Genomic DNA, 54609 nt, shown 5'->3' on the forward strand with positions numbered 1-54609 from the left:
TCGACGTGCCCGTGCGGGGAGAGCACCAGCAGCTCGGTGCCCTCGCCGGCGGTCAGCGTCGCCAGGTGCTGCGTGGTCAGGGTGTGCAGCCAGCCGATCCGTTCCTCGCCGGGCACCGCCACGACCCCCCGGTGCGAGCGGTCGACCAGGCCGACCGAGGTGTCCAGGGTGCGCTGCTCACGCATCGGGTCGCCGTAGTGGGCGGCGACCCCCCGCACCCCGGCCGCGCGGTGCGCCGGCTCCGGCTGGTCCCGCGTCTGCTCGTCGATGGCCTCGGCCGCGACCGCACCGGCAATGTCGATCATTTTTGTTCCCCGTCCTCGCAACGGCCGCAGACGCCGAAGAGCGCCACGTGCCCGATGTCCACCCGGAAGCCTCGCTCGCCGGCCAGCCGGTCGGCCAACGGCCGGAACAGCTCCGGGTCGATCTCGTCGATCGCCCCGCAGTCCCGGCAGACCAGGTGGACGTGCTGGTGTTCCCCAGCCGCGTGGTACGTGGGTGAGCCGTGCGACAGGTGGGTGTGGGTCACCAGGCCGAGGCGTTCCAACAGTTCCAGCGTCCGGTAGATGGTGGTGATGTTGACGCCGGCCGCCACCTCACGGACCGCGTTGTGCACCTGTTCCGGGGTGGCGTGGCCGAGGTCCAGCACCGCCTGGAGGATCAGCTGCCGTTGCGCCGTGAGCCGCAACCCACGGGCGCGGAGCACTTCCGCGAGGGAGGATTCGGACACCGTCCGATCATAGGCGGGTCAACCGGCCACCCGGATGAGGCGGGCGGAGAGGTGCGGGCTCAGCGGATGGCCCAGCGCCGCCATGTCCTGCGCGTAGAGCAGGGCGCCCTCGACGATGCCGAAGAGCCGACTCCCGGCCGTGACCTCCTTGGCCGTGGCCGTACGCACCACCGCGTCGGTGACGAACTGCAGCTGGGTGCCCTTGCGCTTGCCGACGTGCAGCTCCATCACGCCCGTCGGCACCGACATCAGCGCCTCCAGCTCGTCGGTGGCCCGGCCGTCGTCGTCCAGCACCGGACGCCACCAGCCCGTCTCCCGGCCGCCGGGGCGCACCGGGCGGCTCTGCTCGTCGAGGATCCACGCCCGTGACTCGTAGCACAGGAACGGCCGGCCGTCGTGGCTGATCCGGATCTCCTGCGCGAAGTCGAAGTCCTCGATGGTCGGGAAGCCGCCCCGGCCCCGCCCCCGCCACACCCCGACGTACGGCAGCAGGCCGTCCAGGGTCGGGTGCAGCTTCGGACCCACGCGCAGGTCGTGGCTGTCCTCGTACGGGTACGGGTCGACCGGGGGCGCGTTCAACCACGGCGGCTGAAGCGGATTCTCGGCGCTCACCGGTCTGCCTTCGTTCGCGACTGCGGGGCTCGCAAACCCGGCTCACTCCTCGCGCTCACCAGGCCACCTTCGTTCGCGACTGCGGGGCTCGCAGACCCGGCTCACTCCTCGCGCTCACCAGCGTCCTCTCGACATGCGTACAGCTAGGTAGACCAGGCCACCGGCGAGCGCGCCCAGGCCGGCGACGAGCAGGCTGACGAACCCGATCTCGGTAACCATCCGGGCCATCTTATGCTGGCGTCATGGCCCGCACTCTGGTCGTCAAGGTCACCGCCGGCGCGGACGCGCCCGAGCGGTGCGCGCAGGCCTTCACCGTCGCCGCCACCGCGGTCGCCGCCGGCGTCGACGTCTCCCTCTGGCTGACCGGCGAGTCCGCCTGGTTCGCGCTGCCCGGCCGGGCGCAGGAGTTCGAGCTGCCGCACTCCGCCCCGCTGGCCGAACTGCTGCACGTGATCCTGACCACCGGCCGGGTCACCCTCTGCACCCAGTGCGCCGCCCGCCGGGGCATCGGCCCCGGCGACACCCTCCCGGGGGTACGGGTCGCAGGCGCGGCGGTCTTCGTCGAAGAGGCGATGGCCGAGGGCGCGCAGGCGCTCGTCTACTGATCCACCGCCCGACCGGCACCTGCGCGAGGCCGCTTGGCGGCGTTACCTTCCTCACCTCCACCCGTTTGCCGACAACGTGTCGGTAATCTTGCCGACAGCATGTCGGTAAACGGGGCTTCCCGAGGAGGACAACATGTTCCTGGCGCTGCGCGAACTTCGCTTCGCGCGCTGGCGATTCACGCTGATGGGCAGCGTGGTCGCCCTCATCGCGGTACTCATGGTGCTGCTCTCCGGGCTGTCGTCCGGCCTGGTCAACGACGGCGTGTCCGGGCTGCAACGGCTGCCCGTGACCGCCTTCGCCTTCGACGGCGGCACCAAGGTCGACTCGGCCTTCTCCCGCAGCGTGGTGGACAGCCAGCAGGTCGCCCGGTGGCGTGAGCAGCCCGGCGTACGGGAGGCCGCGCCCTTCGGCAACATGCTCGTCAACGCCCGCAGCGACCGGGGCCTGCCGGTCGATCTCGCCCTCTTCGGCGTCGAGCCCGGCTCCTTCCTGGCCCCGCAGCCCGACGAGGGCAGTGGCCTGGGCGCACCCGACGGCATCGTCGTCTCCCGGACCGCCGTCGACGCCGGCCTGCGGGTCGGCGACACGGTCACCATCGATCGGATCGGCACCACGCTCAAGGTCGTGGGCGCCACCGCCGACCAGCACACCTTCGGCCACGTCGACGTGGCATACCTGCCGTTGGCGGCCTGGCAGCGCCTGCATGCCGGGGTCGGTCCCGGCCAGGAGCTCCCCCCGAAGGCGGCCGAGCAGGCCACCGCGGTCGCCATCCGGGCGAACGACGCCGTGGACCTCACCGCCGGGGACGCCGCCGCCGGCACGACCACCATCACCAAGCGCGAGTCGTACGGCGCGTCGCCGGGCTACACCGCCGAGACCTCGACCCTGCTGCTCATCCAGGTCTTCCTGTACGCCATCTCGGCGCTGGTCGTCGGCGCGTTCTTCACGGTCTGGACGATCAGTCGCAAGCACGAGCTGGCGGTGCTGCGCGCCATGGGCGCCGCCAAGGCGTACCTGCTGCGCGACGGCCTGGCACAGGCGCTCGTCGTCCTCGTGGCCTCGATCGCCGCGGGGGTGGCCGTCGGGGTCGCCCTCGGCGGCCTGATGGGGGGCAGCGGCGTGCCGTTCGCCCTCGAAACGCCCGCCGTCGCCCTCGCCGGCGCGCTGCTGGTCCTGCTCGGCCTCCTCGGCGCCTGCGCGGCCATCGTCCGCGTCGCCGCCATCGACCCGCTCGCCGCCCTGGGAGGACAGCGATGAGCACCACCGAACGCACCGGGGTCGTCCTGTCCGGGGTGACCATGCGCCTCGGGGACGGCGACACCACGGTCACCGCCCTGGACGGCGTCGACCTGACGGTCCGGCCGGGTGAGCTGGTCGCCGTCGTCGGCCCCTCCGGCGCGGGCAAGTCCAGCCTCCTGGCGGTCGCCGGGGCGCTGACCACCCCCGACGAGGGCACGGTCACGATCGACGGGAACGACGTCACCGCGATGAACGAGCGGGCCCGGGCGGCGTACCGCCGGGACCACATCGGCTTCGTGTTCCAGAGCGGCAACCTGCTGCCGGCACTCACCGCCCTGGACCAGCTCCGGCTGGTCACCGACCTCAGCCGACGGCGCAGCGACTCCCGCGACCCGGCCCAGCTCCTCGCCGACGTGGGGATGGCGCACCGGGCCGACCGGCGTCCCCACCAGCTCTCCGGCGGCGAGCGCCAGCGCGTCGGCATCGCCCGCGCCCTCGTGGGACACCCGTCGCTGCTGCTGGTGGACGAGCCGACGGCCGCGTTGGACCGGGCGCGCAGCCACGAGGTGGTGCAACTGCTGGCCCAGGAGACGAAGCAGTCGCAGGTCGCCACCATCATGGTGACCCACGACCAGGACGTGCTGGAACACTGCGACCGGGTGGTTGAGATGATTGACGGGCGGCTGTCCCACGCCTGACCGCCGCGAGGGGGAGGGCCCATGCCACGCATCAACGCGCCGACCGTTGCCCAGCACCGGGCCGAGCGGCGCCGGGCCCTCCTCGACGCCGCCCGCGCACTGCTGGCCGAGGACCCCCGCCACCCGCCGACCCTGGCGGCGGTGGCGGCCCGCGCGCAGCTCGCCCGCTCCTCGGTGTACGAGTACTTCCGCTCCAGCGACGCCCTGCTGCTGGAGCTGGTGCGGGAGGTGCTGCCGAACTGGTCCCGACGGGTGACCGAGGCGATGGCCGCGGCCGGCGGTCCGGGCGAGCGGGTGCTGGCGTACGCCGCGGCGAACCTCAGCCTCGTCGCCGAGGGCGAGCACGCGCTCGCCACCGCCCTGATCGAATCGGTGCCGGGCGAGGAGGTCAACGCCAGCGCCCGGCAGATGCACGACCAGATGAGCAGCCCACTGGTCGCCGCCCTGGCCGAGCTGGGCCTGCCGGACCCGACCAGCACGGCGGGGCTGATCGGCTCGGTGGTCTACACCGCCAGCCGCATGATCGAGGCGGGGGCCGACCTGACGGCCACGCAGGAACGGGTCAACGAGCTGCTCGGCCCGTTCCTGCTGGGCCGGGGGGACACGCCGTAGGCGAACACGCCCACCGGGTTCAGGCGAGGCAGCCCGTGGCGGCGATCAGGTCGGAGCCGGACAGGGCCACGGTGACCGCCCCCTGACGGTAGGCGTACACCTCGGGGGTTTCCAGGCGGACGGTGCCGGCCGGGGCCAGCGCGCGGGGTGGCTGCGCCGGGGCGGTGTCGAGGGTGAGGCGGGCGGTGCGCGCCTGGCGGTCGGTGCCGGGGCACGGCGCGGCGACCCGCTGCACCGGCTGGGTGGTCGGCTGGCCGAGCGTGCGCAGGGCGGCGGCCAGGGCGTCCGCCTCCGGGCCGGGCTGCGCGGCGGGTGGGCGGTAGCCGTCGCCGATCGGGCGGCACCCGGTGCGGGCGGTCAACCGGATCCGGCCGTCGCCGGCCGGTCGCCCCTGCACCAGCACGAACTCCCCGGCGTCGGCGCGCAACCGGGGCCCGTCGTCGTCGGACCAGGTCTCGGCCAGCCAGCCCGCCGGGAGCCGGTCGGCGATCTCGGTGAGCAGCGCGCCCGGCTCGGCGGCCGGGTCCAGGACCTCCACGCCGCGCTCCAGGGTCGCGCCGTCGAGCAGCGGGGTCACCCGGCAGCCGCGCGTGATCCGGTCCGGTTGCAGCGCGACGACCCGGTCGCCGGCCGCCGCGACCAGCTCGCCGACCGCCCGGTCGACCACCGGACCGGCCTGGGCCAGGGTGCGCTGCTCGCGGACCGTCGGCTCGTCATCGCGGACCGACACCCAGGTCAGTACGCCGAGCAGGAGCGCCCAGGCCACGGTCGCCGCGAGCAGCCAGCGGGGCCGGCGGCGGGCGGGCGTCGGCTCTGGGGGGTCGGTCGGCGGGGCGTATCCCGCCGGGGCAGCACCACTCACCGGGCCATCGTGCCACGCGGTGTCGCCATGCCCCCCGGCGCGCCCGAGGGCATGGCGACGCCGAGGGTCAGCTCACCGTCGGGCGGGCGTCCTTCCCGACGTGTACGCCCTCGGCGAACCGCACGATCTCGCTCGCACCCCAGTTGAGGGTCTTCCACACCTGGATCACGAGGTACGCGCCGGAGGGCTGCGCGATGAAGAGGGTGCCGGGTCGGTCGTTGCCGGCCATCGTGGCCAGCAGCGCCGGCTCGCCGTTGACGGTCACCTTCTTCGTCGGCACGTCCGGCATCCTCCTCTGCAGGACGATGCCGATCTTGCCGACGAACGAGTCGGGGTCCTGGTCGGCGATGCCCTTCGGGGCGAGCATGAAGGCGGACTCGTCCGAGCCCTGGACCTCCCAGCCCTCCGGCACCTCGTCGACGACGAATCCGACCGGCTGCTCGCCGGTGTAGGCCACCAGCCTGACCGGGGACATTTGGCTCGCCCCGCCGGCCTGCGTCCCGGTGGCGGCCGGCGGTCCGGCGATGTCCGGCGAGACGCCGTCGGTGCGTACGCCGGGCACGATGAGCACGGCGGCCAGGGCGGCGGCCAGCAGCCCGGCCCCGCCGACCTGGGCGAAGCGGTGCCGGCGCAGGGCCCGACGCCCGCGCTCCAGGTCCGCGCTGAGCGTCGCGGCGGACGGCGCGGCGGACGGGCCGGCGAGGTCGGTGAAACGGTCGTGCAGGTCGGTGTTCATGGCCTTCTCCTCGGGTGTGGGTGTGCCGACGCTGGACGGGGCGGTAAGTCAGGGATGGACGTTGCCGGGCAGGTAGCCCATCGGGCCGGAGGTCGCCTCCATGCCTTCGCGCAGCCGTTGCAGCCCCCGCGCCGTCTGCGTCTTCACCGAGCTCTCGCTGCAACCCAGCGCGCCGGCGGTCTCGGCCACGTCCAGGCCGTGGAAGTACCGGAACACCAGGGTGGCCCGCATCCTCGGCGGCAACCCCCTGAGCGCGGTCATCAGCTCGTCGACGCCCTCCCGGTCCAACCCAGGCTCGGCCTGCGGGATGTCGGGCAGCGAGGCGGTGGAGCGTTCCCGCCGCCACCACGGGCGGCGCCGCTCGTCGGTCAGCGCGTTGACCATGATTCGGTACGCGTAGCCGCCCGGATTGCCGGCCCGGCGAAACGCCGGCCACTTGACGTAGAGCTTCGTCAGCGTCGTCTGGACCAGATCCTCGGCCAGATGGTGGTCGCCGCCGGTGATCAGCCTGGCCGTCCTGACCAACTCCGCACGCCGGTCCAGCACGTACTGCCCGAACTGCTCGTCTCGTTCGCTTGTCACGTTGCCTCCTTGTCCCCTACAACCCACTGACGGGTCCCGGGGAGAAGGGGTTGACGGCGGCCGGCGAGCATTTTCACGTCGGCTCCGCGCCGGACCGGCGGGGTGACGGCTCACCCGATCTCGTACTACACCTAGGGCTTGCGCATCCAGGTGTCCGGGTCGGTGACGAAGACGCCCTTGCCCTGGTGGCGGTGGATCACTTCGAGAGCCTCAAGCCGGATGTAGACCTGACGAATGGTCGACGCCCCAACCTCGTGCTGCTCGCACAGTTGGGCAATCGACGGGAGCTTCTCGCCCGCTTTGAGTCGTCCGCTCCGGACGTCGGACATTATCGCGTTCGAGATTCGCAGGTAATCGGGCATAGCTGGCATGGCGCTCCTCGCGTGGCAACTCCGATTTGATCACGCAGCCCTTGCCCTCGACAAGCAAGGCGTCCGACACGCCCGGCACGTCAATTGACACCTGCGCCATCCGCGCATAAGTTGGCGAACGAGGCTCCTCGCGTGGCAACGAGTAGCGCTCACTCCCCCCGTCGGGGCGGGCCGCACCCGGCAGGACGGCCCGCCCCGACCCCAGCGACCACCCCGGAAAGGGGCACCTCGGGAAGGCGGACCGACCGTGCGCAATCCGTTCCGATGTCTACGCCGCAACGTCCTGCACGGGGTCGCCGCACGGACCCACCCGTTCGCCGCAGGGGCGTGGCGATGAGGGAGTCGGAGCGGTTCGTCGTACACCTGACGGTCCTGGCGGCGGACCTGACCGCCGCGCACGTCCTGGCCCGCGCGCTGACCCGCTCGCTGGGGTTCCTGCCGCAACTACAGGTCGGCGAGACGACGGTCTCCGCCGAGGGTGACCTGGTCGAACAGCATCAGGTGTTCTGCGACCGGCCGCTGCCCCACCGCCGACGCTGCCTGCTGCGCCCCAGCCATTCGGGCACCTGCACCCACAACCTGAGGCGCTGACCCTGCCGGCGGGGCTCGCCCGCGCCGAGATCTTGGAAGCAAATGGCCCCTCCAGGGGCCGGAATCTTCCAAGATCTCCGGGCGCCCGCACCCGCCGCACACACCGCGGGGCCCTGCCGAGGATCGGCAGGGCCCCGGCGTGTGGTGGGTCAGGCGACCGTTACGGCGGTCTCGTTGATGCCCCGGGTGGCGGTGACGGCGGTGTCGCCGTTGCCGTGCCGCGACAGTGCGCGCAGCGTCCAGGTGCCCGGGGCGGCGAAGAAGCGGAACTGCCCCTCCGGGGAGGTGACCACCTCGGCGGTGAACTCGCCGGTCGAGTCGAGCAGCCGCACGTACGCGCCCGCGACGACCTCACCGGCGGCGGAGCGGACCACGCCGGTGATCACGGTTTCCTTCTCCAGGTCCAGGCTCGCCGGCAGCGGGGCGGCCTGGTCGGGGGCGGCGCAGCCGGCAGCGGTGGAAGCCGTCATGACTCAGGCCTCCCCGGGCTCGTCGCCGAGCGCGACCGGCACGCCGACCAGCGAGCCGTACTCGGTCCAGGAACCGTCGTAGTTCTTCACGTTGGTGTGGCCGAGCAGCTCCTGCAGGACGAACCAGCTGTGCGAGGAGCGCTCGCCGATCCGGCAGTACGCGATCGTCTCCTTGCCGTCGTCCAGCCCGGCCGCCGCGTAGATCCTGCGCAGCTCGTCGTCGGACTTGAAGGTGCCGTCCTCGTTGGCCGCCTTCGACCACGGCACGCTGATCGCGGTCGGGATGTGCCCGGCCCGCTGCGCCTGCTCCTGCGGCAGGTGGGCGGGGGCGAGCAGCCGGCCCGCGAACTCGTCGGGGCTGCGCACGTCGACCAGGTTCTTGGTGCCGATCGCGGCCACGACCTCGTCGCGGAAGGCGCGGATCGAGGTGTCCGGCTCCTGCGCGACGTACTGGGTGCGGGGGCGGGTGACCGCGTCGGTGACCAGCGGACGGGCGTCCAGCTCCCACTTCTTGCGGCCGCCGTCGAGCAGCTTGACCTCGCGGTGGCCGTAGAGCTTGAAGTACCAGTACGCGTACGCGGCGAACCAGTTGTTGTTGCCGCCGTAGAGGACGACGACGTCGTCGTTGGAGACGCCCCGCTCGGAGAGCAGCGCCTCGAACTGGGACTTGTTGACGAAGTCCCGCCGGACCTGGTCCTGCAGGTCGGTGCGCCAGTCCAGCTTGATCGCGCCGGCGATGTGGCCGGTGTCGTAGGCCGAGGTGTCCTCGTCGACCTCGACGAAGACGACGCCCGGGGCGTCGATGTTCTTCTCGGCCCAGTCGGCCGAGACGAGTGCGGTGTCGCGACTCATCAGATCACTCCCTGGTGAGGGTGGACGGTGAGCCTGCGCGGGGATCGGGACGTCCAGTTGTCGCACCACGCGCGGGCCCCGGAGGGAAGGACGGGATCACGGGTTCGTGCGACGGCGCCGCTGCCGGGCGATCGGGGAAAAACACCGGAGGGTCAGCACACCCTGTGGCCGGTGGCCGCCGTCAGGCGGCCGAGGACAGCCCCGCCGTCAGATGACGGGACGACACAGGCAGGTGGCCACGCGGCACAGGTCGACCGCGCGCCGTTTGGTGAGGTGCATCCCCATGAACAGGGAGCCTACCAGCCGTCGCGCAGACTGCCAGGGCTCCGACCAGCATCCGGGATGCCCTTACCCGGGCCGGGTTCCCGGGGCCCGGGGCTCCGGGAACCCCAGCCGGCCGGGAGGGGATTCAGCCGGCCGAGCTGATCGGGACGTCCTTCGCGGCGGCGGTGACGGTGAGCCCCTGCGGCAGCGGCCGGACCTCGCGCACGGCGAGCTGGAACGGCAGCTCCGGCAGCGGCACGTCGACGGAGATGCCCTTGGCGTAGTTGTTCAGCGCCAGGCGGGCCAGCGGAAGGTTCGGCAGCCCCTCGGCGTCGAGGTCGTTGAAGCGCAACGACACCTTGCCGTCCTTGCTGACGCTGACCTTGGCGGTGCCCTTGACGGTCAGCTTCTGGCCGAGAATGTCGACCGGGGCGGTGACGGTGAGCGCGCCGTTCCGCTCGCCGAGGGTCAGGCCGGGCCGGTCGAGCAGCTTGGCCAGGCTGTCGTACGTGATGGTGCCGGTGCCGTCGACGGTCTCGGCGGTCACGTCGCCCTGCTGGGTGCGCAGGGTGTCCAGGGAGGCGCGCACGTTGCGGGCGTCGATGTCGAGCGCCGGCAGGGTGACCGCGTCGCCGTTCACCGAGCCCTGCACGTCGGTGAGCTTGATGGAGATGCGCTCGTACTTGCCGTCGAGCACCTGGGTCAGGAAGGGGACGCCGCTGACCTGCACCTTCGGGTCCGACGACCGGGCGTCCTGCTTGGTGAGCTCCTTGCGGACCTGGTCGGCGATGGCCCGCTCGGCGACGCCGGCGGCGATCCGGTCGGCGGCCACCAGCAGCCCGCCCAGGATCACCAGCAGGACCAGCAGCGTGACGAGCACCTTGCGCCCGCGCCGCCGGGGGCGCTCCTCGTGCGTCGGGTAGGCCTCCGCCACGCCCGCCTCCTTCTGTCCTGGCCGGTGCTCCGGGCTTGCCGGGCCTCGGCGGTGCCGTTGCCGCCCTGCGACGCACCGCACAGTACCCGGCTGACGGAAGACTCAACCGCCGGCCGCCGGGCCGCCGGGTGAGCGGACCGGCCGCCGGTCAGAGAAAGACGACGGTCATCGCGTACGCCGCCGGGGCGGCCACGGCGAACCCGCCGAGCGGGCCCTGCATGTGCCGGGCGACCCACATCGTCGGCAGCTCGCCGGCCATCAGCCGGCCCGCCTCGGCGTAGCCGACGGCGAGGTCGGCCAGCACGGCGGTGGCCGCCGTGACCAGGCCGATCATCGCGCCGCTGGTCGGGGTGAAGCCCACCAGGAAGCTGCCCAGCACGGCGCTGGCCAGGGTGCCGACCATCGCGCCGATCACCACACCCGCCGCGCCCCGGGGCACCTGCGGCGCGAGCCGGGGCCAGGGCAGCACCGCGTCGGTGAGTCGGGCGACGGTCAGCGCGACGCCGGCGGCGGTCAGGCAGACGGTGATCGCCTGGGTGCCGGCCGGGATCCGGCTGAGTGTGACGAGCGTGGTGAACGCGACCACGCCGACCATGATCAGCAGGGTGGTGCCGAGCGAGTCGGTGACCCGGACCCGGTCGACGCGGCGGACGAGTTGCCCGAGCACCCCGACGACGAAGCCCGCGCCGGCCAGGTATCCCAGCGGGGCGAGACCGGCGGCGTCGGACTGCACGGCGGCGGTGTCGGCCGCGCCGGCCACCGCCGCGCCGACCAGGGCGACCAGCAGCAGCGCGGGCGGGCGGGTGGCCATCGTCCAGGCCAGCACGAAGAGCAGTTGCACGCCGAAGACGACGATCGCGAACGGCAGCCGGTGCCCCGGCCCGGCGGTCTGCGCGCCGAGCACCAGGCCGACGCCGAGCAGCGCGGCGAAGCCGGCGGCGGTGAGGGAGATCGGGCGGCGCACCTCGACCGGCTCGAACTCCTCCTCGTCGACCTCGTCGTCGACCTCGTCGTCGGGCCGCCGGGCCGGGGCGCCGCTGCGGCGCAGCCGGCGGGGGCGGCCCCGCCGGGCCGGCGGGTCGTCGTCGACGTCCGGGCCGGTGCGCGGGGCCGGTGGTTGCGCACGACCGGCCGGACCTGGCGGGACGTCGTCGTCGACCCACGGGTCCCGGCCGGCTTGGGAGGAGGTCGGGGGATACACGTCCCGATCGTGCCAGACGAAAGCGTCGGCGCGTCGGCCACCGTTTCGGCAAGGTTAAAACCTGGGGTGCGATCAGGGGCAAGGCAGACAAATTCGGAGACGACCTTGAGGTACGGCCTGGGCGAACCGTTAGGCTCAGGCCGTTACCCGCCCGCCACCGACGCCGGGACCCAGGCAAGTTCTCAGCGTCCTCCCGCACCGGGGGTGATGCTGGTCTCATGCGGCCGAGGCCGCCGGGACGGAGGTGATCGTGTGGAGATCCTGCTGCTGGTGACCGCACGGGCAGGCGAACCATCGGAGGTGCTGCCGGCGCTCGACCTGCTGCCGCACCCGGTGCGTACCGCGCCACGTGACGTGCGCACCCTGGTCGCCGGGCCCAGCCCGGACGCGGTGCTGGTGGACGCCCGGTCGGAGCTGAGCGAGGCGCGGGCCACCTGCCGGATGCTGCACGCCACCGGGCTCGGGGTGCCGCTGATCGCCGTGGTCACCGAGGCCGGGTTGATCGCGTTGAACGCCGACTGGGGCATCGACGACGTCATCCTGGCCAGCGCCGGTCCGGCCGAGGTCGAGGCCCGGCTGCGGCTGGCGGTCGGCCGGCTGAGCGCCTCCACGGCCGGGGCCGGCGGCTCGATCCGGGCCGGCGAGCTGAACATCGACCCGGACACGTACGCCGCGAAGCTCAAGGGCCGGCCGCTCGACCTGACGTACAAGGAGTTCGAGCTGTTGAAGTTCCTGGCCCAGCACCCGGGCCGGGTCTTCACCCGCGACCAGTTGCTGCGCGAGGTCTGGGGTTACGACTACTTCGGCGGGACCCGGACGGTGGACGTGCACGTGCGGCGGCTGCGGGCCAAGCTCGGCTCGGAGTACGAGTCGATGATCGGCACGGTGCGCCAGGTCGGCTACAAGTTCGTCGTGCCGTCGTCGCGGTCGCTGCCCGGCGCCGAGCACGCCTCCGTCACCGTCTGAGCCGACCGGCCCGGTCCGAGCCCACCGGCCCGGCCCGTCGTCGCCCGCGCGGGCGACCGATCCCCCTCCTGCGGACTATCTCCCATTTGCCCTTTTTGCCCCACTCGCCGGTCTTATTCTGACTGCCGGGTCGACGGTGAAGGGGGCGGCGGTGCGGGCGATGACCACGGGGGCGAAGAGGGGCCGGTCCCACGGCCCGAGCGGCGGCGTCGGCTGATGCGCGCCACCGCGAACGGGCGCTTCGTCGCGCTCGCGACGGTCGGGGTGGCCGTGGTGCTCGGCACCGCGTACACCCTCGGCCAGAGCATGGTCACCGAGCCGGCCCCCCGGGCCACCGGGGCCTCCACCAGCGCCGCCGAGCCGCACTACGCCGACCAGCCGCCGGAGTCCGCCGGGCCGTCCCCCAGCGGCCACACCGCCGCGTCACCCACCGCCGGCCCGGACGGCGGCGTCGAACAGCCCGGCGAGACCGAGCCCTCGGAGCCCGACCTCTTCGGCGCCCGGTCGACCACCGGGTCGGCCGAGGTGGCGCTCACCTTCGACGACGGGCCGGACCCGCAGTACACCCCGCAGGTCCTGGCGCTGCTGCGGCAGTACGGGGTGAAGGCCACCTTCTGCGTGGTCGGCGAGAACGCCCGCGACCACCCGGACCTGGTCCAGGCGATCGTCGCCGACGGGCACACCCTGTGCAACCACTCCTGGCAACACGACGTGCTGCTCGGCAAGCGCTCGCCGGACCTGATCCGGGCCGACCTGCTGCGCACCAACGCCGCGATCCGCGACGCCGTGCCCACCGCCTCGATCAGCTACTTCCGCCAGCCCGGCGGCGCGTGGACGTACCCGGTGGTGTCGGCGGCCGAGGACCTCGGCATGACCCCGCTGCACTGGACCGTCGACCCGGCGGACTGGACGCTCCCGGGAGCCGCGCAGATCGCCGACATCGTCTCCGCCGGGGTGCGGTCGGGCTCCGTCGTGCTGCTGCACGACGCGGGCGGCGACCGGCAGGGCACCGTGGACTCGCTGCACCGGATCCTGCCGGACCTGACCGCCCGGTTCCGGCTGGAGGCCCTGCCCACCACCGGCACCACCTGACCGGCGCGGACCGCTACGGTTGGTCAGGTGAACAACGCCGAGCCGACGAGCGACCGGGTCACCCGCAGCGACCGGCTGACGCCGGCCCAGGTGACCGACGTGCTGGCCCTGGCCGGCGCGGCCGGCAACGCCGACGGGGCCGACCCGTTCGACGAGCACACGCTGCTGCGGCTGCGCGACCCGCAGGCCCCGGCGATCCACCTGAGCGCCCGCGCGCCGGACGGGACGCTGACCGGGTACGCCCACCTCGACACCACCGACCCGGCCACCGGGATCGGCGTGGAGCTGGCCGTCCACCCCGCCCACCGGCGGCGGGGCGTCGGCCGGGCGCTGGCTCGGGGCGTACTCGAGGCCGCCGCCGGACCGGTGCGGGCCTGGGCGCACGGCGACCACCCCTCGGCCGCCGCGCTCGCCGTGGACCTCGGGCTCGGCCGCGACCGGGTGCTCTGGCAGCTACGCCGACCGCTGACCGCGCCGCCGGCCGCGCCGCGCCTGCCCGACGGCGTCGAGCTGCGCCCGTTCGTCCCTGGCACCGACGACGAGGCCTGGCTGGCGCTCAACGCCCGCGCCTTCGCCAGCCACCCCGAACAGGGCCGCTGGACCGCGGCCGACCTGCGGGTACGCCTCGCCGAGCCGTGGTTCGACCCGGCCGGTTTCCTGCTGGCCGTCGAGTCCGCCACCGGGCGGCTGCTCGGCTTCCACTGGACCAAGGTGCACGAGCGGCCCGGCTCGGCCCGCACCGGCGAGGTCTACGTGCTCGGGGTCGACCCCGGCGCCCACGGCGGCGGGCTGGGCCGGGCGCTCACCGCGGCCGGCCTGGCGTACCTGCGCGACCGGCGCGGGCTGGACCGGGTGATGCTCTACGTCGACGAGTCGAACACCGCTGCGGTGGCCCTCTACCAGCGCTCCGGCTTCGCCCTCTGGTCCGCCCACGTCAACTACCGCTCGAGCTGACCCTCTCAGCCGCTGGTCATCTTCGCGGGGGCGGCTGTTCATTTCGCGTTCACGTCCGACCGGCCGGCCGGCCACCTGGCGCTCCTAGCTTTCAGGTCAGCCGGTCCGGCCGGCTCCACGGGCCCCAGTCGGGCGGCCCGTGCGAACGCGAAGGGAAACCTCTCAGGTGAAGCTCCAGCGGCACGGCGTCGTCGCCTGCCTCGCGCTGACTGCGGCGCTCGGTCTCACTGCCTGCGGCTCGGACAACGACGAGCTCACCGCCGGGTCGGCCGCCTCGGCCGCCTCGGCCGACTGCGCCACCGGTACGCTGAACGCGCAGGGCTCCTCGGCCCAGAAGAACGCGATGGCCGAGTGGATCAAGGCGTACCAGCAGAAGTGCGCCGGCAGCAGGATCAACTATGAGCCGTCCGGCTCGGGCGCCGGCATCCAGGCGCTCATCGCCGGCACCGCCGACTTCGCCGGCTCCGACTCGGCCCTCAAGCCCGAGGAGCAGCCCCAGGCCGACGCCAGGTGCATCGGCGGCGGCAAGGCGATCCACCTGCCGATGGTGATCGGCCCGGTGGCCGTCGCCTACAACGTCAGCGGCGTGGAGAACCTCCAGCTCAAGCCGGCCACCCTCGCGAAGATCTTCGCGGGTGCGGTCAACAGGTGGAACGACCCGGCGATCAAGGCCGACAACCCGGACGCCAAGCTGCCGTCGACCACCATCCAGACGGTGCACCGCGCGGACGAGTCCGGCACCACCGACAACTTCACCAGGTTCCTGGCCAAGACCGCGGGCGCGGACTGGACCTTCGCCAATGCCAAGGCGTGGCAGGCCCCGGGCGGCACCGGCGCGAAGGGCTCGGACGGCGTGGCCAGCTCGATCAAGGGCGCCGACGGCTCGATCGGATACCTGGAGTGGTCGTTCGCCGAGAACGCCGCCCTGCCGATGGCCAAGATCGGCAACGGCGCGGGCGAGTTCGCCGAGCTGACGGCCGCCAACGCGGGCAGGACCATCGCCGGGGCCGCCATCGAGGGCCAGGGCGACGACCTGAAGATGTCGATCGACTACGACACCAAGGAGGCCGGGGCGTACCCGATCGTCCTGGTCACCTACGAGATCGTCTGCGGCAAGGGCCTCGCCGCCGACAAGCTGCCGCTGGTCAAGGGCCTGCTGGGCCACGCGGCCAGCAGCCAGGGCCAGGCCGAGCTGACCGAGCTGGGCTACGCCCCGCTGCCGGACTCGGTGCGGGCCAAGGTCGAGGCCGCGGTCGGGAACATCTCCTGACCGATCCGGCACCACCACCTCCCTCAACCCGAAGCGAGCGTGCAGATGGCTGACACCCTTCACCGCTCGGCCGGCGCCGGCACCGGCGGAGCCCTCCTGGTACCCGGCCAGGAGCGGCCCGCCGGTGTCTCGGCGCGAGTGGCCGAGGCACCGGTCGACATCCGCCCCCTGGTCGGCACCCGTCCCCCGGTCGGCACCCGCCCCCGGATCGACGCCCGGCCCCCCGTCGGGGACGGGCTCGGCGGCGGCGGTGGCCTGCCCCGGGCGCGGGCCGTCGACGCCGAACGCGCCTTCCGTGGCCTGACCCTGGCCGCCGGCACCATCGTCCTGGTGATCATCGCCGCCATCGCGGTCTTCCTGGTCGCCAAGGCGGTGCCCGCCCTGCGCGCCAACACGGCGAACTTCTGGACCTACGAGGGCTGGTCGCCCAATGACGCCGCGCCAAAGTTCGGCATCGGCGCGCTCGCCTTCGGCACGGTGCTCAGCTCCGCGCTCGCCCTGCTCGTCGCCGTGCCGGTGGCGTTGGGGATCGCGCTCTACCTGTCCCACTACGCGCCCCGCCGACTCGGCACCGCACTGGGCTTTCTGATCGACCTCCTGGCCGCCGTGCCGAGCGTGGTCTTCGGGCTCTGGGGCCGCGACGTCCTCGTCGCCCCGGTCCGGGACTTCTCCGTCTGGCTGAACCAGCACTTCGGCTGGCTGCCGGTCTTCGGCGGCGACGGCCCCTTCGGCAAGTCCGTCATGCTCGGCTCGCTGGTCCTGGCGATCATGGTGCTGCCGATCATCACCTCGCTCTCCCGCGAGGTCTTCGGCCAGACGCCGACGGCCAACGAAGAGGCGGCCCTCGCCCTCGGCGCGACCCGCTGGGAGATGATCCGCACCGCGGTGCTTCCGTACGGTCGCCCCGGAGTCGTCGCCGCGGTGATGCTCGGCCTCGGCCGGGCCCTCGGCGAGACCATCGCGCTGGCCATGACGCTCGGCATCACCTTCGGCGTCTCGATCAACCTGATCACCAACGGCGGCAACACCATCGCCGCCAACATCGCCAACACGTTCGGCGAGGCGAACGCGACCGGTCGGGGAGCGTTGATCGCCTCCGGCCTGGTGCTCTTCGCCATCACGCTGATCGTCAACATCACCGCGCGGGCGATCATCCACCGCCGCCGGAAGTTCACGGAGTCGGCCGCATGAGCACCATCGTCGTCAACCACCGCATCCCACCCCCGGCCCAGCCGGTCACCCTGCGGGCGAGGCGCCTGACCCGGTACGCCCCGCCCGCGATCGCCCTGGCGGCCGTGCTGGTCGCCACCGCCGGCGTGTACGGCACGGGCGTCGGCGGCCCGGTGCTCGTCGTGGTGGTCGCCGCGCTGCTCCACCTGGTCGGCCTCGTCGCGGCCAGCGCCCTCGTCGAGGGGCGACGCCCCGCACGCGACCGCGCCTGGAGCGCGCTCATCCACTCGGCCTTCGTGCTGGCCGTGCTCCCCCTGACCTCCGTGGTCTGGACGCTGGTCAGCAAGGGCGTCGAGCGCCTCGACGGCAACTTCTTCGGCACCTCGATGAACAACATCGGGGCCCGGGACGCCGCCGGCGGGGCGTACCACGCGATCGTCGGGACGTTGCAGCAGGTCGGGATCGCCGCCCTGATCACCGTCCCCCTTGGCGTCCTCTGCGCGATCTACGTCGTCGAGTACGGCCGGGGTCGGTTCGCCGCCGCGATCCGGTTCTTCGTCGACGTGATGACCGGCATCCCCTCCATCGTCGCCGGCCTCTTCGTGCTGGCGTTCTGGGTGCTGGTCGTCTCGCCGGTCTTCAACGACGGGCGGCCGGGCTTCTCCGGCTTCGCCGCCGCGCTGGCGCTGAGCGTGCTGATGCTGCCCACCGTGGTCCGCTCCACCGAGGAGATGCTGCGACTCGTCCCCGCGCCGCTGCGCGAGGGGGCGTACGCCCTCGGGGTGCCGAAGTGGAAGACCATCCTGCGGGTGGTGCTGCCGACCGCGCTGCCCGGCATCGTCACCGGCGTCATGCTCGCCGTCGCGCGGGCGGCCGGCGAGACCGCGCCGGTGCTGCTCGTCGCCGGCGGCGGCGCGGCGATCAACATGAACCCGTTCGCCGACAACCAGTCCTCGCTGGCCCTCTTCGTCTACCAGCAGGCCGGCGACGCGTCGCGATACGCCCCGGCGCGGGCCTGGACCGCGGCGCTGACCCTGGTCGCGCTGGTGCTGATCCTGACGGTCGCGGCGAAGCTGCTGGCCCGCCGCAACCGGCTCGGCCGATGAACCCCGGAGGTACGACAACCATGGCCACCCGCATCGACGCCACCGACGTGACCGCCTGGTACGGCACCGTCAAGGCGATCGAGGAGATCACCCTGACCGTCGAGCCGAGAACGGTGACCGCCCTGATCGGCCCGTCCGGCTGCGGCAAGTCGACGTTCCTGCGGTCGATCAACCGGATGCACGAGGTGCTGCCGGGGGCCCGGGTCGAGGGCGAGCTGACCGTCGACGGGCAGGACATCTACGCCCGCGACGTGGACGTCACCGCCGTCCGCCGAATGATCGGCATGGTCTTCCAACGCCCGAACCCGTTCCCCACCATGAGCATCTTCGACAACGTGGTGGCCGGCCTGCGGCTCAACGGGGTGCGGCGCAAGGCCGTGCTGGAGGAGGCTGCCGAGCGGGCGCTGCGCTCGGCGAACCTCTGGGACGAGGTGCGCGACCGCCTCGGCCGGCCGGGCGCCGCCCTCTCCGGCGGCCAGCAGCAGCGGCTCTGCATCGCCCGGACGATCGCGGTGCAGCCGCAGGTGGTGCTGATGGACGAGCCCTGCTCGGCGCTGGACCCGATCTCCACGGCGGCGATCGAGGAGCTGATCGCCCAGCTCAAGGACGAGTTCACCATCATCATCGTCACGCACAACATGCAGCAGGCCGCCCGCGTCTCCGACCGCACGGCCTTCTTCTCCATCGAGCGGACCGGCGACCCGGGCCGCCTCATCGAGCACGACGACACCCAGAAGATCTTCAGCAGCCCGGCGCAGCAGAAGACCGAGGACTACATCTCCGGCCGCTTCGGCTGAGGTGTCAGGAGGGCAGGTTGCCGTTACCGCCGAAGTTGGCGACCACCCGGCGTAGGACGTCGATCGCCACGGCGTACTCGTCGGGGGCGATGCCGGCGTGCACCCGCTCGTTGACCCGGGACGTGCGGTCCCGGGCCCGCAGCCGGCCGGCCTCGCCCGCCTCGGTGAGCGTGAACGCCCCGGCCTCCTCGGTCATCCAGCCGCGCCCGATCAGGTCGTCGAAGACCCCGCCGAAGTCGGTGTCGCGGTCGTCGTACGGCGTCAGCCGCTCGGCGAGCGTCGCCCGGCTCCATCTGCCGGGGTCGCCGGCCACGTGGTTGAGCGTCCACCAGTGCGGCTGGGTGAGCTGCTCGACGGCCAGTTCCGCCCGGATCGCACCCACCACCCGGCGGTAGGTCTCCCCGCTCCACCAGCCGATGGGCTGGGCGGCGAGATCCTCCCGGGCGTACTCCTTGATGTCCATTGGGCTCCCCTGCTCGTTGCCGGACCGGCACGCCCACGGTAGGAGTTGAAGCCGCCTTCAGGTCAAGGGCGCTCGGGGCATCGGGCGGTCAGTCGAGCACGAAGCGGGGCTCGCCGTCGGGCGGCAGTTCCAGGCGCGGGGCGACCGGGGTGGCGGCGTCGCGGGTGGCGGCGGCGCGGGCCACCCCCGCCAGGTCGCCGGCGGCGGCCACCTGGGCCAGCGTGACCTGGGTCGGCGGCAGCATGGTCAGCTCGCCGGCCGCCGCGCGGGCCAGGGCGTCCGCCGGGCGGACCCACATCGTGTGGTCGGCCTCCCCCGAGACGTCCCGGGTCCGCTGCCCCGGCGGCAGCAGGGCCACGAAGAAGTACGTGTCGAAGCGGCGCGGCTCGAACTCCGGGGTGATCCACCGGCTCCACGGCAGCAGCAGGTCCGACCGGAGGGTGAGCGAGCGCTCGGCCAGCAGGGCGGCAAAGCCCCGGCGGCGGGCCTCCAGGTCCTGCCGAGCGGCCTCCCAGTCGTCGCCGCTGACGTCGCCCACCACGGTCGCCGGGTCCGGGCCGGCCAGCAGCACCCCGGACTCCTCGAAGACCTCCCGGGCCGCAGCGCAGACCACCGCCTGCGCGGCGTCCGGGCCGACGCCGAGCCGCCCGGCCCACTGCGCCGGCTGCGGGCCGGCCCAGTCCAGGTGGGCCGCCGAGTCCGACGGGTCCACCCCGCCGCCGGGGAAGGCGTACACCCCGCCGAAGGTCATCGCGGCGACCCGGCGGATCACGTACACCTCGAAGTCGACGCCGGCCGGGCGGAGCAGCAGCACGGTGGCCGCGACCCGGGGCCGGGCCGGCGTGCCGCCCTCGGCGCGGAACCGGCGGGCGTGCTCGACCAGGGCCGGTGGGGCGGCGAAACCGGAACCATCGATCGTCATGCGTCGAGCCTAGCGGCGGTGGGACGCCGGCTCCCGGGGGCGTCGGGAGCGCAGCGGCGGCGGCTAGCGTGGGCGCATGACGCGTTGGGGAATTCTCGCCACCGGGCACATCGCCGGTCGCTTCGCCGAGGACCTGCGGCTGGTGCCGGGGGCCGAACTGGTCGCGGTCGGCTCGCGGACGCCGCAGGCCGCGCAGCTCTTCGCCGAGCGGCACGGCGCACAGCGGGCGTACGGCTCCTGGGCGGAGCTGGCCGCCGACGACGAGCTGGACGCGATCTACGTGGCCACGCCGCACGTCGCGCACCACGAGGCGACCATGACCTGCCTGGCCGCCGGCCGGGCGGTGCTGGTGGAGAAGCCGTTCACCCTCGACCTGGCCGACAGCACCGAGCTGGTCGAGACGGCCCGCGCCCGGGGGGTCCTCCTGATGGAGGCCATGTGGATGCGGACGAACCCGCTGATCCGGCGGCTCGTCGAGCTGGTCGCCGACGGGGCGATCGGGCAGGTCACCACCGTGCAGGCCGACTTCGGGCTGGCCGGGCCGTTCGCGCCGGAGAGCCGGATGCGGGCCCGCGCGCTCGGCGGGGGCGCACTGCTCGACCTGGGCATCTACCCGATCAGCCTGGCCCACCTGCTGCTCGGGGTGCCGCAGCAGGTCCGGGCCTGGGCGAAGATCGGCCCGGAGGGGGTGGACGAGAACACCGGCCTGCTGTTCGGCTACGACTCTGGGGCGGTGGCGACGCTGAGCTGCGGGATCGTCGGGGCCACCCCGGTGGTCGCCTCGATCACCGGCACCGCCGGCCGGATCGACCTCCCCGCGCCGTTCCTCCGGCCGCCCTCGGCGACCCTGCACCGGGCCGGGGCGGAGCCGGAGACGATCCCCGCCGACCTGACCGGCGGCGGATACCAGTACGAGGCGGCCGAGGTGCAGCGTTGCCTCGCCGAGGGGCTGACCGAGAGCCCGCTGGTCCCGCATGCCACCACCCTGGAGGTGATGGCGCTGCTCGACACGATCCGCGACCAGATCGGCGTGCACTACAAGTGAATGCGGAGGGCCCCCGGCCGGGGGCCCTCCGCACGCACCGCGTCGGTCGGTCAGCCGAAGATCGGGCGGACCAGCAGGTAGGTGAGGCAGGCGATCAGCGCCGCCGCCGGGAACGTGATGACCCAGGCGATCACGATGTTGCCGGCGACGTTCCAGCGCACCGCCGAGAGCCGTTTCGTCGCCCCCACCCCCATGATCGCCGAGGTGATCGTGTGGGTGGTGGAGATCGGGGCCTTGAGCACCAGGGCGTTGAAGTAGAGCACCGCGCTGGCCACGGTCTCGGCGGCGAAGCCCTCCGGCGGGCCCAGGTCGATGATCTTGCGGCCCAGGGTCCGGATGATCCGCCAACCGCCGGTGTACGTGCCGGCCGCCAGCATCGCCGCCGACGTCCAGAACACCCAGCCGGGGATGTGGCTGGTGCTCTCCTGGAAGCCACCGGTGTAGAGGGCGAGGACCACGATGCCCATGGTCTTCGCGGCGTCCTGCATGCCGTGGCCGACGGACATGGCCGCCGCCGAGGCGGTCTGCGCCCAGCGGAAGCCCCGGTTGAGCTTGCCCGGGTGCCCGTTGCGGAAGGCCCAGAGCAGCGCCAGCATCAGCACGTAGCCGAGGGTCAGGCCGATGATCGGCGAGATCACCATCGGCAGCAGGACCTTCTCGCCGATGGTGACCCACTGCACCACCCCGCCGGTGGCCAGCAGGGTCGCCCCGACCAGGCCGCCGAAGAGCGCGTGCGACGACGACGACGGCAGGCCGAAGTACCAGGTGACCATGTTCCATGCGATCGCGCCGAGCACCCCGGCGAAGACCACCCCCAGGCTCTCGATGCCGGTGGGGAGGGTGACCAGACCTTCGCCCACGGTCTTGGCGACGCCGGCGCCGAAGTGCGCGCCGACGAAGTTGCCGATAGCGGCGAGGCCGAGCGCGATCCGGGGTGTCAGGGCGCGGGTGGAGATGCTGGTCGCGATCGCGTTGGCGGCGTCGTGGAAGCCGTTGGTGTAGTCGAACACCAGGGCCGCCGCGATCACCGCCAGCACGGCGATGAGTTCCGGACTCACAGGATCAGGACTCCTTGACCGCGATGGTCTCGACGGTGTTCGCCACGTGCTCGAAGGCGTCGCAGGCCGCCTCCAGCTCGTCGGCGACCTCCTTGAGCTTGAGCACCGTCAGGGCGTCGTACTCGCCGGAGAAGAGGCGCACCAGCAGCATCCGGTACGCCTGGTCGCCCTCGTTCTCCAGCCGGTTGCACTCGATCCAGTAGTCCTCGAGATCCTTCATCGACTTCAGCCGGGGCATCGCCTCGGCGGTCAGCTTCGCCTGCAGGTCCAGCACGTTGACCAGCTCGTGCAGCTCGCGCGGCAGCGACGGCAGCTTGGTCAGGCCGTACAGGTAGAGCAGGTTCCCCACGGCCTCCAGGTGGTCCATCACGTCGTCGAGCAGGGAGCCCAGGCGGTAGATGTCCTCGCGGTCGAACGGGGTGATGAAGGTCGAGTTGATCTTCTTGTAGAGGTCGTGGGTGATCTGGTCGCTGTCGTGCTCCACCTCGGTCAGCCGCTCGCTGACCGACTGCACGTCCACGCCGGGCAGGGCCAGCTCGTTCAGCAGATCGGTGCCCCGCACCAGGTTCTGCGCGGCCCTGGTGAAGAGCTCGTAGAAGGCGCCCTCGGTGGGGCGGAAGGAAAACTTCACAGCCTGGACCTCGTCGTGTCGGTGGAAGGGCGGCGGACGCCCCAGGGATGCCCGCAGTGGGAATGCTAGGAAACGCCGGAACCACGAATTCGTCGGCCCACCCTCGGCCAGCCGCCATTTACTCGTCGTTCACCTGCCGTTCACCTTGCTCCGGTCAATCGCCGCACAACCGCCCACGCTCCGCCGCCACGTCGAAGCCCGCCGGCGGATACCCGAGATCCAGCTCGTCGAACGTCTCGCGGAGCAGGTGGGCCACCGCCCAGTCGCGGTACCACTTCCGGTCCGCGGGCACCACGTGCCAGGGCGCGGCGTCCGTGCCGCACCGGCTCAGCGCCTCCGCGTACGCGGCCTGGTAGTCGTCCCAGCGGGCCCGGGAGTCCAGGTCGCTCGGGTTGTACTTCCAGTACTTGGTCGGGTCGGTCAGCCGCTCCAGCAGCCGCTCGCCCTGCTCGGCGTGCGAGATGTGCAACATCACCTTGACCAGCCGCACCCCGGCGTCGGTCAGCTCCCGCTCGAAGGCGTTGATCTTGTCGTACCGGGTCCGCCAGGTGGCCTCGGGCACCAGCGACTCCACCCGGGCGATCAACACGTCCTCGTAGTGCGAGCGGTTGAAGATCCCGACGTACCCCGGCGGGGGGACCTCCCGCCGGATCCGCCACAGGAAGTCGTGCCGCCGCTCCTGCCGCGTCGGCGGCCCGAACGAGCGGATGTGCAGGCCGAGCGGGTTCATCGCGCCGGCCACCCGCTTGATCGTGCCGTCCTTGCCGCCGCAGTCCATCGCCTGGAGCACCAGCAGCACCCGCTGCGGCCGGCCCCGCCCCAGCTCCGTACCGCCGCTGGTCGGGGCGCTCGTCGGGGCCTGCGGCCCGGTCGCGGCCTGCGCGCCGGCGAAGAGCATCTCCTGCTGCCGCCCCAGGCCCGCGCCGATCAGCTCGACCTGCTGACGCGCCCACGCCTTGCGTGCGCTGCCCCGCCCCGCCACGGCCGGCAGCCCCGGCGTGGAGCGGGGATCGACCGCCCCCAGCTCCACCACGCCGCCGCCCACCCGCAGCAACTCCCGCACCGCGCCGCCCTCCGGCGGCACGACCTGCATCCCATCCGACGCGTCCATGAACGGATCATCACCCACGCCGCCCGCGCCCGCCCGGCGAGCCCGCAGACCGGGACGGCCGTCACCGCCAGGGGTGGCGTCGGCCTCAGACCACCAGCGCCAGCCACTTCCGGTACGCCGTGGCGAACGGCTCGGTGCCGTCGCCGAGCGCGACCAGCAGCCGCCGGGACGCCGCCTCGGCCTCGACGACCAGGTCGTCGGGGTAGCGGAAGCGCTGCCGGTGCTCGGCGAACTCGTCCTCGTCGCGCAGCTCCACCAGCCCGGTGCCCCGGCGGCGCACCACGTCCAGGTCCAGGTCGATCAGGTGGACCGTGTCGTCGCCCTCCCACCGGGCCGGGGTGGTGATGTCGCAGTAGACCTCGCTGGTGCGCGGCGGCGGGTTGAACATCCCCGTCCACCAGGCGTGATGCGGCACCAGCAGCACGAAGGGGATCCGCTCCACCGAGGGCTGCCCGTGGTAGATCGACTCGGTGCCGACCGGCACGCCCAGCCAGACGCCGAGGTCGTCGGTGGCCAGGCGGCGGGACGGATAGTCGCGGTGCGCGCTGCCGTCGTACTTGCGGTAGATCACGCGGACCACGTCGCTCGGCATGAATCGCACCCTAGTCGATACGGCCCATTTCGCGCGTGACGGAGGTAACGGGACCGGCCCCGGGGCAATCCGTAGCGTGACCCCGCGACACGGGACGGGGCGCGTCCGGTGTCGGCCTCGGCGGGTACCGTCGCACGGTGACTCTGCCCCGTACCGCCCCCGGTTCCGCCCTCCCCCGCAGCGCCCCCCGGCGGCGCGGCAAGCGGGCGAGCGCCGAGGAGCTGCTGGCGGCGGCGGTCGGCGCGGTCCCCGGCGGGGCCGCCCGCCCCGGCCAGCAGCAGATGGCCACCGCGATCGAGGAGTGCGTCGCCGCCCGCGAACACCTGCTGGTGCAGGCCGGCACGGGCACCGGGAAGTCCTTGGCCTACCTGACCCCGGCGCTGACCGTCGACGGCCCGGTGGTGGTCTCCACCGCGACCCTGGCGTTGCAGTCCCAGCTCGTCGACCACGACCTGCCCCGGCTCGCCGACGCGGTGGAGCCGGTGCTCGGCCGCCGGCCCACCTTCGCCGTGCTCAAGGGCCGGCACCACTACCTCTGCCTGGCCCGGCTGGACAACTCGACCGAGGACGAGCCCACCGACACCCTCTTCGACGCCGTGGAGCCCCGCTCCGGCGGCGGGGGCGGCAAGTGGCTCGGCGAGGCCGGCCGGATGGGCAAGCAGGTCCAGCGGCTGCGCGACTGGGCGCTGGAGACCGAGACCGGCGACCGCGACGAGCTGGACCCGGGCGTCGACGAGCAGGCCTGGCGGCTGGTCTCCATGCCGGCCCGCGAGTGCGTCGGGGCGTCGCGCTGCCCGTTCGGCGCGGAGTGCTTCGCCGAGGCGTCCCGGGCCCGCGCCCGCGAGGCCGACATCGTGGTCACCAACCACAGCCTGCTGGCCGTCGACATGCTCGCCGGCCGGCACATCGTGCCCCCGCACAAGCTGCTCATCGTCGACGAGGCGCACGAGCTGGCCGACCGGGTCTCCTCCGCCGCCCAGGCCGAGCTGCTGCCGGAGCTCATCGAACGCTCCGCCCGGCGGGCCCGGCCGCTGCTGCGCCCGGACGTCGCCGACCGGCTCACCGAGGCCGGCGGCGCCCTCGCCGCCGGGCTGAACGAGGTGCCCGCCGGCCGGCTCACCGCCGGGCTGCCCGGCCCGCTGCGCGAGGCGTGCACCCTGCTCGACGCGGCCACCCGGGCCGCCCTGGACTCCATCGGCGACGTGAAGTCCGACGACCCGGACCCGGTCGGCAAGTCCCAGGCCAAGGCGGTGCTCGACGAGCTCTCCGCCACCGCCCAGCGGCTGCTGGAGGAGGCCGACCACGACGTGGCCTGGGTGGAGAAGCCCGACAACGGCAGCCGCCGGGCCCTGGTGGTCGCCCCGCTCTCGGTCGCCGGCACCCTCGCCACCCACCTCTACGACGAGCGCACCGTCGTCGCCACCTCGGCGACCCTGGCGCTGGGCGGCCGCTTCGACACCGTGGCCCGCGCCCTGGGGCTGGACGCGCCGACGCCCGCCCCGCCGACGCCGGCCGCCGCCGCGCTGGCCGCCGCCACCGCCCGTGGCGACGCCCCGGCCGGCAAGCCGCCGGTGGCCGCCGCGCCGGGCAGCGGGGCCGCCACCGGGACCGTCCCGGCCACCGAGGGGCCCGGCTGGCGGTCGCTGGACGTCGGCTCACCGTTCGACTACGCCCGGCAGGGCATCCTGTACGTCGCCGCGCACCTGCCCCGCCCCAGCGTCTCCGGCCTGCCCGACGCCGCCGGCGAGGAGCTGCTGGCGCTGGTGGAGGCGCTCGGCGGGCGTACCCTCGGGCTCTTCTCCTCGCGGCGGGCCGCGCAGCAGGCCGCGGAGCTGCTGCGGGCGCGCACCGACCTGCCGGTGCTGCTACAGGGCGAGGAGTCGCTGCCGCTGCTGGTACGCCGGTTCCGCGAGGAGCGCTCGAGCTGCCTCTTCGGCGTGATGTCGCTCTGGCAGGGGGTGGACGTGCCGGGCGACGCCTGTCAGCTCGTGGTCATCGACCGGCTGCCCTTCCCGCGCCCCGACGAGCCGCTCGCGGCGGCCCGCGCCGCCGCCGTGGACGCGGGCGGCGGCTCCGGCTTCTCCGCCGTCAGCGTGCCGATCGCCGCCGTCCGGCTGGCCCAGGGGGTCGGCCGGCTGATCCGGGCCACCGGGGACCGGGGCGTGGTCGCGGTGCTGGACTCGCGGCTGGAGACGGCGCGCGGCTACGGCCCGTTCCTGCGCCGCTCGCTGCCCCCGTTCTGGTACACGACCCGGCCGGAAGTGGCCCGCGGCGCCCTGGAACGCCTCGCCAAGTCCTGACCCGCCTGCGGTTGCGGGCGGTCAGGGGGTCTTCGCGACGACCACCACGGCGTCCGGCGGAGTGTCCGGCACCGTACGCGCGGCCAGCCGGCGGATGGCCGTGTTGAGCACCGCGATGAGCGGCACCGCGACCAGCGCGCCGGTGATCCCGGCGAGGACCACGCCGGCGGCGATGCCGATGATCACCCCGAGGGGGTGGATGGCCACCGCCCGGCCCATGATCAACGGCTGGAGCACGTGCCCCTCGACCTGCTGCACGGCGATCACCACGCCCAGGATGGCCAGCGCCGTGACCGGGCCGCTGTCGACGAGCGCCACCAGCACCGCCACGCCGCCGGAGAGCGTCGCCCCGACGATCGGGATGAACGCGCCGAGGAAGATCAGCGCGGTCAGCGGGAACGCGAAGGGAATGTCGAAGACGACCAGGAAGATGCCGATTCCGACGGCGTCGATGAACGCGACCAGCACCGTGGCCCGTACGTAGGCGACGAGGGTCTCCCAGGAGGCCCGACCGGCGTCGTCGACCTTCCACCGGGCGGCCACCGGCAGCAGCCGGACCACGAAACGCCAGATGCGGCTGCCGTCGCGGAGGAAGAAGAAGGTGGCGAAGAGCACCAGCACGATGCCGGTCAGCACCTCGGCGAGGGTCGCCGCCGTGGAGACCGCCCCGCTGGTGAACTTCTCGGTGTTGTTGTTGATCCAGGCCTGCGCCTCGTCGATGTACCGGTTGAGCTGGCTGTCCGACAGGTGCAGCGGCCCGGTCTTCAACCAGTCCTGTATCTGCCGGACCCCCTCCGACGACTTCTTGCTCAGCTCTGGCACGCCCTGGATGAACTCGTTGACCACCAGCGTCAGCGTGCCGATGACGGCGGCCAGGCCGCCGACCACCACGACCGTGGTCGCCAGGGAGCGGGGGAAGCGCGCCCTGAGCAACCAGCCGACGGCCGGCGCGAGCAGCGCCGAGAGCAGCAGCGCGATGGCCAGCGGGATGATCACGATGCTGATGTTGGCGACGATCTTCAGCAGCGCCCAGAAGACGACCCCGATGACGATCAACCGCCAGGACCAGGCGGCGCCGATCCGCAGGGCGTGCGGGACGTCGGCGTCGTCGCGGCTGGAGGTGGATTGGTGCCTGTCGGCGGGCGGTTGGACACCGAACACGGTCGCCGACGACGCGGCCGCCGGCCCCGGCGAGGTCGGCGAGGCCACCCCGACCTCCCCCGGCGCGCTGCGCCCCGTCACCGCACCGGACGGACCGCCACGATCGATGTGGGTCTGCCGCATCGCGCCCCGACCCGACTCGTACGCGCGCCGAAGCCGTCCCCGCATCCGCTCGAAGCGACTCAAGCGCACCTCCCGCATAGACTCGACCCGCCCGCAGGACAGGGGTGACAGGATACGTCGGTCGACCTCGCAGCGGGGCGGTTCCACCACACATTGCCCCGGCCGACCCTGGCGTAACCACCGGCGGGACGGCCAGAGGCGACGGGGTACGGTTCCGGCGTGACCGCCGATGAGAACCTCGACGCCGGCCTGCCGATCCGTCTGCTGCACGACCGCGTACTGGTACGGACGGAGGGCAGCGAGGGTGAGCGCCGCTCCACCGCCGGCATCGTGATCCCGGCGACCGCAGCCGTGGGCAAGCGCCTGGCCTGGGCCACCGCCGTGGGCGTGGGCCCGCACGTCCGCTCGATCGTCTCCGGCGACCGGGTGCTCTTCGACCCCGACGACCGCTCCGAGGTCGAGCTGCACGGCCGGGGGTACGTCCTGCTGCGCGAGCGCGACGTGCACGCCGTGGCCGCCGAGCGGGTCGAGCAGGAGTCCAACGGCTCCACCGGCCTGTACCTGTAGCGCCTCCGGCCCGCACCTGTCTGTAGCGCTCCGGCCCGCCCTGGGCGGATCCCGGCCGCGCTCGCCACAGCCGGGTACGCCGAATTCGAGACCGCCGTAGCACCCCTCCCCGGATACGTCCCGGCTTCCGCCCTCGTCCACCCCGGTCGGCGGCCCGTCGTTTGCCGCTGCCCGCCATGGGAAGCCAGGCACGTCCAGGGCCCTGGGGAGGGATCGTGCCGGTGTTCGTGAAGAAGGTGTTCCTCTGGGGAAGCGTCGCGTTCCTGATCTACTTCGTGGCGTTCCGACCGGAGGGCGCGGCGCAGATGTTCAAGGCGATCGGGGCGGGCCTGATGGCGATGGCCGCCGGCGTCGGCGACTTCCTAACCGGCCTGATGACCTGACCGACCCGACCCGACCGACCCGACCCGACCGACCCGACCGACCCGACCGGCGACCGGCCCACGCTCACCAGCCTCGCCAGCCTCGCCAACCTAGCCGGAAATGATCAACCTAAATAGATCTTGGTACGAAATGACCCCTCCAGGGGCCATAATTCACCAAGATCTATTTGGCGTCCCGGGCAATGGAACGGATTTCTCACTATTCAAGGCGCCCGGGTTCGACGCCCTCGCCGCCGTCCCGGCAGGCACTCGCCGCCCTACCCGGCTACGGTCCGCCCTGCCCAGCGGTGCGACGACAGCACGTCCACGACGCGAAAACCCCTTCTCGCGCGGCGCGTCATCCCATCCCGGGGGGCCGGTGGCCGTGCCCGCCGGGCGAGCCGTACCCGCCGGATGAGCCGTGCCCCCCGGACGGGCCGTAGCCGCCCGGCGGGCCGTAGCCAGACGGGCCGTTACCGGACGGGCCGTAACCGGACGGCGGGCCGTAACCGGACGGCGGGCCGTAGCCGCCCGGCGGGCCGTAGCCCGGGTGGTGGGCCGGTGCCGGTGGGGTGAGCACCACCGGGATCGGCACGACCGGCTCGTCCGGGGCCTCGATCGGCCGGTACGAGCCGTCCGGGAACCGCAGGTGGTAGCGGTGCCCGTCCCAGCGCCCGACCGGGGCCTGCGGGTCCCGGCCGACGAAGAAGGACCGGTACGCGGTGATCGCGTCCAGCAGCTCCCGTTCCTCCCGGGCGGTCCGCTCCCGGTCGGCCGGCTTGCGATCCAGCCCTCGGCGCATCCCGTCGCGCAGCAGTGCCAGCCGGGTGGCGGAGAACTGGTACCCGCGCATCGCCTTGAGCCCCGCGTCGCCGGCCACCCGCCGGGCCCAACTCCGGGCGGCGTGCCGGCGGCCGAGGCTGCCCAGCGCCGCCACCTCCGGCGGGGTCAGCCAGGCCGCCCGCACGTAGTCGGGCAGGGTGCGCTCGGTCAGCCGGCCCTCCCAGGCGCGCAGCCAGATCGCCAGCCCGACCATGCCGAAGAAGATCGGCACCATCACACCGAGGTAGCCGTAGAAGACGATCATCACCTCGCCGGTGGCCTGGGCCAGCGACGGCAGCAGGTTCCAGGTGCCGTGCAGCATCATCGCCAGCAGCAGACCGGCGAGCGGGGCGAGGAACCGAACCCGGCGGTCGGCGGCTCGGGCGGCGATGCCGAGGCCCACCCCGGTCATCGAGGTGAACAGCGGGTGCGCGAAGCCGAACAGCAGGATCCGGACGATGAAGGTCAGGATGACCTGCCGGGCGCCGGTGGCCGGGCCGTACTCGTCGGCACCGGCGGCGTAGCCGTAGCCGCCCAGGTAGAGGATGTTCTCCACCATGGCGAAGCCCACCGCCGACAACCCGCAGTAGACCAGGCCGTCGGTGATGCCGGACCACTCCCGGCGGCGGAAGATCAGCAGCAGGATCGGCCCGAGCGCCTTGGTCAGTTCCTCGATGAACGGGGCGACCAGCACCCCGGTCAGCGCGTTGGGCAACCCCCAGTCGGCGAACTGGGCGGCGAAGAACTCGTTGACCGTCAGCGAGGCGGCCGTGGAGACGAACGCGCCCCAGGCGAAGCAGAAGACCAGGTACTTCAGCGGCTCCGGCTCGTACCGGTCGAGCCAGAGGAAGCAGGAGACCAGCACCGGCACCGGCAGGATCGCGGCGACGACGCCGATCAGCAGCGCCTCCGCCCCGAGGTTGGAGCCGAGCACGAAGAGCATGTAGACCGCGCAGGCGGCGATCAGCAGCACCACCAGGGCGAGCACCAGGATCCGTCGCCAGCCCGGCCGGCGCTGCGGCATCCGAGGCGCGGCCCCGCCGGGCGGGGGCGGGGCATCGGGCGCGTTCCAGGGTGGCGCAGCGGTGCCGCCGGGCGGGGTGTCGGCCATTCCGTCAGCGTAGTCACCTCGGGCCGACTGTTCCGGCCGCATCGGCCGGCCACCACCTCACCGACCGGCCACCGCGCCGCAGGCCGGCACGCCCGCGCGCCTCACCCCAGCAGGTACGTCCCACCTCACCCCCCCCAGCGCAGGTACGTCCGGCGCCTCACCCGGTCGGCGGGGTGGCCGCCTGCGGACGGTCTGGCGGTCTGGCGGTGTGGCGGCCTGGCCCCTCAGCCGAGGGGCGGGGTCGGGGGGTGCTTCGGAGGGGTGCTGCCCTCGGCGGGGCCGGGGTTCGGCCTTTCCTGATCGCCGAAGGACTGCCGGACCAGCCGGTTCGCCTCGCCCTGGTCGAGTCCGGAGGCGACCAGGAGATCGCTCGCGGTGGTGCGTACCTGCGCGATCACCACGCTGCCGGAGAAGCCGACCCCCTGCCCGTACGCCCGGCCGGCCGCGCTGACCGCGCGCAGGGCCCGGGCCCGTGACTTCTCCGGCACCGAGCCGACGGCGAACTCGTGACACAGCAGGCGGACCGACTCGGCGAGGTCGACCAGCGCGTCGGGCATCGGCTCCGGTATCGGCTCGTCGTCCTCGATCAGCGTGACCGAGCGGCGGATCAGGGTCCCGGTGTTGCGCATCGCGCGGTCGATGGGGTCGGCGGCATCGGCGTAGTCGGTCAGTTCGCTGCGCCGGTGCCAGTGCGCCGGGGAGAGCACGCTGGTCTCCTTCGCCCCCTCGATCGCCTCGACGAACGTGGCCAGTTCCTCCTTGTTCTCGCGGAGCCGTTCCAGGGCCAACTGGGCCTTGTGTCCGTCCCGCTCGCGCAGCGCCTCGACGGTGACGTCGAGTTGGCCGGCGAGCAGGTCCAGCGCCGGCCGGGCGGCCCGGTTGATCACCCGCAGCGGGTGGAGCGGCAGCAGGACCGTCGTCACCGCCAGCGCGACCCCGCCGCCGACGAAGGCGTCCACGAAGCGTGGGATCTCCAGGTCCTCGGTGGACGGGCTGAGCGTGACGATCAGGACGGCGGTGGCCGCGGCCTGGATCACGATCGCCACGCTCCCGCCGCAGAAGGTGGTCAGCACGATGGCCGCGGTGACCACCAGCCCGAGCTGCCAGCCCCCGGTGCCGAGGAGGTAGATCAGCAGGTCGCCGAGGAACACCCCGACCGCCACCCCCACGATCAGCTCGATGGTCCGACGCAGCCGCTGGCCGACCGACGCGGCCAGGGTGCCGACCGCGGCGATCGGGGAGAAGACCGGTTGCGGGATGCCCAGGATGTGATGGGAGATGAGCCAGGCCAGCGCGGCGGCAAGTCCGGCCTGGACCGCCAGGCCCTGCACCATGCGGACCCGGCGCAGCCGGTCCTTAAAAATGATCTTGCTGCGGTGCCGCGACTGCCTCGCCAGCTGCGCGACCCGTTCCGAGTCGACGTCGGCCATGCCGTTGGGCAGTCCGACACGTTGCCGGAGCGACGCTCGGCGGTCCCGGGCCACGGCCATGGCGGGGACTACCCGTCGCGCCGGAGGTGAATCCTCGCGCGCTGCGGCAGACTCGGCCGGGTGAGGGAGCAGCACGACGACGACCGAGGGCCGGAACTGCTCGACCCGGTGCCGGAGCTGCTCGACCGGTGGCGGGCGGCGGTGCGGGGCGCCGGGGCAGCCACCGCCCGCCCGGCCGGCAAGGGCCCGGCCAGCACGGAACCGGCCAGCACGGAACCGGCCAGCACGGAACCGGCCAGCACGGAACCGGCCAGCACGGAATTGGCCAGCACGGAACCGGCCAGCACGGAACCGGCCAGCACGGCGGCCGGGGCCGGCCTGGTGTCTCGCTGGCGGGAGCCGCACCGGCACTACCACACGATCGGGCACCTGACCGCCGTCCTCGACGTCGTCGACGCGTACGCCGCGCTGGTCGCTCGTCCCGACCTGGTCCGGCTCGCGGCCTGGTGCCACGACGCGGTCTACGACCCGCGGGCCGCGGGTGACGCCAACGAGCGGGACAGCGCCGACCTCGCCGGCGCGCTGCTGCGCGACCTCGGGCTGCCGGCCGGGGCGGTGGCCGAGGTACGCCGCCTGGTGCTGCTCACCGCCGGCCACGCGGTCACGGCCGGCGATCGCGACGGCGCGCTGCTCTGCGACGCCGACCTGGCCGTGCTGGCCGGCCCGCCCGAGGAGTACGACCGGTACGCCGCCGCCGTCCGCCGGGAGTACGCGCACGTGCCGGAGCCGGAGTTCCGGGCCGGACGGGCCCGGGTGCTGCGCGGGCTGCTCGCCCTGCCCGCCCTCTATCGGCTGCCGGCGCTGGTCGCCCGCTGGGAGCACCCGGCCCGCGCCAACCTCCACCGCGAACTCTCCGCCCTCACCTGACCCCCGCCGCCCGCCCTCCCCCGTCCCGTCCCGAGCCGTGCCGAGCCGTCCCGAGCGCCCGAGGCATTGTGTCGACAGCACCTCAAATGCTGGGAACTCTGTCTCACCTCTCAGGAACCAGCCCCTTGATCGACACCATGTCAGGGATCTGGCGCTATCCCCGCGCAAGGAAGGCCCCATGTCACGCACATCGTGTCGATCATGGACGTTAAGGCGGGCGGACGGGTCAGGCGGTGGGGCGGCAGAGGTGTTTGGGGCGGCGGAGGTTCGCGGCGTGCAGGAGGCGGACGAGTTCGCGGCTGGGCACGACCCGGGCGCCGAGGTACACCGCCGGGGCGTACCGCTCGGCGGGGATGTCGTAGTGGTCGCGGTCGAACGCGCGCCGGGGCACCCCGAGCGCCTCGGCGAACGCGTGCAGCTCGGCGGTGGAGACGTCGCTGATCAGGTGCGACCAGAGCCGCCCGCGCGCCGGCCAGGCCGGCCGATCGACGTAGAGCATGGTCGACAAACTAGCCGGCGGTTAGCCTCTGCTGCATGGCTGCCTCCCCCCTCCTCGCCGACCTGCGCGCCGCCCTCGGCGACTCCGCCGTCCTGACCGACCCGGACCTGCTCCGGATGCACGAGCGCGACGAGGCCGACCTCTGCGACTCCGCGCCACCGCTGGTGGTGGTCCGCCCGCGCAGCACCGAGGAGGTGGCCGCCGTGGTGCGGGCGGCGGGCCGGTACGGCGTACCGGTGGTGCCGCAGGGGGCGCGGACCGGGCTGGCCGGGGCGGCGAACTCGATCGACGGCGCCGTGGTGCTCAGCACCGTGGCGATGGACCGGATCCTGGAGATCGACCCGGTGAGCCGGATCGCCGTGGTCCAGCCCGGCGTGGTCAACGCGACCCTGGCCGGGGCGGTACGCCGGGAGGGGCTGTACTACCCGCCCGACCCGGGCTCCTGGGAGTCGTCCACCATCGGCGGCAACGTCTCCACCAACGCCGGCGGGATGTGCTGCGTCAAGTACGGGGTGACCACCGAGTACGTGCTCGGCCTGGAGGTGGTGCTCGCCTCCGGCGAGGTGCTGCGCACCGGCCGGCGCACCGCCAAGGGCGTCGCCGGGTACGACCTGACCCGGCTCTTCGTCGGCTCCGAGGGCACCCTCGGGGTGATCACCGAGGTGACCGTGTCGCTGCGGCCGGCCCCGGAGTCCTCGCTGACCCTCGTCGCCGTCTTCGACTCGACGGCCGAGGCGGGCGCGGCGGTGGCGCAGATCGCCGCGAAGGGGCTCACCCCGAGCCTGCTGGAGCTGCTGGACCGGACCCACCTGCGGGCCATCGAGGCGTACCAGCCGATGGGGTTGCGCACCGACGCGCAGGCGCTGCTGCTGGCCGCCGTGGACACCGGGTCGCGGGCCGCCGAGGACCTGGCCCGCATCGGCGAGGTCTGCGAGGCCGCCGGGGCCGACGAGGTGTACGCGGCCACCGACGCCGTGGAGGCGGCGGCGCTGCTGCAGGCCCGCCGGCTGGCCCACCCGGCGATGGAGAGGTTCGCCGCGCAGGCGTACCCGGGTGGCAACGGCGGCCTGGTCATCGACGACGTGGCCGTCCCCCGGGGCGCGCTCGCCGCGCTGCTGGACGGGGTGGCCCGGATCGCGCAGGAGTGCGACGTGACGATCGGCGTGGTGGGGCACGCCGGTGACGGCAACATGCACCCGAACATCGTGGTCGACCGCGCCGACCCGGCCAGCCTGGACCGGGGCCGGCGGGCCTTCGACGAGATCATGCGGCTGGGCCTGGAGCTGGGCGGCACCTGCACCGGCGAGCACGGGGTGGGGCTGCTCAAGCGGGACTGGCTGGCCCGGGAGATCGGGCCGGTCGGGGTCCGGGTGCACCAGGCGATCAAGGCGGCGCTGGACCCGACGGGGCTGTTCAACCCCGGCAAGGTCCTCTGACCCGCCGGCCCGGCTAGCGCAGCGGGGTCGGCAGGCCCACCGGGTCGTCGTCGCCCCGGTCCGCCGCGAAACCCCGCACGTCGGGTGCGCCGAGCCGGGCCGCGTCGGCGGTGGCGTCGTCCGGCATGAGCTGGGACTGCCGCTCCGCGGTCACCCGAGCCCGGTAGTGCTCCACCTCGCGGGCCCGGGTCGCGGCGTCCCAGCCCAGCACCGCGCCCATCAGCTCCGCGGCGTGCTCGGCGGACTCCAGGCCGCGGTGGGCGGTCTCGAAGGAGATCCGGGTACGCCGGGTCAGCACGTCCTCCAGGTGCAGCGCCCCCTCGGCGCCGGCCGCGTACGTCACCTCGGCCGCCAGGTACTCCGGGGCCCCGGCCAGCGGGGAGGCCAGCAGCGGGTCGGCGTCGACCAGGGCGAGCAGGTCCAGGGCGAGGGTGCCGTACCGCTCCAGCAGGTGCTCGACCACCCCGACCGGCACCTCGTGGCGGCGGGCCAGGTCGGCGCGGTCCCGCCACATCGAGGCGTACCCGTCGGCGCCGAGCAGCGGCAGGTCGGCGGTGCGCGACGGACGGACCCCGCCGAGCCGGCGGGCGGCCCGGTCGACCACGTCGGAGGCCATCACCCGGTACGTCGTGTACTTGCCCCCGGCGACCAGCAGCAGCCCGAGCATCGGCTCGATCACGGCGTGCTCGCGGGACAGTTTCGAGGTGGAGTCGGCCTCGCCGGAGAGCAGCGGGCGCAGCCCGGCGTAGACGCCTTCGATGTCGGCGGTGGTCAGCGGCCGGTCCAGCACGGTGTTGACCTGATCCAGCAGGTATTCGATGTCGCGGGCGGAGGCCGCCGGGTGGGACCGGTCGAGCCGCCAGTCGGTGTCGGTGGTGCCGATGATCCAGTGCCCGCCCCACGGGATGACGAAGAGCACGCTGGTGGCGGTGCGCAGGATCAGCCCGGCGTCGCCGGTGATCGCCGAGCGGGGCACCACCAGGTGCACCCCCTTCGACGCCCGGACCCGCACCCCGGGGCGCAGCCCGACGTCGTTGAGCATCCGGGACATGTCGTCGCTCCACACGCCGGTGGCGGCGATGACGGTGCGGGCGCGCACCTCGAACTCGGCGTCGGGCGAGCCGGGCGGGGCCTCCAGGTCCCGCACCCGGACCCCGGTCACCTCGCGGGCCTGGCGGACCAGGCCGACCGCGCGGGCGCTGGTGACCACGGTCGCGCCGAGGCTGGCGGCGGTGCGGGCGAGGGTGACGACCAGCCGGGCGTCGTCGACCTGCCCGTCGTAGTAGCGGATCGCCCCGGCCAGGGCGTCGGCGCGCAGGCTGGGGAAGATCCGCCGCGCACCCTCGCGGGTGAGGTGCCGGTGCAGCGGCATCCCCCGGCCGCCCCCGACCAGCCCGGCGAAGGCGTCGTACGCGGCCACGCCGAGGCCGTAGTAGGAGCGGCGGAGGGCGCGGCCGGGCAGCCCCCGCACGCCCCGCCCGGCGGGGAGCGGGAGCAGCACCGGCACCGGCCGGACCAGGTGCGGGGCGAGCCGGGTGGCCAGCAGGCCACGCTCGGTGAGCGCCTCGTGGACCAGGTGGAACTCCAACTGCTCCAGGTAGCGCAGGCCCCCGTGGATCAGCTTGCTGGACCGGCTGGAGGTGCCGGCGGCGTAGTCGCGCGCCTCCACCAGGGCCACCTTCAGCCCTCGGGAGGCGGCGTCCAGCGCCGCACCGGCCCCGGTGACGCCACCGCCGATGACCAGGACGTCGAACCGCTCGGCGCGCAGGCGGCTCAGGTCCGTGGCGCGGCGCTGTGGGGAGAGCTGACCGGCGACGGTTCGGGAGAGGTTGGGGTCACGCACCGGTCCACGTTAACCGGCCCGGCGGCCCCCCGGCATCCGCTGGGTCACCGGGCGGGGAACGGCCCCCGTACGGTCACTCCGCCGTCCACCACGAGACTCTGCCCGGTCACGTACGAGGCCAGGGGCGAGGCCAGGTAGACCGCCGCGGCGGCGGCGTCGTCGGGGACCCCGACCCGGCCTAGCGGAATCTCCGGGACCCGCTCGGGCTGCGGCCCGGAGTTCGCCACCGACGTGGCGATGGCACCGCAGGTGACCAGGTTCATCCGGATGCCGTCACCGGCGTACTCCGCGGCGACGGTCCTGGTGAGGCTGGCGAGCCCGGCCTTGGCGGCGCCGTAGGCGGCCTGCCGGGGCGCGGCCATGACGCCCGCGACGGACCCGATGCTGACGATGGACCCGCCCGCGCCCTGGGCCAGGAAGGCCCGGATGGCCGCGCGGGCCGCCCGGGCCACATACCGAAGGTTCATCTCGTACGCCAGGTCCCAGTCGTCGTCGCTCATCTCGTGCAGGCGCACCGCGGGCACGAACGCGACCTGCCCTCCGACGACCGTCACCAGGGTGTCGATCCGACCGAACTCGCGGACGGTACGGGCGACGAAGCCGTCGACGTCTGCGCGCGAGCGCACGTCACCGACGAGCGCGGCGGCGCGGGCACCGGCCTCGGTCAGCTCGCCGGCCGCACCGTGGGCCCGATCGGGGTCGACGTCGGCGACGGCGACGGCCGCGCCCGCCGCAGCGAAGGCACGCGAGATCGCACGCCCGATGCCCTCGCCGCCGCCGCCGATCACCAGGGCACTCACGCCCGCCAATGGTGCAGTGGAGTGGTTCATGGCAGGATCCTCACATACGGCCCGCTGCGGGCCTGCGCTCCGCGGCCTGCCGGGGGCGCCATCCCGCCAGCAGGCCCCTCCCTAGCTGGTGGTCAACGGGCTCCCGCCCGACGAGCCAGCGCCCGCGCGGATCGCCGCCCAGCAGTCGGGCGGTGGGGCGGCGTCGTACTGTTCTTCAATGCCGGATGCGCCGCCCTCCCTGCCGAGCCACCCCCCGCTCGCCGCTCCGCCCGCACGCCCCGGCCCGTGGCCGGTGGTGGCGGCGGCGCTGGTCGGCTGCTGGGTGGTCGCGGTCACCGTGCCGAGCGAGCTGGTCGGCTGGGTGGTCGACCAGTTCATGCTGCTCAGCGGGCTGGACCGGCTGGTGTGGCTCTGGCCGGCGGTGGCCGCCGGCACCGCGCTGCTGGCCGGCCTGCCGGTGCTGCTGCTCGCCCTGCTCCCACGCTCCGGTGCGGTCCGGGCCACCGGCCGGGCCTGGCTCGGCGGGCTGCTCGCGCTCGGGGCGCTGACCCTGCTGCGCATCCTGCCGCCGGTGCACCACGAGGCGTACCTCGGTGCGCTCGCCGCGACGGCCGCCCTGCTGGCGATCGCACTGCCCCGGCTGCCCGGACGGCCCGCCGCCACGCCTCCCGGCCACGGCTTCGCGACCGGCACGCACCCGACCACCGGCACGCACCCGGCGACCGGCACGCACCCGACCACCGGCACGCACCCGACCGGCACCGGCACCGGCACCGGCGAGCCCGGGGCCAGCCGGCCCGCCGACGGGGAGCGGGTCGGGCGGCCCGCGCCGGTGACGCTGCTGGCGGTGGCCGCCGGGTTGGCGACCGTGCTGCCCTGGGCGTGGCTCGGCGCGCTCGGTGGGCTGCTGGAGACCCTCCTCGCGGCGGTCGCGGCGGCGGCGGTGGGCCTGCTGGCCGGGGCGCTGCTCGACGCCCGGTTCTGGGCGCACTTCACGGTCGACCGAACGCACCGGTCGGCCCGGTTGGTGCTGGTGGGCGGCCTGGTCGCCGGGGTGACGCTGCTACTGCTGGCCGCCGGGGCCGGGCACTCCGGGGCGCAACTGCCCGCCCTGCTGACCCTGCCCCCGTTGGGCTTCGTGCTGGCGGCCCTGCACGGGCCGGCCGCCCGCGCCGGTACTGCCGCCCGGTCCGCCCCGGCGCGCTGGCTCGTCGGGCTCGGCGTGTTCGGGCCGTTGGCCTTCGCCGACTCCCAGGAGGTCACCCTGGTCCTGGTGACCACCCGCGACGTCCCGTACTGGGTGGCGGTCACCGCCGCCGCCGGGCTCGCGGTGGGCGCGCTGCTCAGCATCGCGTACGGCGTGCTGCTGGGCCGGCCCGGTGGCCGCGCGCCCCGGCGGCCGGTGGCGGCGGCGACCGTGGTGGTCCTGCTGGTCGGCGTCGTGGCGGTGCACGTCGGGGCCGGCCGGCCCGGCCTGCACGGCGAGCGGCTGCTGGTGGTGCTGCGCGAGCAGGCCGACCTGAGCGGAATTCCCGCCGGGGCGCCCGGCCTGGCGGGGCGGGACGTGCGGGCCCGGGAGGTCTATCGACGCCTCGTCGCCACCGCCGAGCGAACCCAGGCCGGCCTGCGCCGCGACCTGGACCGGCTGCGGCTCGCCTCGACACCGTACTACCTGGTCAACGCCATCGAGGTGGACGGCGGGCCGGGCGTGCGGGCCTGGCTGGCCGGCCGGCCGGAGGTGGGGCGGGTGCTGGTCGACCAGCGGCTGCGCCCGCTGCCGGCCCCCGCCCCGACCAACCGGGGCGACGTGCCCGCGCCGACCGGGCCGGCCTGGAACGTGGCCCTGATCGGCGCGAACCGGGTCTGGTCCGAGCTGGGGGTCACCGGCGCGGGCGTGGTGGTGGGCAGCTCGGACTCCGGGGTCGACGGCGGGCACCCGGCGCTGGCCGCCGGCTTCCGGGGCGGCGACGACTCCTGGTACGACCCGTGGGACCACACGGCGAAGCCGACCGACGAGGTCGGGCACGGCACCCACACGACGGGCAGCGCGGTCGGGCGCGACGGCATCGGGGTGGCCCCGGGGGCGAGCTGGGTCGGCTGCGTGAACCTGGACCGCAACCTGGGCAACCCGGCCCGTTACCTCGACTGCCTGCAGTTCATGCTGGCCCCGTTCCCGGCCGGCGGCGATCCGTTCGTCGACGGTCGACCCGAGCGGGCCCCGCAGGTGCTGACGAACTCGTGGGGTTGCCCCCCGATCGAGGGCTGCGATCCGGGGGCGCTGCGGCCGGCGACGGCGGCGCTGGACGCGGCCGGCATCTTCGTCGTCGCGGCGGCCGGCAACACCGGGCCGTACTGCGCGTCGATCGTCGACCCGCCGGCACCGTACCCGGACGTGTTCACCGTCGGCGCGGCGGACCGCGACCGCCAGGTCGCCGAGTTCTCCAGCCGGGGGCCGGTGCCGGGCGGCAACAAACCGGACCTGGTCGCCCCCGGGGTGGGGGTGCTCTCCGCGATGCCCGGCGGCACGTACGCCGCGCAGGACGGCACCTCGATGGCGGCACCCCAGGTGGCGGGGGTGGTGGCGCTGATGTGGTCGGCGAATCCGAAGCTGGTCGGCGACCTGGAGCGGACCCGGCGGATCCTGCGCGACACGGTCGGCCCGGCCGGGACCGGCAACTCGGCGGACGACTGCGGCAGCCCGGCGAACCTCACCGGCGCCGGCCTGGTCGACGCGTACGCCGCCGTGCGGGCCGCCCGCGCCGGGTGAGCGCGGCGACGGACGCGGCCGGGCGGTGAGCGCCGTCGGGCAGTCGGCGCAGCCGGGGGCGGCGGGGATGGCCTAGGGTCGGCGACCATGGAGCAGGAGCGCACCGCCGCAGACCGGGAGAGCACCGCCGCAGACCGGGAAGGCAGCATCGCGGATCAGGGGATCACGGTTGCCGCACTGGGCCCGCAGGCGCTGCCCGCCGTGGTGGACCTGTGCCGGCGTGCCCTCGACCTGCCCGAGGACGCGGCCGAGGCGGCGGCCCTCGTGGAGACCCTGCACAGCCGCGCGGCGGCGGACCGCACGGTGCTGGGGCTGGGCGCGTACCGGGGGGCGGAGCTGGTCGGGGTGCTGATCGCCTCGCTCGCCGCGCACGAACCCGGCTCCGGGCACGTCGACCTGGTCGCGGTGGCTCCGCAGGCCCGCCGCCGGGGCGTCGGGCGGGCCCTGCTCGGCCGGGCCGAGCGCGCCCTGGCCGAGCGCGGGGCGACCGAGGTGCTGCTGGCCGGCAACCCGCCGTACTACGCCTGGCCGGGGATCGACGTGCGCTACACCCCGGCGGTCTGCGCCGCGCTCGCGCTCGGCTACGCCCAGGACCGCACCGCCTGGAACATGACCGCAGACCTGTCGTACGACGAGTCGCCGGCGCTGCGGGGCACCGAGGCGGCCGAGCGGCGGCTGGCCGACGGCGGCGTCACGGTGCGGCGCGCGGAGCCGGCGGACCTGCCGGCGCTGACCGCGTTCGCCCGGGTCACCTTCGGCGGTTCCTGGGACGCCGAGCTGGCCGGCTCGGTGGGGCGGCCAGCCGCCGGGGCGCACCTGGCGGAGCGGGACGGCCGGATCGTCGGCTTCGCCGCCTGGGGGTCGTCGCGGCCGAGCTGGTTCGGGCCGATGGGCACCGCCCCGGAGGCGGCGGGCGGGGGGATCGGCGGCGTGCTGCTGCGCCGCTGCCTGCGCGACCAGCGGGACGCGGGGATGCGATCGGCGCAGATCGGCTGGGTGGGGCCGGTGCCGTTCTACTCGGGCAGCGCCGGGGCGCGCATCGAGCGGGTGTTCTTCCTCTACCGCAAGGTCCTGCCCACGGCACGAACGGGACGGGAGAGCGAATAGCCCCGTTCGGTCCCGGCGGTCATCGACGTCCCCCTACGGTTTGCCGTAGAGGAGGCAGTCATGACCACGGACGACGAACAGCTCGACGGGGTTGAGGACACCGACGCGATGCCGCTCGAGGGGGCGCTCGACGCGACACCGCGCGCCGCCGGGACACCGCAGGCCGGAACACCGCTAACCGGGCTGCCGGGGCGGTTGCCGTTCGACCGGCTCGACTACGGCGACGCCGAGCAGCGGGCCGAGGAGACGACGGGGCTCGACGATCCGCTGGCCGAGGAGCCGATCGCCCTGGTGGACGAGCCGATCCGGATCGCCGCGCCGTACGACCGCCGCCGCAAGCGGCGCAACCAGCGCCCGCTGCCGACCTGAGCCGGCGCGTACGGCGAACGTACCGCCCGCGCCGACCGGGGCCGCGCCAACCAGAACCTCGCCGACATGGTGCCGGGCCGGCGCGGCACCTGACCGGCCGGAGCCTCGACGGGCGGTGGACGCCTCGCGGGCCGGGCCGGGACTTCACGCGCGAGGGGCGGGCCGCTGACGCGACCCGCCCCTCGTGGCGTTGGTGGGGCTGGACTCAGAAGTCCATGTCCCCGCCGCCGGGGCCACCGGCCGGGGCAGCCGGGGTCTTCTCCGGCTTGTCCGCGACGACGGCCTCGGTGGTGAGGAAGAGCGCCGCGATCGAGGCGGCGTTCTGCAGCGCCGACCGGGTCACCTTGGCCGGGTCAATGATGCCCGCGGCCAGCAGGTCCACGTACTCGCCGTTGGCGGCGTTGAGGCCGTGACCCGCTTCGAGGTTGCGGACCTTCTCCACCACGACGCCGCCCTCGAGGCCGGCGTTGACGGCGATCTGCCGCAGCGGGGCGTCCAGCGCGACCTTGACGATGTTGGCACCGGTCGCCTCGTCGCCGACCAGGTCCAGCTTGTCGAAGGCGGTCTTGCCGGCCTGCACCAGCGCGACGCCACCACCCGGGACGATGCCCTCTTCGACGGCGGCCTTCGCGTTGCGAACGGCGTCCTCGATGCGGTGCTTGCGCTCCTTGAGCTCGACCTCGGTGGCCGCGCCGACCTTGATCACCGCGACGCCGCCGGCGAGCTTGGCCAGCCGCTCCTGCAGCTTCTCGCGGTCGTAGTCCGAGTCGCTCTTGTCGATCTCGGCCCGGATCTGGTTGACCCGACCCTGGATCTGGTCGGCGTCGCCGGCACCGTCGACGATGGTGGTCTCGTCCTTGGTCACCACGACCTTGCGGGCGCGGCCCAGCATGTCGAGGCCGACGGCGTCCAGCTTGAGGCCGACCTCCTCGCTGATGACCTGGCCACCGGTGAGGATGGCGATGTCGGCCAGCATGGCCTTGCGGCGGTCACCGAAGCCCGGCGCCTTGACGGCGACCGACTTGAAGGTGCCACGGACCTTGTTGACCACGAGGGTGGCCAGGGCCTCGCCCTCGATGTCCTCGGCGATGATCAGCAGCGACTTGCCCGACTGCATGACCTTCTCCAGGATCGGGAGCAGGTCCTTCACCGAGGAGATCTTGCTGTTGACGATCAGGAGGTACGGGTCGTCGAAGACGGCCTCCATACGCTCCGGGTCCGTCATGAAGTAGGCGGAGATGTAGCCCTTATCGAAGCGCATGCCCTCGGTGAGCTCAAGCTCCAGACCGAAGGTGTTGCTCTCCTCGACGGTGATGACGCCTTCCTTGCCGACCTTGTCCATCGCCTCGGCGATGATCTCGCCGACGGTGCTGTCACCGGCCGAGATGGAGGCGGTGGAGGCGATCTGCTCCTTGGTCTCCACGTCCTTGGCGAGCTTGAGCAGCTCCTCCGAGACGCTGGCCACGGCGGCCTCGATGCCCCGCTTCAGGGCCATCGGGTTGGCGCCGGCGGCCACGTTGCGCAGGCCCTCGCGCACCAGAGCCTGGGCCAGGACGGTCGCCGTCGTCGTGCCGTCACCGGCAACGTCGTCGGTCTTCTTGGCGACCTCCTTGACCAGCTCGGCGCCGATCTTCTCGTACGGGTCCTCGAGCTCGATCTCCTTGGCGATGCTCACACCATCGTTGGTGATGGTGGGGGCGCCCCACTTCTTCTCGAGCACCACGTTGCGGCCCTTCGGGCCGAGGGTCACCTTCACGGCGTCGGCGAGCTGGTTCATGCCCCGCTCGAGGCCGCGGCGAGCCTCTTCGTCGAACGCGATCATCTTGGCCATACGGCGTTGTCCTCCTGGACACTCACGGGCCACCCGAGTGTGTGTCCCGGATGGGCCGCCTGGTGTACGCACCTTGGGGACGTCGCCACCTGGCGACGACGACGTCTCCTCGGTCGGGCCGGATAGCCCGCGACGACCGGCCTCGTGCCGCCCGGCGGTTTTCCGCCTGACGACCGTGACCCAAACCGTCCCGACCGTTGGCACTCACACTATGCGAGTGCCAATGACTTGTTTAGCACTCTCCCATGCCGAGTGCAAGCACGATGCCGTCACCGGGTCGAATCCGCAGCCCTGATCAGCACCGCCCGAGCCGCCGCAAGCGCGCGTCGGCGCGGCGGTGTCGCCGAAGTCGCACTGGTGGGGTCGCGGGCGCTGCGGGACCGCCTCGGCGGACAAGCCGGCGGTGGCCGGCCGCGACGTTCGGGGGTCAGCCGGCTCGCGCGGCGCGGAACGAGACTCGCGCGGCGCGGAACGAGACTCGCGCGGCGCGGAACGAGACTTGCGCGGCGCGGAACGAGAACGGAGCGGGCATCGGCGACGCGGCAGCCCGGGCCGGCAGGAGCATCCGCCCGAGCATCGACCAGCCCACACTGCGCGCCACCGCGCCGGGCTGGCCGCGCACGGCGACCGGGTCGCCGCGGTCACCGCCACGTGGGCCAGGAAGGCACGGCGATGCATGGCACCGCGATGCATGGCACGGCGGCAAGAACACGCCTCCCGGCGGAGACATCTCCTCCGCGCCATCTGGAGCTGATGTCGTAAACGACTCGGCCCGTGACCGAGTCACCTGCGGTGATGTCGTGGCCGGCTCAGCTCCAAAGGACCCCGAACCGCAGATGCCACCCCCGGCCCAGCGCTCGACCCCACCCCCTCGACATTGCCCCCGCCCCGCCCCAGATCGTCGATCTTGGAGTTGGGTGGGTGGATGAAAGCCTCGAATGCCCCTGTTCCAGGCACCACAAGTCCATGATCGGCGATGCGGTGGGGGCCCCGACGCCCGCCCGAGGGCGAGGGGTGGAGGCCGGGAATCGGGGTGAGGTCAGGCGACGACGCGGACCCGCTCGGCCTGCGGACCCTTCTGCCCCTGGGCGATCTCGAACTCCACCCGCTGCCCGTCGTCCAGCGCCTTGTAGCCGTCCATCTCGATCGCGGAGAAGTGGACGAAGACGTCCTGCCCCCCGTCGACGGCGATGAAGCCGTAGCCCTTCTCGGCGTTGAACCACTTCACGGTGCCCTGTGCCACGGTGCACTTCCTCACGTCGCGCGGCCTGCCAAACCGGCGGGACGCCGGTGGGAACCGGCGGCCCCGGAGCACCGGTTCCGGCGTCGACGACGACGCCGAAATCAGTGACCGAAATCGCACGGTACACGAGCCGTCACGGCAGCGCACGATGTCAAACCGGTCAATATCGGACCGGCCTCCACCCGGTTTCACATCGGCGCACGTCACTGCGGTATGCATGCGGGATGAGAGCAGGCTGCGGCCCGTCCACCGCCGGACGCCACACCTCGGCGGGGGCCGCCGCGCCGTCCGGGCGGGCGGCCACCGTCCGGCGGGTCACGCCGTGGGATGCGGCCCGGATGCGGGCCCTGCGACTGGAGATGCTCGCCGACGCCCCGCTGGCCTTCCTGGAGACCCTGGCGGACGCCGCCGCCCGCCCGCACGCCGACTACGCGGCCCGGGTCGCCTCGGTGTCCGTCGGCCGGCACACCGCGCAGTTCGTCGCCGATCCGGGTGCCGACCGCCCGGGCGGGCCGGCCGGGCGGCTGGTGGGGCACGCGGGTGGCACGGTCTGGCCGGACGATCCGGGCCTGACCGTCGTCTACGCCGTCTACGTCACGCCGCGGTGGCGGGGCAGCGGCCTGCTCGCCGAGCTGATCGACGCGGTGGCCGCCTGGTCGCGCGCCTGCGGCCGGCCGGAGCTGCTGCTGGAGGTGGTGGTCGGCAACGACCACGCCTACCGGGCGTACCAGCGGCTCGGCTTCGTCGACACCGGGGAACGGGTCGCCCACCCGAAGCTCCCCGCCCTGCGCGAGCTGCGGATGCGCCGCCGGGCGTGACGCCGCCGGGCGTGAGCGGCGTGACGCCGCCGGGCAGGCGGGAGGCAGCAGGGCCCCCTCCCGACGCCCCGCGCGTCGGAAGGGGGCCCTGCCCAGCCGTCAGGCCGGGCGGCGGCTCTGCACGACGCGGAACCGGTTCGCCACGTACGCGCCGTCGGTCAGGGCCGCGTTGGCGGCCGGGTTGGCGCCGCTGCCGTGGAAGTCGGAGAACGCCGCCGACTGGTTGACGAAGACGCCGCCGGTCAGGTTGCACGACAGGTGCACCCCGACGTCGATCGCCGCCGCCTCGGCCGCGTCCAGCACCGCCGGGTCGGTGGAGTAGACGGCGGCGGTCAGCGCGCCGGACTCCCCCACGGTGGCGCGCATGATCTCCAGGCTGTGCGCGGTGGAGTCGGTGGCGATGGCGAACGAGATCGGCCCGAACCACTCCCGGGCGTACGTCTCGGTGTCGCCGGCCGCGAGCCGGACGATCGTCGGCGTGCGGACGACCGCGTCGGGGAAGGCCGGGTGCGCGACCGTGCGGGACTCCAGCACCGCCTCGCCGACCCCGGTGACCTCGTCGAGGCGCTTGAGCACCCCGTCGTTGACGATCGCCCCGGTCAGCTCGACGCCGCGCGCCGGGTCGGCGGTGAGCTTGGCGACCGCGGCGGCGATCCCGCCGGCCACCTCGTCGAAGCTCTTGTGCCCCTGGTCGGTGGCGATGCCGTCGGCCGGGATGAGGATGTTCTGCGAGGTGGTGCACATCTGGCCGCTGTAGAGGGTCAGCGTCCAGCCGAGGTTGCGGCAGAGCCCGGCGAAGTCGTCGGTGGAGTCGATGACCACCGTGTTCAGGCCGGCCTTCTCGGTGTAGACCGACGCCTGCCGGGCGTTGGCCTCCAGCCAGTCGCCGTACTCGGTGGAGCCGGTGAAGTCGACGATCTTCACGGCCGGGTGCAGGGCGAGGGTCGAGGCGAGCTTCTCGCCGGGGGCCTCGGCGGCGAGCAGCACCAGGTTCGGGTCGAAGCCGGCCTCGGCGAGCACCTCGCGGGCGTAGCGCACGGTGATGGCCAGCGGCAGCACCGCGCGGGGGTGCGGCTTGACGACGACCGGGTTGCCGGTGACCAGCGAGGCGAAGAGCCCCGGGTACGAGTTCCAGGTCGGGAAGGTGTTGCAGCCGATGACCAGCGCCACCCCGCGCGGCACCACGTGGAACGTCTTGGTCATCCGCAGCGGGTCGCCCTTGCCGGCGGGCTTCTCCCAGCCGGCCGTCGCCGGGTGCCGGGTCATCTCCGCGTACGCGTAGGCGATGGCCTCCAGCGCCCGGTCCAGCGCGTGCGCGCCGCCGGCCTGGAAGGCCATCACGAACGCCTGGCCGCTGGTGAACTGCACTGCGTTGGCCAGCTCGAAGACGTTGCGGTGCAGCCGGGCCAGGATCTCCAGGCAGACCCCCGCCCGTGCCTGCGGGCCGGCGTCGCGCCAGGCCGGCAGCGCGGCGGAGGCGGCGGCGACCAGCTCGTCGGCGCCCGCGTGCGGGTACCGCACGTTCAGCGCCACCCCGAAGGGGCTCGTCTCGGTGGCGACCCGTTCGCCGGAGGCCGGCTGGTCGAGCGGGAAGTCGCCGTCGCGGTACGCCTCGAAGGCCGCCTTGCCGTCGGCGGCGGCACTCTCGCCGTACACCCGGGGGCTGGGCGACTCGGGGTACGCGGACCAGTACCCACGCTCCGTGATCGCGGTCAGCGCACGGTGCAGGGTGTCGGCATGCGTGTCGTACAGGGGATGCGGGGTCTCCGTCATGCCGCCATCATGCCGCAGCCGACGAGTGCGCAGTAGGTGCGGCGGGCGCGCCGGGGATCGTGAGCTGCCACTGGGTCCAGGCGTCGACCGGGCGGAACCCGAGCCGCTCGTTGATGGAGATCATGTGGGTGTTCTCGTCCGCGTTGAAGGTGTCCACCGCGCGCAGCCCCGGCTCGTGGGCGATGGCGTACCGCAGGTTTTCGATCTTGAGGAGCAGGCCGAGCCGGTGCCCGCGGTGCGCCGGGTCGACGATGGTGATCTGCTGGAAGGCGTGCCAGGCCACGTTCGGGCCGACGTCGACCAGGGTCCAGGCGACCAGCCGGCCGGAGGCGACGTGCACCGCCCCGTGGTGGTAGCGCCGCCGCCCCCGCACGTCCAGCGCCCGCTCGGTCTCCCGCAGCCGCTCCACGTCGACCCGCTCGGCCTCCCACTCCAGATCGCCGGAGGGCGCGTCGGCCATCAGCCGGCCGTCGAGGTAGGCGACGTCCGCCGCGTACTCCTCGGGGGTGTGGTCGCGCCAGCCGACGAGGCGGTAGCCGGCGGCGTGCGGCGCGGCGTCGGCGGCCAGGGCGTCGAGCGCGGCGTGGTCGACGCCGGCGACGTCGAGCCGGCGGCGGGCCTCGGCCAGCGCGGGCCGCGCGCCCAGCGCCGCCGCGAACGCGTTCCCCGCGTCGTCACGCGGTGGCCCGCCGGGCAGCGCCGACACGGCCGGCGCGATGACCCGCTCGCGGCCGTGCTCGCGCAGCACCCCCAGGCCGTACGCGTGCAGCGCCCGGCCGACCCCGCGCCGCCGGTGCGCCGGGTGCACGAAGAGGTCGGCGGTGGCGTTGCTCGTGTTGTCGAGCTGCGGCAGGAGCAGGTTCAGGTATCCGGCCGGCTCGCCGTCGCGGCGGGCCAGCGCCGGTGCCGTGACGATGCCCGGCATCGGGTGCCGGATGCTCGCCTCCAGGCGCCGCCGGCACAGCGGCGGGAAGTCGGGGACGTCCGCCCCGTCGGCGGCGGCCCTGATCCGGTACGCCGCGTCGACCGCGTCCTGGTCCGCCGGGTCGATCGCCTCCACGGTGATGCTCATGGGCCGAGGGTGACCGAGGAACGACGATCGGGCCAGCGAATTATTCGCCGGCCCGATCGTGTGGTTGGTCGGGAGGGACGATCGCACAACGCCTCCGGCGTTGGGTCGCAAGAACATAAAGTCTTCGGCGAAACGCCCTCCCGCACGGAGCATCTTGCGCCGTCCGCTTACCCCCGTCAAGTCCCCGGCGACGGGTTTTTCTCACTGATGGCAAAACGGTGGTTACTCGGCGGATGCGCCAAATCCACCGTTCGGCCGGTCCGCGCCTCCACCGACCGGTCAACCAGGGGTTTCGCCCTTGACGCTGGTCAGCCGAGGAGACCGGCGTCGCGGGCGGCCCGCAGCGAGGGCCGGATGCGGTGGGTCGGGCCGGACTCGCCCGCGACGGCGTCGAGGGTCTTCAGCCCCTCGCCGGTGTTGAAGACCACGGTCTCCGCCGCCGGGTCGAGCCGCCCCGACTCGACCAGCTTGCGCAGCACCGCCACCGTCACCCCGCCGGCGGTCTCGGCGAAGACCCCGGTGGTACGGGCCAGCAGCCGGATGCCGGCGCGGATCTCGTCGTCGTCGGCGTACTCCATCCAGCCGCCGGTGCGGCGCACCGCCTCCAGGGCGTAGACGCCGGCGGCCGGGTCGCCGATGTTGAGCGACTTGGCGATGCCGGTCGGCCGGACCGGGGTGATGGCGTCGGTGTCGGCGTGCAGGGCGGCGGCGATCGGGTTGCAGCCGGCGGACTGGGCGCCGAAGACCTTCCAGCCGCCGGCCGGGGCCTCGACCAGGCCGATCTCGACCAGCTCGGTGAACGCCTTGTCGATCTTGGTGAGCAGTTCGCCGCTGGCCATCGGGATGACCACCTGCGCCGGGATGCGCCAGCCGAGCTGCTCGGCCACCTCGTACCCGAGGGTCTTGGAGCCCTCGGCGTAGAACGGGCGGACGTTGACGTTGACGAACGCGGTGTCCTCGAACTCGTCGGTCTCCACCAGCTCGCCGCAGAGCCGGTTCACGTCGTCGTACGAGCCGTCGATGGCGACCAGCTCGCCGCCGTAGACGGCGGTGGTGACGATCTTGCCCGACTCCAGGTCGCTGGGGATGAAGACGATCGACGGGGTGCCCGCGCGGGCCGCGTGCGCGGCCACCGAGTTGGCCAGGTTGCCGGTCGAGGCGCAGGCGAACCGGGCGAAGCCGAGCGCCCGCGCGGCGGTCAGCGCCACCGACACCACCCGGTCCTTGAACGAGTGGGTGGGGTTGGCGCTGTCGTCCTTGACCCAGAGCGGGGCGGTGATGCCCAGCTCGGCGGCGAGGTTCCCGGCCGCCACCAGCGGGGTCAGCCCCGGGTCGAGGGTCACCCGGGTCGCCGGGTCCTGGCCGGCCGGCAGCAGGGCGGCGTACCGCCAGATGTTCTGCGGCCCGGCCTCGATCTGCTCCCGGGTGACCCGGGCCAGCGCGGCGGTGTCGTAGTCGACCTCCAGGGGGCCGAAACACTCGTAGCAGGCGTGCTGCGCGGCCAGCGGGTAGCGCGCCGAGCAGGCCCGGCAGACCAGGGCGCGGGCGGGGCTGGCGGTGGTGTCGATGCCGGTCGGGGCGGTGCCGGTGGCGGCGGAAGTGGCCGTGGTGGCGGTGCCGGACGCGGCGAGGGTCGACGTCATGTCGAGGAGGTCCTCTCATCTTTCCCCGCATCGCACCCTGCGGCGGGGACGGATTTGGCACCTGTCCGCGCCGCTCGTCGTCGAGCGCGCGGGTGGTTGCCGGGGCTTCGTCGGGCCGTATCCCTCTGCCCCTCTGGATGAGGTATTCAGTTGTGCCGCCGAGTCTACGGCGGATCGCCGCAACCGCACCGGACGGTCCCACCGACTGAAATGCCCTGGCCTGCCCGCACATCGACGACCGCCGAAGGCCGTGGGGCACGCGGCTGCGGCGGGCCGACCCTGCCGAGGGCGGCCACGGCGTGGCGCGGAGCCGCTACGGTGCGGACAGCCCTCACCCGAAGGAGAACCCGCCGATGCGCCGGCACCTGCCCAGCTTCGCGATCCTCACCCTGGCCTGCCTGTTGACCGCGGGCTGCGGCGACATCGGGGGCACCTCGTCGGCGGACGCCACCACCGCGCCGGACGCGCCGGCCGGCACGGACGACGCGCCCACCGACGCGCCGGCCCCAGCGACGACCGGCCCCGCCGCCGCGCCAGCCCCGGGCGGCGGCGCCACCAGCACGCCACCGCCGGCGCCCGCGCCCCCGCCGAAGCAGGTGCCTGCGCTGACCTGCCAGCAGCTGGCGAGCGCCCACGTCGGCAGCGCCGAGGTTCCCTACCTGGACTACGCCGACTACCTTCCCCTGACCGACGGCGTCTGGTCCGGCGAGGACGGCGACACCGTCACCCTGCGCAAGCCCTGCGGGATCGGCCACCTCGACGGCGACGGGGCCGTCGACGCGGTCGGCACGGTCTCCATGAACGGCGGGGGCAGCGGCACCTTCTTCACGCTCGTCGTGTGGCGCAACGTCGACGGCAAGCCGGTGTACCGCACCGCGACGGAGCTGGGCGACCGCACCCCGGTCGTCTCGATCACCGTGTCGGGCGGCAAGGCCAAGGTCGTCTGGCTGACCCGTTCGGCGGATCGCAGCATGGCCGAGCTGAACATCCGGCGGACCTCCGTCTACCGGCTCTCCGGCACCGCGTTCACCGAGGTGAGCCACACCGACGCCCCGTACCAACCTTAGCGGTCGGGGTTGCCGTCGCTCGCCCGCCCGACCGACGCCGAACGGCTCGATGAGCGAAGGTTCGCAGCAGTTCTCCGGGCGACGGTGTCGAGAATCCGTGGCCGGCTCCGTCCCCGCTGCGGACGCGACCAGAATGGGTCGTACCAGCACCGAGGAGAGATCCATGGCCAAGTACCTGCTGCTCAAGCACTACCGAGGCGCCCCGGCTCCGGTCAACGACGTGCCCATGGGCCAGTGGACGCCCGAGGAGGTCTCGGCCCACCTGCGATACATGAACGACTTCGCGACCCGGCTCGAGGGAACCGGCGAGTACGTCGACGGCCAGGCGCTCGCCCCCGAGGGGACGTTCGTGCGGTATGACGGCGAGGGGCGCCCACCGGTCACCGACGGGCCGTTCGCCGAGACCAAGGACCTCATCGCCGGCTGGATGGTGATCGACGTCGACAGCTACGAGCGCGCCGTCGAGCTGGCCGGGGAGCTGTCGGCCGCCCCCGGGGCGGGGGGTCGGCCGATCCACGAGTGGCTGGAGCTGCGCCCGTTCCTGACCGCGCCGCCCACCGTCACGGAGTGACCGCCGAGGTGAACGAGGTCCGCCTCCGTAGCCTCACCCCCGCTGTGCTCGGGGTCCTCGTCCGCCGCGGAGCCGACTTCGCGGCGGCCGAGGACGCCGTGCAGGACGCACTGGTCGAGGCGGTCCGCGTCTGGCCGAGCGACCCGCCCCGGGATGCGTTGGCCTGGCTGATCACCGTGGCCTGGCGGCGGTTCCTCGACGCGACCCGGGCCGACGCCGCCCGCCGCCGCCGTGAGGCCCTCGTCGACGAGGAGCCGTCCCGGGGTCCGGTGCCCTCGGTGGACGACACGCTGCGGCTCTACTTCCTGTGCGCCCACCCGTCGCTGACGCCGTCCGCCGCGGTCGCGCTCACCCTGCGCGCCGTCGGCGGGCTGACCACCCGCCAGATCGCCCAGGCCTACCTGGTGCCCGAGCCGACCATGGCGCAGCGCATCAGCCGGGCCAAGCGCACCGTGTCCGGCGTACGGTTCGACCAGCCCGGCGATGTCGCCACCGTGCTCCGCGTCCTCTACCTGGTCTTCAACGAGGGCCACTCCGGCAACGTCGACCTCGCCGCCGAGGCCATCCGCCTCACCCGGCAACTCGTGGCCGCTATCGACCACCCCGAGGTGGCGGGACTGCTCGCCCTAATGCTGCTGCACCACGCCCGACGCGCCACCCGGATCGCCGCCGACGGCAGCCTGGTGCCGCTGGCCGAGCAGGACCGCAGCCGGTGGGACACCGCCACGATCGCCGAGGGCGTCGGGATCCTCCAGGCGGCCCTCGCCCGCGACCGGCTGGGCGAGTTCCAGGCCCAGGCGGCCATTGCGGCACTGCACGCCGACGCGCCCGTCACGGCGGAGACCGACTGGGTGCAGATCGTCGAGTGGTACGACGAGCTCGTGCGCCTGACCGACAGTCCTGTCGTCCGGCTCAATCGCGCGGTGGCCGTCGGCGAGGCAGACGGGCCCCGCGCCGGCCTGGCGGCCCTGTCGGCGCTGGACGATTCGCTGCCCCGCCACGCGGCGGTGGCGGCGTACCTGCACGAGCGCGACGGCGACCCGGCGACGGCGGCGCGGCTGTACGCCGAGGCGGCCCGGAAAGCGCCCTCCCTCGCCGAGCGCGACCACCTGACGCGCCAGGCCGCGCGGATCAACGCCCAGCTGCGCCGCTGACCGCCTCGGCGCCCGCGCAGCGCCAGATCGCCACCCAAAGATGGGCGGATGTGTCGCCTTTCCGCCATTTCGCACCGTCGACCGCCTCAATCGATTATCGTCGCTGGCAGCCGTCTCGGTCGCCCACGGGTCGGCGGCAGCGCCTCTCGACGGGTGCCGCTGCCCGTCCGACTTCCCTGGGAGTGCCGTGACCGGACCAGAACCGATCCGACCGGAGGCAGCGCCGGACGCCGTGGCCTTCGTCGCCATGATGCGGCAGCTCAAGGGCCGGTCCGGCCACACCTTCCGGCAGTTGGAGAAGGTCGCCGCGCGCCATGGCGACTACCTGCCGCGCAGCACGACGGCCGATGTGCTGCGCCGCCAGGCGTTGCCCCGCGCCGACGTGCTGGCCGCGTTCGTCCGTGCCTGCGCCGGGGAGGAGCACGTCGCGGCCTGGTTGCGGGCCCGGGAGCGGCTGGCCGAGGCGGCGGTGGCGTTCGACGACGCCCGGCCGAACGACGACCTGCTGCTGTACCCGGTGAAGCAGGCCTTCAGAACCACCGTCCGGCCGGCCGGCGGACGGTAGGCGGTGGACGGTAGGCGGAACGCCGCACCCCGGCCGCCCGTGGTGCTCGCGAGCCACGGTGGTCCTCGCGAACCACCGTGGCTCTCGCGGCCGTCAGCGCGCGACGCGACGACCCGAGACGGGTGCCGCGAGGGTGACCGCGCGGCCGGCGGCCACCCTCGCGTGCCCGATCGGTGCCCTAGCAGCGCTTGGTGGCACCGCCGTCGTCCAGGTACTTGCCGTAGACCCAGCCGATGCTCGCCCCCAGGGGGTGGCGGACGTACGTCCAGCGGTTCCCGTAGGTGTTCACGGATTGACATCCTCTCCGCCCTAAAGCTAAAGGGCGGAGATTCCCTCCACGCTGCGTGTGGAACACGCAACGTCCGGGTGGGTTACCGCTTCACGGCGCGGTGCCGGCACGGATGCCGGTCTTACCTGCGCTCCACGGTCGTTGAGGTCCGCCCGTCCGGCGGCCCTGATGTTCCTGGCGGCGTTGACGTCCCGGTCGTGGTGACTGCCGCACGGGCAGTCCCACGACCGGACGTTCAACGCCAGCTTGTCGCCGATCCGGCCGCAGTCGGAGCACATCCGGGTGGACGGGAAGAACCGGTCCACCCGGCCGAAGATGCGCCCGTACCTCGCGGCCTTGTACTCCACCATGGCGGTGAAGCGGGCCCACCCGGCGTCGTGCACACTCCTGGCCAGCCGGGTCCGACCGAGACCGGTCACGCACAGGTCCTC

56 protein-coding genes, 2 pseudogenes and 1 riboswitch (2 of these 59 only partly in view) are annotated in these 54609 nt (G+C 73.7%); of the genes and pseudogenes, 27 read left to right on the forward strand and 31 right to left on the reverse strand.

Features of this window, described 5'->3' with window-relative positions:
- From ACLQ2V_RS02695 to mtfM, 4 genes are all read right to left on the reverse strand, one after another.
- A protein-coding gene (locus ACLQ2V_RS02695) for a YgfZ/GcvT domain-containing protein (RefSeq protein WP_425716705.1) crosses the window boundary here: on the reverse strand, nt 1-305 show its beginning. The gene continues 808 nt to the left of window position 1, outside the view; the window shows 305 of its 1113 coding nt (coding positions 1-305); it begins with the start codon at nt 303-305; the stop codon falls past the left edge of the window.
- On the reverse strand, nt 302-730 hold the full coding sequence (locus ACLQ2V_RS02700) for a Fur family transcriptional regulator (protein WP_425716706.1): 429 nt from the start codon (nt 728-730) through the stop codon (nt 302-304). Before ACLQ2V_RS02700 ends, ACLQ2V_RS02695 begins: the two co-directional genes overlap by 4 nt.
- Nucleotides 731-748: 18 nt before the next feature.
- On the reverse strand, nt 749-1342 hold the full coding sequence (locus tag ACLQ2V_RS02705) for an FABP family protein (protein WP_425716707.1): 594 nt from the start codon (nt 1340-1342) through the stop codon (nt 749-751).
- 114 nt (nt 1343-1456) lie between these two features.
- Nucleotides 1457-1561 carry a small membrane protein MtfM gene (gene mtfM, locus ACLQ2V_RS02710; RefSeq protein ID WP_036376929.1) on the reverse strand — a complete coding sequence of 35 codons (105 nt, stop codon included), beginning with the start codon at nt 1559-1561 and terminating at the stop codon, nt 1457-1459.
- 23 nt (nt 1562-1584) lie between these two features.
- Between mtfM and ACLQ2V_RS02715 the strand changes: the two genes are divergently transcribed.
- From ACLQ2V_RS02715 to ACLQ2V_RS02730, 4 genes are all read left to right on the forward strand, one after another.
- The gene (locus ACLQ2V_RS02715) at nt 1585-1947 is read left to right on the forward strand and encodes a DsrE family protein (RefSeq protein ID WP_425716708.1); all 363 of its coding nucleotides are present in this window, start codon (nt 1585-1587) and stop codon (nt 1945-1947) included.
- Between the two features lie 133 nt (nt 1948-2080).
- The gene (locus ACLQ2V_RS02720; RefSeq protein WP_425716709.1) at nt 2081-3205 is read left to right on the forward strand and encodes an ABC transporter permease; all 1125 of its coding nucleotides are present in this window, start codon (nt 2081-2083) and stop codon (nt 3203-3205) included.
- Nucleotides 3202-3885 (forward strand): ABC transporter ATP-binding protein, encoded by a 684-nt coding sequence (locus ACLQ2V_RS02725; protein WP_425716710.1) that lies wholly within the window; start codon nt 3202-3204, stop codon nt 3883-3885. Before ACLQ2V_RS02720 ends, ACLQ2V_RS02725 begins: the two co-directional genes overlap by 4 nt.
- 21 nt (nt 3886-3906) lie before the next feature.
- Nucleotides 3907-4497 (forward strand): TetR family transcriptional regulator, encoded by a 591-nt coding sequence (locus ACLQ2V_RS02730; RefSeq protein ID WP_425716711.1) that lies wholly within the window; start codon nt 3907-3909, stop codon nt 4495-4497.
- 19 nt (nt 4498-4516) lie between these two features.
- On the opposite strand, the gene ACLQ2V_RS02735 is transcribed toward ACLQ2V_RS02730, so the two are convergent.
- The 4 genes from ACLQ2V_RS02735 to ACLQ2V_RS02750 form a co-directional block, all read right to left on the reverse strand.
- Nucleotides 4517-5359 (reverse strand): hypothetical protein, encoded by an 843-nt coding sequence (locus ACLQ2V_RS02735; RefSeq protein ID WP_425716712.1) that lies wholly within the window; start codon nt 5357-5359, stop codon nt 4517-4519.
- Nucleotides 5360-5426: 67 nt separating this feature from the next.
- The gene (locus ACLQ2V_RS02740) at nt 5427-6095 is read right to left on the reverse strand and encodes a hypothetical protein (RefSeq protein WP_425716713.1); all 669 of its coding nucleotides are present in this window, start codon (nt 6093-6095) and stop codon (nt 5427-5429) included.
- 48 nt (nt 6096-6143) lie between these two features.
- Nucleotides 6144-6677 (reverse strand): SigE family RNA polymerase sigma factor, encoded by a 534-nt coding sequence (locus tag ACLQ2V_RS02745; RefSeq protein WP_425716714.1) that lies wholly within the window; start codon nt 6675-6677, stop codon nt 6144-6146.
- 131 nt (nt 6678-6808) lie between these two features.
- A complete protein-coding gene (locus tag ACLQ2V_RS02750) occupies nt 6809-7048 on the reverse strand; it encodes a winged helix-turn-helix domain-containing protein (protein ID WP_425716715.1) in 240 nt (79 codons plus the stop codon).
- 333 nt (nt 7049-7381) lie between these two features.
- Between ACLQ2V_RS02750 and ACLQ2V_RS02755 the strand changes: the two genes are divergently transcribed.
- On the forward strand, nt 7382-7639 hold the full coding sequence (locus ACLQ2V_RS02755; protein WP_425716716.1) for a hypothetical protein: 258 nt from the start codon (nt 7382-7384) through the stop codon (nt 7637-7639).
- A 149-nt stretch (nt 7640-7788) separates the two neighbouring features.
- On the opposite strand, the gene ACLQ2V_RS02760 is transcribed toward ACLQ2V_RS02755, so the two are convergent.
- The 5 genes from ACLQ2V_RS02760 to ACLQ2V_RS02780 form a co-directional block, all read right to left on the reverse strand.
- Nucleotides 7789-8109: a DUF1416 domain-containing protein gene (locus ACLQ2V_RS02760; RefSeq protein ID WP_425716717.1), complete on the reverse strand. Its 321-nt coding sequence runs from the start codon at nt 8107-8109 to the stop codon at nt 7789-7791.
- Between the two features lie 3 nt (nt 8110-8112).
- Entirely contained in the window at nt 8113-8961 is an 849-nt protein-coding gene (locus ACLQ2V_RS02765) for a sulfurtransferase (RefSeq protein WP_425716718.1), read from the reverse strand.
- A 207-nt stretch (nt 8962-9168) separates the two neighbouring features.
- Nucleotides 9169-9246 carry an Ms5788A family Cys-rich leader peptide gene (locus tag ACLQ2V_RS02770; protein WP_425716992.1) on the reverse strand — a complete coding sequence of 26 codons (78 nt, stop codon included), beginning with the start codon at nt 9244-9246 and terminating at the stop codon, nt 9169-9171.
- A gap of 124 nt (nt 9247-9370) precedes the next feature.
- Entirely contained in the window at nt 9371-10159 is a 789-nt protein-coding gene (locus ACLQ2V_RS02775; protein ID WP_425716719.1) for a DUF2993 domain-containing protein, read from the reverse strand.
- Between the two features lie 148 nt (nt 10160-10307).
- Complete coding sequence (locus ACLQ2V_RS02780) at nt 10308-11360, reverse strand: hypothetical protein (protein WP_425716720.1); 1053 nt, start codon at nt 11358-11360, stop codon at nt 10308-10310.
- Nucleotides 11361-11567: 207 nt separating this feature from the next.
- Between ACLQ2V_RS02780 and ACLQ2V_RS02785 the strand changes: the two genes are divergently transcribed.
- The 7 genes from ACLQ2V_RS02785 (at nt 11568) to pstB (ending at nt 18715) form a co-directional block, all read left to right on the forward strand.
- A complete protein-coding gene (locus ACLQ2V_RS02785) occupies nt 11568-12326 on the forward strand; it encodes a winged helix-turn-helix transcriptional regulator (protein WP_425716993.1) in 759 nt (252 codons plus the stop codon).
- A 216-nt stretch (nt 12327-12542) separates the two neighbouring features.
- A complete protein-coding gene (locus tag ACLQ2V_RS02790; protein ID WP_425716721.1) occupies nt 12543-13418 on the forward strand; it encodes a polysaccharide deacetylase family protein in 876 nt (291 codons plus the stop codon).
- 27 nt (nt 13419-13445) lie between these two features.
- Nucleotides 13446-14372, forward strand: a complete 927-nt coding sequence (mshD, locus tag ACLQ2V_RS02795) for a mycothiol synthase (protein ID WP_425716722.1) — start codon at nt 13446-13448, stop codon at nt 14370-14372.
- A gap of 166 nt (nt 14373-14538) precedes the next feature.
- Nucleotides 14539-15642 carry a phosphate ABC transporter substrate-binding protein PstS gene (gene pstS / locus ACLQ2V_RS02800; protein WP_425716723.1) on the forward strand — a complete coding sequence of 368 codons (1104 nt, stop codon included), beginning with the start codon at nt 14539-14541 and terminating at the stop codon, nt 15640-15642.
- 45 nt (nt 15643-15687) lie between these two features.
- Nucleotides 15688-16833, forward strand: coding sequence for a phosphate ABC transporter permease subunit PstC (pstC, locus tag ACLQ2V_RS02805; protein WP_425716724.1), 1146 nt, complete (start codon nt 15688-15690; stop codon nt 16831-16833).
- Nucleotides 16830-17918: a phosphate ABC transporter permease PstA gene (gene pstA, locus ACLQ2V_RS02810; protein WP_425716725.1), complete on the forward strand. Its 1089-nt coding sequence runs from the start codon at nt 16830-16832 to the stop codon at nt 17916-17918. Before pstC ends, pstA begins: the two co-directional genes overlap by 4 nt.
- Nucleotides 17919-17938: 20 nt before the next feature.
- Complete coding sequence (gene pstB / locus ACLQ2V_RS02815) at nt 17939-18715, forward strand: phosphate ABC transporter ATP-binding protein PstB (protein ID WP_425716726.1); 777 nt, start codon at nt 17939-17941, stop codon at nt 18713-18715.
- 4 nt (nt 18716-18719) lie between these two features.
- Here pstB and ACLQ2V_RS02820 read toward each other — a convergent pair whose 3' ends face one another.
- Both ACLQ2V_RS02820 and ACLQ2V_RS02825 read right to left on the reverse strand, forming a co-directional pair.
- On the reverse strand, nt 18720-19178 hold the full coding sequence (locus ACLQ2V_RS02820; protein ID WP_425716727.1) for a hypothetical protein: 459 nt from the start codon (nt 19176-19178) through the stop codon (nt 18720-18722).
- A gap of 88 nt (nt 19179-19266) precedes the next feature.
- Nucleotides 19267-20100, reverse strand: a complete 834-nt coding sequence (locus tag ACLQ2V_RS02825) for an NUDIX hydrolase (RefSeq protein ID WP_425716728.1) — start codon at nt 20098-20100, stop codon at nt 19267-19269.
- 76 nt (nt 20101-20176) lie between these two features.
- On the opposite strand from ACLQ2V_RS02825, the gene ACLQ2V_RS02830 reads away from it, so the two are divergent.
- On the forward strand, nt 20177-21145 hold the full coding sequence (locus tag ACLQ2V_RS02830) for a Gfo/Idh/MocA family protein (protein WP_425716729.1): 969 nt from the start codon (nt 20177-20179) through the stop codon (nt 21143-21145).
- A gap of 50 nt (nt 21146-21195) precedes the next feature.
- Here the strand turns inward: ACLQ2V_RS02830 and ACLQ2V_RS02835 are convergent, their stop codons facing one another.
- The 4 genes from ACLQ2V_RS02835 to ACLQ2V_RS02850 form a co-directional block, all read right to left on the reverse strand.
- Nucleotides 21196-22203, reverse strand: coding sequence for an anion permease (locus tag ACLQ2V_RS02835; protein ID WP_425716730.1), 1008 nt, complete (start codon nt 22201-22203; stop codon nt 21196-21198).
- 4 nt (nt 22204-22207) lie between these two features.
- Complete coding sequence (locus ACLQ2V_RS02840; protein ID WP_425716731.1) at nt 22208-22834, reverse strand: DUF47 domain-containing protein; 627 nt, start codon at nt 22832-22834, stop codon at nt 22208-22210.
- A 154-nt stretch (nt 22835-22988) separates the two neighbouring features.
- Nucleotides 22989-23945 (reverse strand): PPK2 family polyphosphate kinase, encoded by a 957-nt coding sequence (locus ACLQ2V_RS02845; RefSeq protein WP_425716732.1) that lies wholly within the window; start codon nt 23943-23945, stop codon nt 22989-22991.
- An 85-nt stretch (nt 23946-24030) separates the two neighbouring features.
- Nucleotides 24031-24537, reverse strand: a complete 507-nt coding sequence (locus ACLQ2V_RS02850) for a DUF402 domain-containing protein (protein WP_425716733.1) — start codon at nt 24535-24537, stop codon at nt 24031-24033.
- Between the two features lie 137 nt (nt 24538-24674).
- Here ACLQ2V_RS02850 and ACLQ2V_RS02855 point away from each other — a divergent pair.
- Nucleotides 24675-26036 (forward strand): annotated as a pseudogene (locus ACLQ2V_RS02855) (ATP-dependent DNA helicase); the annotation flags it as partial.
- A gap of 114 nt (nt 26037-26150) precedes the next feature.
- A pseudogene (locus ACLQ2V_RS02860) lies at nt 26151-26837 on the forward strand (ATP-dependent DNA helicase); the annotation flags it as partial.
- A 21-nt stretch (nt 26838-26858) separates the two neighbouring features.
- On the opposite strand, the gene ACLQ2V_RS02865 reads toward ACLQ2V_RS02860, so the two are convergent.
- Nucleotides 26859-28199: an AI-2E family transporter gene (locus tag ACLQ2V_RS02865; protein ID WP_425716734.1), complete on the reverse strand. Its 1341-nt coding sequence runs from the start codon at nt 28197-28199 to the stop codon at nt 26859-26861.
- A 141-nt stretch (nt 28200-28340) separates the two neighbouring features.
- On the opposite strand from ACLQ2V_RS02865, the gene ACLQ2V_RS02870 reads away from it, so the two are divergent.
- Together ACLQ2V_RS02870 and ACLQ2V_RS02875 are read left to right on the forward strand one after the other, a co-directional pair.
- On the forward strand, nt 28341-28688 hold the full coding sequence (locus ACLQ2V_RS02870; protein ID WP_425716735.1) for a GroES family chaperonin: 348 nt from the start codon (nt 28341-28343) through the stop codon (nt 28686-28688).
- 215 nt (nt 28689-28903) lie between these two features.
- The gene (locus ACLQ2V_RS02875) at nt 28904-29071 is read left to right on the forward strand and encodes a hypothetical protein (protein WP_425716736.1); all 168 of its coding nucleotides are present in this window, start codon (nt 28904-28906) and stop codon (nt 29069-29071) included.
- 337 nt (nt 29072-29408) lie between these two features.
- On the opposite strand, the gene ACLQ2V_RS02880 is transcribed toward ACLQ2V_RS02875, so the two are convergent.
- Both ACLQ2V_RS02880 and ACLQ2V_RS02885 read right to left on the reverse strand, forming a co-directional pair.
- Entirely contained in the window at nt 29409-31025 is a 1617-nt protein-coding gene (locus ACLQ2V_RS02880) for a PrsW family intramembrane metalloprotease (RefSeq protein ID WP_425716737.1), read from the reverse strand.
- A 182-nt stretch (nt 31026-31207) separates the two neighbouring features.
- A complete protein-coding gene (locus ACLQ2V_RS02885; protein ID WP_425716738.1) occupies nt 31208-32413 on the reverse strand; it encodes an FUSC family protein in 1206 nt (401 codons plus the stop codon).
- A gap of 120 nt (nt 32414-32533) precedes the next feature.
- Here ACLQ2V_RS02885 and ACLQ2V_RS02890 point away from each other — a divergent pair, with 120 nt between their 5' ends.
- Nucleotides 32534-33340: an HD domain-containing protein gene (locus tag ACLQ2V_RS02890; protein ID WP_425716739.1), complete on the forward strand. Its 807-nt coding sequence runs from the start codon at nt 32534-32536 to the stop codon at nt 33338-33340.
- A 226-nt stretch (nt 33341-33566) separates the two neighbouring features.
- On the opposite strand, the gene ACLQ2V_RS02895 is transcribed toward ACLQ2V_RS02890, so the two are convergent.
- Nucleotides 33567-33839, reverse strand: a complete 273-nt coding sequence (locus ACLQ2V_RS02895) for a DUF4031 domain-containing protein (RefSeq protein ID WP_425716740.1) — start codon at nt 33837-33839, stop codon at nt 33567-33569.
- A gap of 35 nt (nt 33840-33874) precedes the next feature.
- Between ACLQ2V_RS02895 and ACLQ2V_RS02900 the strand changes: the two genes are divergently transcribed.
- Nucleotides 33875-35275, forward strand: coding sequence for an FAD-binding oxidoreductase (locus tag ACLQ2V_RS02900; RefSeq protein WP_425716741.1), 1401 nt, complete (start codon nt 33875-33877; stop codon nt 35273-35275).
- Between the two features lie 13 nt (nt 35276-35288).
- Here the strand turns inward: ACLQ2V_RS02900 and ACLQ2V_RS02905 are convergent, their stop codons facing one another.
- Nucleotides 35289-37118, reverse strand: a complete 1830-nt coding sequence (locus ACLQ2V_RS02905; protein WP_425716742.1) for a glycerol-3-phosphate dehydrogenase/oxidase — start codon at nt 37116-37118, stop codon at nt 35289-35291.
- A 44-nt stretch (nt 37119-37162) separates the two neighbouring features.
- Nucleotides 37163-37918 (reverse strand): SDR family NAD(P)-dependent oxidoreductase, encoded by a 756-nt coding sequence (locus tag ACLQ2V_RS02910; RefSeq protein WP_425716743.1) that lies wholly within the window; start codon nt 37916-37918, stop codon nt 37163-37165.
- Between the two features lie 367 nt (nt 37919-38285).
- Between ACLQ2V_RS02910 and ACLQ2V_RS02915 the strand changes: the two genes are divergently transcribed.
- The 3 genes from ACLQ2V_RS02915 to ACLQ2V_RS02925 all read left to right on the forward strand — a co-directional run bounded on the left by ACLQ2V_RS02915 (nt 38286) and on the right by ACLQ2V_RS02925 (nt 42152).
- A complete protein-coding gene (locus ACLQ2V_RS02915) occupies nt 38286-40676 on the forward strand; it encodes a S8 family serine peptidase (protein WP_425716994.1) in 2391 nt (796 codons plus the stop codon).
- Nucleotides 40677-40763: 87 nt separating this feature from the next.
- A complete protein-coding gene (locus tag ACLQ2V_RS02920) occupies nt 40764-41783 on the forward strand; it encodes a GNAT family N-acetyltransferase (RefSeq protein WP_425716744.1) in 1020 nt (339 codons plus the stop codon).
- A 108-nt stretch (nt 41784-41891) separates the two neighbouring features.
- Nucleotides 41892-42152 carry a hypothetical protein gene (locus ACLQ2V_RS02925; protein ID WP_425716995.1) on the forward strand — a complete coding sequence of 87 codons (261 nt, stop codon included), beginning with the start codon at nt 41892-41894 and terminating at the stop codon, nt 42150-42152.
- A gap of 205 nt (nt 42153-42357) precedes the next feature.
- Here ACLQ2V_RS02925 and groL read toward each other — a convergent pair whose 3' ends face one another.
- Together groL and ACLQ2V_RS02935 are read right to left on the reverse strand one after the other, a co-directional pair.
- Nucleotides 42358-43983 (reverse strand): chaperonin GroEL, encoded by a 1626-nt coding sequence (gene groL / locus ACLQ2V_RS02930; protein WP_425716745.1) that lies wholly within the window; start codon nt 43981-43983, stop codon nt 42358-42360.
- 1039 nt (nt 43984-45022) lie between these two features.
- The gene (locus ACLQ2V_RS02935) at nt 45023-45226 is read right to left on the reverse strand and encodes a cold-shock protein (RefSeq protein WP_007073263.1); all 204 of its coding nucleotides are present in this window, start codon (nt 45224-45226) and stop codon (nt 45023-45025) included.
- Nucleotides 45227-45564: 338 nt separating this feature from the next.
- Here ACLQ2V_RS02935 and ACLQ2V_RS02940 point away from each other — a divergent pair, with 338 nt between their 5' ends.
- Nucleotides 45565-46044 carry a GNAT family N-acetyltransferase gene (locus tag ACLQ2V_RS02940; RefSeq protein WP_425716996.1) on the forward strand — a complete coding sequence of 160 codons (480 nt, stop codon included), beginning with the start codon at nt 45565-45567 and terminating at the stop codon, nt 46042-46044.
- A 99-nt stretch (nt 46045-46143) separates the two neighbouring features.
- Here ACLQ2V_RS02940 and paaN read toward each other — a convergent pair whose 3' ends face one another.
- The 3 genes from paaN to thrC form a co-directional block, all read right to left on the reverse strand.
- On the reverse strand, nt 46144-47817 hold the full coding sequence (gene paaN / locus ACLQ2V_RS02945) for a phenylacetic acid degradation protein PaaN (RefSeq protein WP_425716746.1): 1674 nt from the start codon (nt 47815-47817) through the stop codon (nt 46144-46146).
- A gap of 7 nt (nt 47818-47824) precedes the next feature.
- The gene (locus ACLQ2V_RS02950) at nt 47825-48889 is read right to left on the reverse strand and encodes a GNAT family N-acetyltransferase (RefSeq protein WP_425716747.1); all 1065 of its coding nucleotides are present in this window, start codon (nt 48887-48889) and stop codon (nt 47825-47827) included.
- 308 nt (nt 48890-49197) lie between these two features.
- A complete protein-coding gene (gene thrC / locus ACLQ2V_RS02955) occupies nt 49198-50532 on the reverse strand; it encodes a threonine synthase (protein WP_425716748.1) in 1335 nt (444 codons plus the stop codon).
- Between the two features lie 12 nt (nt 50533-50544).
- Nucleotides 50545-50676, reverse strand: a riboswitch (SAM riboswitch).
- A gap of 209 nt (nt 50677-50885) precedes the next feature.
- Here thrC and ACLQ2V_RS02960 point away from each other — a divergent pair.
- The 4 genes from ACLQ2V_RS02960 (at nt 50886) to ACLQ2V_RS02975 (ending at nt 53889) form a co-directional block, all read left to right on the forward strand.
- Nucleotides 50886-51599 carry a hypothetical protein gene (locus ACLQ2V_RS02960; RefSeq protein ID WP_425716749.1) on the forward strand — a complete coding sequence of 238 codons (714 nt, stop codon included), beginning with the start codon at nt 50886-50888 and terminating at the stop codon, nt 51597-51599.
- A gap of 163 nt (nt 51600-51762) precedes the next feature.
- Nucleotides 51763-52170 carry a YciI family protein gene (locus ACLQ2V_RS02965; protein WP_425716750.1) on the forward strand — a complete coding sequence of 136 codons (408 nt, stop codon included), beginning with the start codon at nt 51763-51765 and terminating at the stop codon, nt 52168-52170.
- A gap of 8 nt (nt 52171-52178) precedes the next feature.
- Complete coding sequence (locus ACLQ2V_RS02970; protein ID WP_425716997.1) at nt 52179-53324, forward strand: RNA polymerase sigma factor; 1146 nt, start codon at nt 52179-52181, stop codon at nt 53322-53324.
- A 187-nt stretch (nt 53325-53511) separates the two neighbouring features.
- Nucleotides 53512-53889: a hypothetical protein gene (locus ACLQ2V_RS02975; protein ID WP_425716751.1), complete on the forward strand. Its 378-nt coding sequence runs from the start codon at nt 53512-53514 to the stop codon at nt 53887-53889.
- Between the two features lie 315 nt (nt 53890-54204).
- Here ACLQ2V_RS02975 and ACLQ2V_RS02980 read toward each other — a convergent pair whose 3' ends face one another.
- A protein-coding gene (locus ACLQ2V_RS02980; RefSeq protein WP_425716752.1) for an RNA-guided endonuclease InsQ/TnpB family protein crosses the window boundary here: on the reverse strand, nt 54205-54609 show its 3' end. It continues 825 nt past the right edge of the window; the window shows 405 of its 1230 coding nt (coding positions 826-1230); its start codon lies off the right edge, out of view; the stop codon is at nt 54205-54207.

It is taken from the genome of Micromonospora sp. DT233, from assembly GCF_049841815.1.
Lineage (GTDB): Bacteria > Actinomycetota > Actinomycetes > Mycobacteriales > Micromonosporaceae > Micromonospora.

Excerpts from the sequence above, each read along its gene's own strand:
- ACLQ2V_RS02880 (WP_425716737.1), bottom strand. The coding sequence starts at position 31,025 with ATGCGGCCGGAACAGTCGGCCCGAGGTGACTACGCTGACGGAATGGCC.
- ACLQ2V_RS02965 (WP_425716750.1), top strand. The coding sequence starts at position 51,763 with ATGGCCAAGTACCTGCTGCTCAAGCACTACCGAGGCGCCCCGGCTCCG.
- ACLQ2V_RS02940 (WP_425716996.1), top strand. The coding sequence starts at position 45,565 with ATGCGGGCCCTGCGACTGGAGATGCTCGCCGACGCCCCGCTGGCCTTC.
- ACLQ2V_RS02830 (WP_425716729.1), top strand. The coding sequence starts at position 20,177 with ATGACGCGTTGGGGAATTCTCGCCACCGGGCACATCGCCGGTCGCTTC.
- ACLQ2V_RS02845 (WP_425716732.1), bottom strand. The coding sequence starts at position 23,945 with ATGGACGCGTCGGATGGGATGCAGGTCGTGCCGCCGGAGGGCGGCGCG.
- ACLQ2V_RS02885 (WP_425716738.1), bottom strand. The coding sequence starts at position 32,413 with ATGGCCGACGTCGACTCGGAACGGGTCGCGCAGCTGGCGAGGCAGTCG.
- ACLQ2V_RS02920 (WP_425716744.1), top strand. The coding sequence starts at position 40,764 with ATGGAGCAGGAGCGCACCGCCGCAGACCGGGAGAGCACCGCCGCAGAC.
- ACLQ2V_RS02785 (WP_425716993.1), top strand. The coding sequence starts at position 11,568 with ATGCTGGTCTCATGCGGCCGAGGCCGCCGGGACGGAGGTGATCGTGTG.
- pstC (WP_425716724.1), top strand. The coding sequence starts at position 15,688 with ATGGCTGACACCCTTCACCGCTCGGCCGGCGCCGGCACCGGCGGAGCC.
- ACLQ2V_RS02765 (WP_425716718.1), bottom strand. The coding sequence starts at position 8,961 with ATGAGTCGCGACACCGCACTCGTCTCGGCCGACTGGGCCGAGAAGAAC.
- mtfM (WP_036376929.1), bottom strand. The coding sequence starts at position 1,561 with ATGGTTACCGAGATCGGGTTCGTCAGCCTGCTCGTCGCCGGCCTGGGC.
- ACLQ2V_RS02925 (WP_425716995.1), top strand. The coding sequence starts at position 41,892 with ATGCCGCTCGAGGGGGCGCTCGACGCGACACCGCGCGCCGCCGGGACA.
- ACLQ2V_RS02950 (WP_425716747.1), bottom strand. The coding sequence starts at position 48,889 with ATGAGCATCACCGTGGAGGCGATCGACCCGGCGGACCAGGACGCGGTC.
- ACLQ2V_RS02915 (WP_425716994.1), top strand. The coding sequence starts at position 38,286 with ATGCTGCTCAGCGGGCTGGACCGGCTGGTGTGGCTCTGGCCGGCGGTG.
- ACLQ2V_RS02770 (WP_425716992.1), bottom strand. The coding sequence starts at position 9,246 with ATGGGGATGCACCTCACCAAACGGCGCGCGGTCGACCTGTGCCGCGTG.
- ACLQ2V_RS02715 (WP_425716708.1), top strand. The coding sequence starts at position 1,585 with ATGGCCCGCACTCTGGTCGTCAAGGTCACCGCCGGCGCGGACGCGCCC.
- pstB (WP_425716726.1), top strand. The coding sequence starts at position 17,939 with ATGGCCACCCGCATCGACGCCACCGACGTGACCGCCTGGTACGGCACC.
- ACLQ2V_RS02960 (WP_425716749.1), top strand. The coding sequence starts at position 50,886 with ATGCGCCGGCACCTGCCCAGCTTCGCGATCCTCACCCTGGCCTGCCTG.
- ACLQ2V_RS02825 (WP_425716728.1), bottom strand. The coding sequence starts at position 20,100 with ATGACGATCGATGGTTCCGGTTTCGCCGCCCCACCGGCCCTGGTCGAG.
- ACLQ2V_RS02895 (WP_425716740.1), bottom strand. The coding sequence starts at position 33,839 with ATGCTCTACGTCGATCGGCCGGCCTGGCCGGCGCGCGGGCGGCTCTGG.
- ACLQ2V_RS02900 (WP_425716741.1), top strand. The coding sequence starts at position 33,875 with ATGGCTGCCTCCCCCCTCCTCGCCGACCTGCGCGCCGCCCTCGGCGAC.
- paaN (WP_425716746.1), bottom strand. The coding sequence starts at position 47,817 with ATGACGGAGACCCCGCATCCCCTGTACGACACGCATGCCGACACCCTG.
- ACLQ2V_RS02725 (WP_425716710.1), top strand. The coding sequence starts at position 3,202 with ATGAGCACCACCGAACGCACCGGGGTCGTCCTGTCCGGGGTGACCATG.
- ACLQ2V_RS02755 (WP_425716716.1), top strand. The coding sequence starts at position 7,382 with ATGAGGGAGTCGGAGCGGTTCGTCGTACACCTGACGGTCCTGGCGGCG.
- ACLQ2V_RS02730 (WP_425716711.1), top strand. The coding sequence starts at position 3,907 with ATGCCACGCATCAACGCGCCGACCGTTGCCCAGCACCGGGCCGAGCGG.
- ACLQ2V_RS02750 (WP_425716715.1), bottom strand. The coding sequence starts at position 7,048 with ATGCCAGCTATGCCCGATTACCTGCGAATCTCGAACGCGATAATGTCC.
- pstA (WP_425716725.1), top strand. The coding sequence starts at position 16,830 with ATGAGCACCATCGTCGTCAACCACCGCATCCCACCCCCGGCCCAGCCG.
- groL (WP_425716745.1), bottom strand. The coding sequence starts at position 43,983 with ATGGCCAAGATGATCGCGTTCGACGAAGAGGCTCGCCGCGGCCTCGAG.
- ACLQ2V_RS02865 (WP_425716734.1), bottom strand. The coding sequence starts at position 28,199 with ATGCGGGAGGTGCGCTTGAGTCGCTTCGAGCGGATGCGGGGACGGCTT.
- ACLQ2V_RS02850 (WP_425716733.1), bottom strand. The coding sequence starts at position 24,537 with ATGCCGAGCGACGTGGTCCGCGTGATCTACCGCAAGTACGACGGCAGC.
- ACLQ2V_RS02760 (WP_425716717.1), bottom strand. The coding sequence starts at position 8,109 with ATGACGGCTTCCACCGCTGCCGGCTGCGCCGCCCCCGACCAGGCCGCC.
- ACLQ2V_RS02740 (WP_425716713.1), bottom strand. The coding sequence starts at position 6,095 with ATGAACACCGACCTGCACGACCGTTTCACCGACCTCGCCGGCCCGTCC.
- thrC (WP_425716748.1), bottom strand. The coding sequence starts at position 50,532 with ATGACGTCGACCCTCGCCGCGTCCGGCACCGCCACCACGGCCACTTCC.
- ACLQ2V_RS02820 (WP_425716727.1), bottom strand. The coding sequence starts at position 19,178 with ATGGACATCAAGGAGTACGCCCGGGAGGATCTCGCCGCCCAGCCCATC.
- ACLQ2V_RS02720 (WP_425716709.1), top strand. The coding sequence starts at position 2,081 with ATGTTCCTGGCGCTGCGCGAACTTCGCTTCGCGCGCTGGCGATTCACG.
- ACLQ2V_RS02790 (WP_425716721.1), top strand. The coding sequence starts at position 12,543 with ATGCGCGCCACCGCGAACGGGCGCTTCGTCGCGCTCGCGACGGTCGGG.